This window comes from Reyranella soli, from assembly GCF_007992495.1.
GTDB classification, from domain to species: domain Bacteria; phylum Pseudomonadota; class Alphaproteobacteria; order Reyranellales; family Reyranellaceae; genus Reyranella; species Reyranella soli.
Map to the genome: position 1 here is coordinate 57672 of NZ_BKAJ01000020.1, position 56398 is coordinate 114069.

Sequence of the window (56398 nt, forward strand, 5' to 3'; positions counted from 1 at the left end):
CTGCTCGATCGATACGACTCCTGGGCCGCTCAGTTGGCCTCGTCGATCGAGCGCAAGCGGGACGGCCGGCAGCCCTTCGTCATCTCGCTTCCGGTCTGGGGGGAAACGCACTCGGCGTACTGCGAGCGCTTTTTCTGCGCCTCGTTGCTTTCGCCGAACAACCTGCCGGCCTTGGCGCGCAATCATTCGGTTCACATTGCCGTCTTTACGACCGCGGAGAGCGAGCAAGCGCTGCGTGCCAAGCCGCTGTTTCGCCGTCTCGAGGACCATGCCACGGTCGACTTCATTCACTACCCCGCGGACCTCGTGGACTACCGCGCGGTCATGCAAGCCTGCTACGGCCACGAGAAAGTCCACTATTCGCAGAATTCGCTGGCCTTCTACTACGAACGCAACTGCAAGTTCGCGTTGATGTCTTGCGCTCACTACGTGGCCCTGACGGCGGGACGTGCGACGGATGCATTTGTCAGCTGCCTTGTTGCTGACCTCGCCCTGAACGATGGCGCCCTGTTGGCCATGGCCACGCGCATGAGTGCTGCCGATGCGGTTCTGGCGCACGCCATTCAGATGCGCGGCAAGATTCTGCGGCCTCTCCTGGAGCATCAGTTCCGCGACGCCGACGGAATTTTGAGGCTTTCATCAGAGAGTTGCGCAAGGCTCGTCATTGAGCACATCCCTGCCGACAACTTTGCCGATGCCGGCCGGTCGATCGACCCACCGCTGCGAATCGCCTGGCGGGTCGGCGACGACGGATTGCTCATCCATGGCAATCACTACCATCCGTTCCTGCTTCGGCCGAAAGCGTTCGATCATCCCCTGCGGCTGTCGGTCGACCCCGTCGACAGCCGCTTCATCGACCGCACCTCTCTCGATGAGGCCAGGATCGATATCGTCCAGGATGCGAGCATCGTCTGCCTGGGCATCGACGACGACCCGATCCTCGACGCCTTGCAGGAGGGCGAAGGGGCGCCTTCGGTGCCTCGGTTCGCGCTGTGGCTATGGGGATATTGGGGGAGGCTGCGCGGCAGGCTGTTCCGTTCGCCGCTCCGCTACGGCTCGTTGGAACGTCATGAAGAGTGGGCGCGCGTGGAGCAGGCGGCCGCCTCGCTGGTCGACGCCATCGTCGACGAGGCGGCGCGCCTCGAAGAAGCCAACCAGGCCAGGAAATCGTGGCGGCTGTGACCGTGTCGGGGCCAATCGGCCGGAAGAAAGCCGGTTTCGGCACTACCATTTGCTGGTGAAGCTGTTGTATTGATTGACTAATCGGGGCAATAGCAATGAAGGCAGGTAAAGTGTTTGTGGATGGGCGTACGGCCGGGCACAGCCTTTCGGATCACGGCGGACGATGAGCGACGCGCCACGCTGTCGTTTGTGCGGAGGGCGGCGTCTCTCACATTTCATCAGCCTCAGTGAACTTCCGATATCCCACTATCTGAGGAAGAGCCCGCAGGATCCCGATCCGCGCTTCACCGTCGACTTCGAGAGCTGCCAGGACTGTGGCCTCCTGCAGATCGTGAACGCCATACCCGCCGACCTGATCTACGGCGAAGCCGACACGTATACGACAGGCTTTCAGCGGCCGAGGCATCTCGAAGACCTGATCACGACGGCGGTCGCCCGCCAAGACCCGGCGAAAGCCATCGACGTCGGCTGCAACGACGGCAGCCTGATGGAGAACCTGCGTCGCGCGGGCTATACGCAGGTGGTCGGCATCGAACCCAATGCGGTCGCCGCCGACATGGCCCGCAAGAAGGGCTATGACGTCTACACCAGCTACCTGACCCAGGCGCAGGCACAGCAGATTGTCGCCAAGCATGGCGCGTTCGACACGCTGTTCCTGCGCCATGTCGTAGAGCATGTCAGCGACCTCGAAGACTTTTTCGCCGGCATCCGGATGTTGCTGCGGGACGATGGCCTGCTGGTTCTCGAGCTTCCCGAAGTGGAGGAGAGCTTCAGGCTGGGCAGTCCCGCCATCCTGTGGGAAGAGCATGTGAACTATTTCACGCCGGCGTTGGTCGAGCACATGCTGGGGCGGTTCGGCTTCGAGGTTTGTGACCGGCGCACCTACGTGTTCGGCGGCGGCTCGATGGCTTTCGTCGCCCACAAGCGGGCCGTTCCGGTCGCAACCACGCCCAAGCTTCCCGATCCCGCTCCGACGATCGAGCTTCTGCGCCGGTTTGCCGGCGGCATCGAGCGGCAGAAGGCCGAGTTGAACGGCCTCGTGTCGCTGGCGCGGTCGAACGGCTTCAAGGTCCTCGTCTACGGGGCCGCGCCGCGCTCCTGCCTGCTGGCATCCGTTTGCCAGATCGCAGACAAGATCGACTTCGTCGTCGACGACAGACAGGACATTCAGAACCGGTTGATGCCGGGGACGCCGAATTTCGTGCGGCCGCTTGCCGAGGTGGCCGGCGCCGTCGGCGGCAAGCTGCTGTGCCTGCTTGGCGTCGGCTCGGAGAACGAATTCAAGGTGCGGGCCCGTATCGAGGAGGCGGTTTCGGCCGACGTCGCGTATGTCAGCCTTTTCCCGCCGCGCGATATGCTGCAAAGCGTCGACGCGGCGCGTCGTGCCATCACCGCCAGCCAGAAATAGGGATCGTCACAGGATGTCGCGCATAGACCTGCCAGCCCAGCCCAATGGCTACAAGGTTCAGTGGTCCTACCTGCCCAAGCAGTTCAGCGCCGAGAACATCGAGGAGATCCTCGACCTGTTCCGCAAGTTCGTGCCGACGGGTGATTTCACGCTGGGCAAGCCGGTGCGCGAGTTCGAGGAGAAATTCGCCGCGATGATCGGCACGCGCCATTCGATCGGCGTCAACTCGGGCACCGATGCGATCAAGCTCGGGTTGAAGGCGCTGGGCGTCGGTCCGGGCGACGAGGTGATCACGACGGCCAACACCTTCATCGCCACGGTCGGCGCGATCGGCGAGCTGTTTGCGAAGCCGGTGTTCGTCGACTGCACTGACAATTTCTGCATGGATGTGAGTCAGGTCGAGGCCAGGATCACCAAGAAGACCAAGGCAATCGTGCCGGTCCATCTTGCCGGCCAGATGACCAACATGCCGGCGCTGATGGAGGTCGCGAAGAAGCACAACCTCCCGGTCGTCGAGGATTCCTGCCAGTGCATCCTGGGCAACATCGAGGGCAAGAACTCCGGCACCTACGGCCGCTCCGGAGCCTTCTCGCTGCATCCGCTCAAGAACCTGAACGTCTGGTCGGACGGCGGCATGATCGTCACCGACGACGACGATTTCGCCACCGAGCTGCGCCAGCTGCGCAATCACGGGCTGGCCGGCCGTGATAGCGTCGTCCGCATGGGCTGCAACTCCAGGCTGGATTCGATCCAGGCGGTGGTCGGCAACTGGCTGATCAACCAGGTCGATTTCATCACCAACACGCGCATCAGAAACGCGGCCTATCTCGACCGCGGGCTCAGCCGCATTCCCGGCATCAAGCTGCCGCAGCGCTTCAATAATCGGAAGCTGGTATTCCACCTCTACATCGTCTTCGCCGAGCGCCGCGACGAGCTGGTCGCCCACTGCAAGAAGCAGGGTGTCGAGGTGAAGGTGCATTATCCGGTGCCGCTCTATCAGCAGGAAGGGCTGCGCCAGTACGGCTACAAGAAGGGCGATTTCCCCGTGACGGACCGCCACGCCGCGACGATGATCTCGTTCCCGGCGCACGAGCATCTGACCGAGGAGCAGCTGGCGTATACCGTCCAGACGGTCGAAGAGTTCTATGAGGCTTGAGATGGCGAAGCACAACATTCCCTACGTCAACCTGCCCGCCCAGGGCCGCGACCAGATGGAGGATCTGAAGAAGATCTTCGAACAGGTCGTGCTGAAGGGCTCCTTCGTCGGCACGCATGACGACCTGGCGGCGCTGGAGAAGCGCTTGGCCGAGTATTGCGGCACGGCCGAGGCCGTGGCGCTCAACTCGGGCACCGATGCGCTGCTGCTGGCGATGAAGATCGCGGGCGTCGGCGAGGGCGACGAGGTCATCACGCCGCCCAACTCGTTCGTGGCCTCGACCGCCACCATCATCCAGCTCGGCGCCAAGCCGGTCTTCGCCGACGTGCTGGCCGACCAGAACATCGATCCCGAAAAGATTGCCAAGGCGATCACGCCCCGCACCAAGGCGATCATGCCGGTCCATCTTACCGGCCGCATCTGCCAGATGGACGAGATCATGGAGATCGCCCACCGGCACGGCCTGGTCGTGATCGAGGACGCCGCGCAAGCGATCGGCTCGATGTACAAGGGCAGGCTCGCGGGCGCGATCGGCCATTTCGGCTGCTTCTCGGCGCATCCGCTCAAGAACCTGAACGCGCTGGGCGACGGCGGCTTCGTCACCACCAACGACAAGGCGGCGGCCGAGCGCATGCGCCGCCTGCGTGCGCACGGCATGGCCGACCGGGCGACCATCGAGGAATGGGGCATGGTCTCGCGCATGGACACGCTGCAGGCGGCGATCCTGAGCTACCGCCTGGAGAAGCTGCCCGACGTGATCGCCAAGCGGCGCGACAATGCGGCGCTCTACCAGAAGCTCCTGCATCACGAGCGCATGTACGTGCCGACCTGCCGCAACGAGGAGTTCAACACCTTCCACACCTTCGTCGTCCAGGTCGACAAGCGCGACGAGCTGCAGGCCCATCTGAAGGAGATCGGCATCAAGACGGCGATCCACTATCCGGTGCCGATCCATCTGCAGCCGGCAGCCCACGCGCTCGGCCACAAGAAGGGCGACTTCCCGATGACCGAGCGGCAGGCCGAGCGGATTCTGACCCTTCCCGTGAACCAGTACATGAGCCGGGCCGACGTCGAGACCGTCGCGAGCGAGGTCCTGGCCTTTCTGGGCCGCTGATCGTTCCATGCCCAACCCGCCCGGACACAGTGCTGCGACGGCCTGCCATATCTGTGGTCACCTGGATGTCGAGCCGCTTGAGCAGAAGGGGAAGCCGTTCCGCCTGGTTTCGTCGGATGTCCAGCCGGTCCCGGGGACGGCTGAGTTCTCCATCTGCCCACGCTGCCTGACCGTTCAAAAGACGATCACGCCGACGTGGCAGGCAATGGCCGATCGCATCTATGCAAGCTACGACATCAACCACCAGAGCCAGGGTGCCGAGCCGACAATCTTCGACTCGGCCAAGGGCAGCGGTCCGCGGTCATTGATCCTGCTGCGCAACTTTCTCGACATGGTCGACCTGGCCAGAGAAGGGCGCCTCCTCGATTTCGGCTGCTCCAACGGAAATCTGCTGAAGAGCTTTCACGGGTTGCGGCCCGACTGGAAGCTGTCCGGCGCGGAATTGTTCGACCAGTGGAAGGACACGGTCCTTGCCCTGCCGGGCGTGGAGGCCTTCTACAGCGGGGCCAATGCCGCCTATGCGGAAAAGTTCGACGTGATCTCGCTGTCGCACGTGCTGGAGCACATCCCTGATCCGATCTCCTTTTTGAAGGAGATCAGCGGTCACCTGACTCCGCGGGGGCGAATCCTGCTGGCAATGCCCAACCTGCGGCAGAATCCCAGCGACCTGATCATTGCCGACCATTGCAGCCATTTCGACGAAAACAGCCTGTCGTACGTGACGCACGCCGCAGGGCTGCACACCGAGTTGTTCTCAACCGAAATGCTGCCCAAGGAACTGGTCGCCGTCCTGTCGGTCGGCGGTCCTTCCGCTGGCCCTCCACTGGCCGCGGGCGACGGTGGCAAGGCATCGCGGGAAAGGTGTCTGTTCTATTTCAAGCTGCTGGATGAGGTCCGCGAAGCTGCGAAATCCTGCCGTGAGGAAGGGCAACCCCTTGGGATCATGGGCTCGTCGATCGCGGCCCTTTGGACGATGATGGAACTCGACAGCAAGGTCGACTTCTTCGTCGACGAGGACAGGAACCGCGTCGGCCATCAGTTGCTGAGCCTGCCGATCGTCGATCCGTCGCGCGTGCCCGAAGGCGCGCTGGTGTTCATACCCATGTCGGTGGTCGTGGCCGAGCGGATCATCCAGCGGTGGAAAGGGCATGCGATCGATTTTCGCTACGTCCCCACGAACCGGCCCGGCTAGCCCGTCGAACGGCCCGTTGCCGTCCGAGGGCGATTGGCAGTCTTCTGCTTTATGATCTAAATACCGCAATGGGTTTTCAGGCTATGAGCGCGGAATCAGGCAACGAAGCAGATCATCGGAGCGGCCCGTTCTTTTCTGGCGTCGTCGCCAGGTTGCGCGCCCTTCTGGGAATTGAGCGCCGCGCGCCGCCGGAACCGTCGTTGCCGACGCTGCTCGAACTTGCCAACGAGTCCGACTCGATCCTGGCCTTCGAAGTCCGCGAAGGTTGCATTGCCGAGGTCGACGGCAGGGTCGACGCGCTGCGCCACAAGATCCTCGGCTGGCGCACGAAATACGAGGGCACGCCGGCTGAGGATGAGGCGCTCGATCGCATCTGGGTCAACCTTCTGCGTCTCGGCCTGTTCAACGAATTGCGGTTCCTCGCCAACGACCGTGCCTTGCCTTTCCGGCAGGAGATCGGGACCTTTCTCGAGTACGCCGCCACGCAGTTCGCCGACTGCGAGGCGCGCGGGCGTGCCTATCGCGCCGGGCATCCGACGACCGAGATCTTCACCATGGGGTGCATCGTCTGGGGCGAGGAGTACATCCGCAACTTCCTGCGCTACAACGTGCGTTCGATGCTGTCGGACGGCAATCTTCCGGCCCTCGCACAACAAGGCCAGGTCGTCTTCAGCATCGTCACCGATGAGGCCGGCAAGCAGCGGCTCTCCACCGACCCCATCTTCATCGAGCTGTCGGCGATCGCCGACGTTGAGTTCACGATCATTCCGGATCAACTGATCGAGATCCTGCGCCAGGGCCATCTCGTGCGGAACTTCTACATCCTGTACGGCATGCTGGATCACTGCTCGATCTATTTTGCCGAGGGCGCGGGTTCGCACCTCTTCATGATTCCCGTGGACTGCGTGGTGGCGGAAGGCACGCTTGCCAACATGGCGAACTATCGTCACGAAGGCTACGAGGTGTGCGGCGGCGGCAATCTCGTCGCCGAGACGGAGACGTTTCTGCCCGCGCTCGAAGAGCGCTTCGCCGGCGAGGGGCCGATCCGGATCTCGACCTACGAGCTCGCTTCGCTCGCCTTCGAGCATCGGCATCACTACTTCCAGTCCCAGGTCATCGCCAACGAGAACAAGGATTTCGGCCGTCACCCGCGCGAGCTGTTCTGGCCGGTGGAAGGCGGCGTCGAGATCCATTCGGTCTTCATCCATCCGCTCTTCACCACGGCGTCGGGCCTGGCGAAATATCGGCGCAAGCATTTCGCCAACATCGACTATGGCATGATCCCGCGACTGTTCACACGGCCCGACCTGATCAAGCTCATGGATCCGGGCCGTGCATACGTGAACAATTTTACGGCCGGCCACCGGCGCTACGAGACGACCGGGCGGTCGTTCACCTATGAAGACTTCCTGCGTTGCCACGACTGGACATATCCCGTGCAAAAGGCCTGCTTCATCCAGGCGCAACGTCTGCCGTGCCGGCTCGTCGGATACACTGCCTGCAACGACGTGGTCCAGGATGTGCGCGAGATCAACGCGTTGTTCGGCGTCAACCTCGATCCGGCCAGGGCGGCCGGCGCCTGAATGACAAAAACGGCCGCTGCGCCCGCAAGCACTGCTCTTGTCGACGCCAAGTCGATCGACGGTCTTCAGCGCCAGCAGAAGCTCCTGGACCTTTACCTGTTCGCCGTGGATTGCTGCCTGCGCAGCGGCGCGCAGCGTTGGTGGCGGCGGGCTGCGCGCCTGCCCTTCCCCGATGCCGTCAAGGGCATAGAGGATCTGAAGGAGCTCTGTCTTCAGGAGCTGCTGTACGACGCCGGAGACCTCGCGTCGTGTCGTGCGGTCTATGAGCTCCTGGAAGAAGAGGGGCATCTCGAAGGCGACGATCGTGGGCAATACCTACTCGACCTGCTGCGGTTCATCGAGGCAAAGCTCGGTCGCATGGGTGAAGGCCGCGCGTTCGCCGATCGGCTGCGCTTCGCGGCGACCGGCATCGGCAAACGGGCCGCGGTCCTCAGCGTCGTCATTGCTGACGACCGGTCGTTTTCGAATTTCATGGAATTATGCCTTCCCTCGCTTGCAGGCGAAGAGGGTTTCAAGCGGCTCCTCGGCCAGCGCAAGGTGACGTTTCTTTTCTCCGTCTGCCAGCACAGGGTCGCCGACATCGAGACGCACATGAAGCAGCGCCTGCCCGGCTGTGCGATCGTCTGCCAGTCGATTCCGGACAGGCTTGCTGGCGGGCCTGTGCTGCACGAGGTGGAACGGGATTGGCTGGTTGGGGCGCTGCAATACCTGCATCTGGACGAAGCCCGGCGCCGAGACGCCGATTTCCTGTCCATCAACCCGAATGCGATATACGCCGCCGGCTTCTTCAAGCAGGTGCTTGAACTTGCCCAACGCAGGACCGAGATCCTGTCGGCTGCCGTCTGGGTCAGCAACAGGGGCTACATCGACGAGTCGTTCCAGCGGAACGAGGCGGATCAGTCGAAGTCGATGTCGGCCGGCCTCCTGGCGCACATGGGGATCCTGGTCGGCGCGCCGACAAGCTGCTCGACCTTCATCGAAGGGTTCGTGTCCGACAGGGGGCCGACGGCCCATCTGCGGCTGACCTGGGTCGGCAGGGACCATCTGGCCGTGCACACGACCTGCCACGAGATCGTTTTCCTGGCGCACACCAGCCTGCGGAAGACTTCGCGCCGCTTCTCGATCAGGCCATCGGCCGAAATGGACGCGATCCTGGCCCCGGACGCAGCCCCGCATTTCGTGACTGCCGAAGACGGCATCGTCATCGGCGAACTGGGTCTTCCGCCCGGCAGCATCGACGACGTCGCCGGCGATGCCAAGAAGTTTCCGCCCTTCGCCGCTCTTCTCCCGCGGCCTCGTCAGGCGGCGTTCTTCAGGCAGCCCGTGCGACTCGCGGTGGCCCGTCCAGCGGACGAGCAGGCGGCCGATCCGCCCGAAGCCCTTCACGGTGCTTTCCTGGCGGCGTTGCAGAAGGCCGACGATATCCTCAGGCCGACGGCGGGCCAGGTCCTGTCCGCGCTGAACGCCCTGCATCAGTACGAGATATCGGAATACGGCATGGAAAACATGGCCGGCGCGGTCGTGGAGGGCAGGCGTCTGGTCGATCTCTGCCCCAGCGGCGAGGGCGAACTCGACGTCGCCGAGCGCAAGGTGCTGATCCGAGCGGCGGTGAACGTCGATCACGTCGGCAAGGCGATTGCCATCGCAAAGGACGGCGGCGAGGGCACCGCCTTTGCCCACGACTTCCTCGTCAAGATGATGGAGCTCAAGGCTGCGAATGTCGCGCAGGCGCAGCGGCTACGCGGCAGGTCGTTGTGGAGGCGTTCGTATGCCGTCATCGGCTCGATCGCCTGGGGCGAGGCCTTCGTCGACAAGTTCATGAACTATCACGTTCCGTCGCTGCTCGCCGAAGGCAACATTCGCGCGCTGGCGCGACGCAAGAGGGTGATCCTCTCGATCGTCACGACCGAGCGCGACCGAAAGAGGATTGCCGCGCACCCTGCCTTCGAGCGGTTGCGCAAGTTCGCCGAGGTCGTGTTCACCTGCTTCCCGGAAGAGCTCCTCGAGAGGCGAGTGCGCGACGACTTCAACTTCTACTATTTTTACGGCTTCCTCGACCATCAGACCGTGCTGCTGGCCGCAGCTCTGAAGGCCGAGCTTTACCTGTTGCCGATCGATGTCGTGCTGTCCCGCGACAGCCTTGCCAATATCGGTCGCCTTCTCGATCAGGGCGCCGATTGCTGCGCCGTCGCCGGCATCGAATGCGAACCTGCGGACCTTCGGTCGTGGCTCGACGGCAGGAGCCGGGGCAGGGAGGGCGAGCTGGACCTGCCCGCAGACGAGCTGCTGACGGCCGCGATCGCCATTCCGGATGCCTATCATCGCTCGCTGGTCATGACGCCGGAGAACCGGGCCTTTTGCCGGCACGCGCGCGAGCTGGTCTGGGCGCTGCCCGGCGGCCTTGCCATTCATTCGATCTTCATGCATCCGCTCGCGATCTCGGCCCGGCTGATGTCGCGGCCGTTTCATCCCCACCACGAGAATGTCGACTACGCGCTGTTGCCCCGCCTGTTGCAGAATGACGGTCGGCTGACCGTGTTGCAGAAGGCCGAGATGGTGATCGCCCAGTTCGGCGCTCCGGCAGGGCGGGAGGACTTCCTCGACGGCGGGTTCTCGCTCGAGACCTTCGTCCAGGCGCATGAGGCCGACTACGCTGCCCATCGCCGCAACTTTGCCAGCCGGCAGTTCTTCCCGTCAGGCAAGGTGCCTTATCCGCCATCGGGCGATTGCGATGAGGAGGTCGCACTGGTCCAGGCGGCACTGAAGCGCTATCGGTTCCGCAACGGGATGAGGTGAGGATATGGGGGTTGGATCGTTCGATCTTGAAGTGATCCTGAAGCTTCGTCGCAACGGCATCCTTCCCGGCAAGTTCTCGGTCGCCGAGATCGGCGCTCAGCAGCTCGGCGATGGCGTCCTGCGCGATCCCGGTCTGCTACAGGCCTATGCCGACGCGTTCGGCGTTCCCTACCGCGACTTCGGGCGCGCCCTGCCGCAGACCCGGTCCTCGGAGATCGAGCTGCTGCGCGAGGACGCCCCCTTCACGAAGGATTTCTGGGAGTGGCTCGGCTGCACCTACATGGCGGCCGACGTCGACACGGCGCCTCATACGATCAGGCTCGATCTGAACTTCGACGACGTACCCGACGAGCACAAGGGCAAGTACCAGCTGGTGACGAACTTCGGCACGACCGAGCATGTGGCCAATCAGAACCAGGCAATGAAGATCATGCACGACCTCACGGCGGTCGGCGGCGTGATGGTCCACAACGTGCCGACGCAGGGCTACTCCAACCACGGCATGTTCAACTACAACCCGAAGTTCTTCTGGTTGCTGTCGCGAAGCTGCCGCTATCGCTTTCTCGACATGCGGGTCACGTGGGACGTCGTGAGCACGCCGATTTCGTCCGATATCGCCGACGAAGTGGCAAAGTATGATCCTGTGAATGCCGAGCAGATACGGCAGCAGCGAGCGGTCGACGCGGGCCTCATCGTGGTCCTGCAAAAGATCGAGGACATCCCGTTCGTGCCGCCGATCGACACGTCCTCCGCCGAAATCGTCGCCGACGAGACCGCGCGGGCGCGCTACTGGACTGTCTTTGGCGGCGCGAAACCGCAGGACAAGCCGGTGGAAAAGCTGGAGGACAAACCGCGCAGCTTCGAACGGCTGCTAAGATGGCGCTCTCGGACCTAGTACGCCAAGCGCTCCGCGGAGTGTCCTCCAGGGTGGAGTGCACCCCATGGGACGGAAGGGGTGGGCATCGACTGCCCTCCAGCGCGGTTTGCGCAGTTCCCGCAGTTTGCGACGTGAGAACCATGGATGTGTTCGATGCCCATTTCATCGGAACTTTTGGGGTTTGCGCAGTTCCCGCAGTTTGCGCTACCCCCTCCCAAGCCTGGGCCGCGCCCTGAGAAGCAGGTTGGCCTGCCGGCGCAGCGCTTGCCGGCCGTGATGGTATCGGATCAACGATGCATAGAGCGGGAGCGCGCGGGAAGCGACGCAACGCTCCGATATTATAACTTAAGTTAATCAAAGTCAAGAACTAAGGTCAAGATCGGCAATCTCGTTTTCGCGACTTTTGGGCTCCGTAGAGGGCCCTATCTGGCGGGCTGAACCAGCGAGCACGCCATTCGTTGTGTGGCTGGACCCGGATGCCAGCAGTGCTTTCAAGCTGACACATCATCGTGATCTCGAATGAGCAGTAGGATCCCCGACGGGTCAGAAGTTTATCCGCTCCGCTTCGACGACCAGCGGCAACTTGCGGAGGTGAACGTAGATCTGCGCGATGTACTCGCCCAGGAAGCCGATCATGATCATCTGGATGGCGGCGAAGAAGAAGATGCTGATCAGGATGGGGATGATACCGACGCTGAAATGGTTCCAGAACATCAGCTTCGCCACGACGAGCAGAACCGTCACGACAATGCAGAGAGCCGAGAGCACGAAGCCGCCGATCGTCATGATCCTGAGCGGCACCTTCGAATGCTTGACGATGCCGAGCATCGCTATGTCGTACAGCGTGTAGAGGTTGTTCTTGGAGACGCCGCGCATGCGACGCGGCTGCTCGAAGTTCACGGTCGCCGCCTCGAAGCCGAACTCCCGGATCAGGCCGCGGAAATAGGGGTAGGGATCGTCGACCTTCTGCAGCAGCTGGATGAGTTGCCGATCGTAGAGGCCGGAGCCGGTCGCGTTCGGCACCAGCTCGATCTCCGAGATCTGCGACAGGAACCTGTAGTAGGCCCGGCGCATGGCGAAGGTGAGCTTGGATTCGCGGCTGACCGGCTTGACGGCCATGACCAGCTTGTAGCCCTGTTCCCACTTGGCGACGAACTCGGCGATCATCTCGGGCGGATCCTGCAGATCCGACGCGATCCAGATGCAGGCGTCGCCGCTCGACTGCAGGATGGCGTGATGCGGCGAGCGGATGTGGCCGAAATTCCGCGAGTTGATGATGACCTTGAGGTTGCGGTCCTCGGCCGCCATGGCGCGAAGCTTAGCGACCGTCGAATCGGTCGAGCAGTTGTCGATGACGATATGCTCGTAGCGGTAGGGCAGTCCGGTCATGACCTTGCGGACCCGCGCCACCAGCTCCTCGATGTTCGCTTCCTCGTTGTAGCAGGGCGAGACGATGCTGATCAGCTTGGTCATGGCGCCTCGCGAGCCATCGCGCTCGTCATCCCGGCGAGCAGGGTGCTGTCGTCGAGCCCGTGCTGGGACAACAGGTACTTGTAGTCGCCGCAGAACTCGGAGAACTGGCGCGTGCCGAAGCGTATCACCCGGCAGCCGCCGGTCTCGGCCACGATCTCGGCGACGAGGCCGCCCAGCCCGCCCGCCATGGAATGCTCCTCGACCACGAAGATGCCGCCGAACGCGCGCCCGATGCTTTCCACCTGCGCACGGTTGATGGGATGGAGGACCGGTGCGCTCCAGACCGGCGCGCCGCCCAGGGCTGCTGAAAGGCGACACGCCGCGACGACCATCGAACCGGTAGCGATGATCGCCCAGTCTCCCTTGCCCGGCCTGGCCTGCAGCAGGTCGCCGACCGGCGCGTCGGGAATCGCGGCATGGACATCGCCGCCGTCGGCCTTGCCGAAACGCAGATATCCGGCGCCCTTGCTCTGCAGCAGGTGCTTCCAGCAGTACTGCAGCTCGAAGCGATCGGCCGGCGAGACGATGCCGATATTGGGAACCGCACGCAGCGCCGCGACATCCTCGGTGCACTGGTGGCTGGTGCCGAGCTGGGCATAGACCACGCCGGCGCCGTCGCCGACGAAGACCACCGGCAGCTCCTCATAGCAAACGTCGATCTTGATCTGCTCCAGCACCCGCATTGGCACGAAAGCCGCAAGCCCGTAGACGACGGGCCGGAACCCGGCCTTGGCCAGGCCGGCAGCGACCCCGACCATGTTCTGCTCGGCAACGCCGCAGTTGATGTACTGGCCGGGGCAGTTCTTGCGGAACTCGTCGAACAGCGCGTAGCCGTGGTCGCCGGTCAGCAGCAGGACCCGCTCGTCATGCTGCGCGGCTTGCGTGAGGATGCGCGAGAAGGTCGCTCTCACCGGCCTTCGACCTCCGCCAGCGCGGCGTCGAAGGTCTCTTTCGTCAGCCGCGTGTAGTGCCAGACGTTGTTGTTCTCCATGAAGCTGACGCCGCGTCCCTTGACCGTCGCGGCGACGATCGCCTTGGGCCGGCCGTTGCGCCTGGCCATCAGGTCGTCGAGGGCGGCGTCGAGCGCCTTCTCGTCGTGCCCGTCGACGCTCAGCACGTCGTAGTCGAATGCCGCGAACTTGGCGTGGAGGCTGCCGAGCGAGATCACTTCCTGGGTCGGCCCCATCGCCTGGAAGCGGTTCTCGTCGACGATCACCACGAGGTTGTCGAGACGGAACTGGCCGGCGAACAAAAGCGCCTCCCACATCGCGCCCTCGTTCATCTCGCCGTCGCCGACGACGCAGAAGACGCGTTGTCCCGACCTCAGCCGCTGCGCTCCGAGGGCCAGGCCCGTCGCCACCGGCAGGCCGTGGCCGAGCGAGCCGGAAGTGACCTCGAGGCCGGGCACGTGCGCGTCCGACAGGCCCTTCATACGGGTGCCGTTGGAGAAGTATCTGTCGAGATCGGCGTCGGTCAGCCAGCCCAGCTCATGCAGGCAGGCATACTGCGCCATCACGCCGTGGCCCTTGCTGAGCACCAGATAGTCGCGTCCGGCCGCCCTCGGCGTGCGGTCGCCAAGGTTGAGATGGCTGCGATAGAGCACCGCCACGATCTCGATGATCGACAGGGCGCATCCGACATGGACAGTGGAACCGGCGAAAGCCATGCGCAGGACGCTGGCCCGAAGGCGCGCCGCATCGAAGGCGTTCGCTCGCGAACGCAGGCGGCTCTCAGGCAAGAATGCGCCTCCCGGCCGCGGCCAGTTCATACGAGGTGATCATCCGTCGCAGGCCGTCTTCTAGCAGAACTGTCGGCGCCACACCAAGCACCTGCCGGGCGCGCGCGACCGACGGCACGTAGCGCTGAGCCGCACGGGCGGGCGGCGCGGCGTGCGCGATGCGGACCCGCAGTGCAGGGCGGGCAAGTCCCGCGATCAAGGTCGCGAGCTCGGCCATGCTCACGACCTCCTCGCCGCCGACGTTGCACACCAGGCCCGGCGGCCCGCGCAGCAGGGCAGCCCACAGCCAGATCGCCATGTCCGCGGCATAGAGATACGTGCGCAACGCCGTGCCGTCGCCGGCAACGCCGATCGGCCGGCCGGCCATCAGGTCGGCAACGAAGTTCGACACCGCAAAATCGCCGTCGAGCGGCAAATAGGGCCCCACGAGCGTGAAGGGCCGCACGACCCTGAGACGGATGCCATGCGCCGCTGCATGGGCATGGCTCAGCCACTCGGCTTCGCGCTTGCCCTGGCCATAGGCCGTCCTTGGCTCTGTCAGCGACGGCGCGCCAGCGAAATCCTCGTCGAGCCTTTCGACGTCGTCCGGCTGGCGGCCATAGGCAGCGCCGGAGCTCACGAGCAGCATGTCGGCGATGCCGCGCCCGGCGGCGAACTCCAGGACGCGGCGTGTGCCGGCGACGATGACGTCGTGCACGTAAAGCGGCGCGGCGTTGACCGCGAGGTCGCCGGCCGCGTGGATGACGTGCGAGAACGCGCCGTCGGGAAAGGCGAAGCTCCGGACGTCGCCCTGCACCACGGTCACTGCCGGGGCCGCGGCGATCCAGTGCAGCCTGGCGCGAAAGCCGACGCTGTCGCGGGTCAGCACGGTGACCCGCAGGCCCAGCCGATGGCGCTCGTCGGCGGCAAGCAGAGTCTCGACCAGCCATTTGCCGACGAAGCCGCTGCCGCCCGTGATGAACAGCCGCGCGCCGCGCAGGTCCTTCCAGAGCTCCGATGTATGATTCAGAACGTGATCGAAGTCGGTCCGGCTGATCGCGGAGCCTGGGTTCACGCCGCCGCTCCGGCGAAGAAATCCTCGATGCTGCGCGCCACGTACTCGAGCATCTCCTGGGTGAGGCCCGGATAGATGCCCACCCAGAACGTCTCGTTCATGATGACGTCGGTGTTGGCGAGGTCGCCGACGACGCGATAGTTGCGGCCGATCATGTAGGGCTGCCGGGTGAGGTTGCCGCCGAACAGCAGGCGCGTGCCGATGCGCCGCCCGTCGAGAAACGGCAGGAGCTCGGCGCGGGTGCGCCGCAGGCCGGCCCTGAGGGTGATAGGGAAGCCGAACCAGGAGGGATCGGAGCCGGGCGTGGCCTCGGGCAGGATCAGCCACTCCTCGCAGCGCTTCAGGCGCTGATGCAGCCACGCGAAGTTGGCTCGCCGAGCGGCGACGAAGCCGTCGAGCCGGTCGAGCTGCGCCAGGCCGCAGGCCGCCTGCATGTCGGTGATCTTCAGGTTATAGCCGAGATGCGAGTACATGTACTTGTGGTCATAGCCCACGGGCAGCGTGCCGAGCTGCCAGCCGTATCGCTTCTTGCAGGTGTTCTCGCAGCCCGGGGCGCAATAGCAGTCGCGCCCCCAGTCGCGGAACGATTCGGCCACCAGCTTGAGCGTGGAGTTCGCGGTGAACACGGCGCCGCCTTCACCCATGGTGATGTGATGCGCCGGGTAGAAGCTCAGCGTCCCGATGTCGCCGAACGTGCCGACCCTCTTGCCTCGATAGGTCGAGCCGAGCGCGTCGCAGCAATCCTCGACGACGAAGAGGTCATGCTTGCGCGCAAGCGCCATCACCGTGTCGAGATCGAACGGATTGCCCAGCGTATGCGCCAGCATGATCGCCCGCGTACGGGGCGAGATCGCGGCCTCGAGCCGGGCGGGGTCGACGTTGTAGGTCGGAATGTCGACGTCGACGAATACCGGCACGGCGCCGAACTGGAGGATCGGGTTGACGGTCGTCGGGAAGCCCGCGGCGACGCCGATGACCTCGTCGCCGGGCCGGAGCGCGCGATCGCCGAGCCGCGGCGTGGTCAGCGACGAGAAGGCCACTAGGTTGGCCGACGAGCCCGAGTTCGTGGTTAGCACATATTTGCGCTGGAGGTACTCGGCGAGCCGGCTTTCGAACGCCTCGTTGAACCGTCCTGTGGTCAACCAGCAGTCGAGCGCCGCGTCGGTGATCATGCGCATCTCCGGCGCGCCGACGACCTTGCCGGAAGCCGGGATCGGCGTCTGGCCGGGAACGAAGGGGCGCACCTTCGACGCCTGCTCGCCGTAGCGGGTCACGAGCGTCAGGATTTCATCGCGCAGCGCGTCGAGAGAGGACATGGTTGGGACGATCAGGGAGAGGGTATGGGGCTGCCAGCCTGAGCACGTTTCTGCGGGCCCAGTCTACCATTTTTGCGCAGGCGTGGATGCCGGCTGTGGCGGTTCCTTGCGGAACACGAACTTACGCATCACCACGAAGCCGGCGCCGGCCAGGAAGGGAAGCAGCAGGGCCTGCGACACGAGAGGGCCGAGACCGAGCGTCTCGAGGAGCTTCAGCAGCGCATAGTTGGCCAGGCTGATGAAGACATAGAAGGCCAGGAACCGCGGCAGCAAGACGAGGGAGGTGCGCCCGAAGACGAGCCCGCCGTAGCTCATGAAGTTGAACAGCAGGCCAAGCCCGGTCGCTCCGGCGACGGCCAGCCACAGCGGCGCTCCAAGCAACACGAAGCCCGCGTAGCAGGCATAGCCGAACACCGTGTTGAGGCCGCCCACCGCCAGGAAGCGCAGGAACAGCCATCCGCTGCCATTGAGGTCGCGCCATCGCGACAGCTGGGAACGAAGGCCGCTGCCCGTCACTCGCCGCTTTCGAGATAGGCTGAAATCTGCGCCCTGGTCACGGCATCGACCGGCTCGCCGCGCGACCATGCCGAGTACCAGTCGGCCGTGAGCGCAATCGTCTGCTCGAAATCCAGGCGGGGACGCCAACCGAGAAGCATCCGGATCCTGCTGTTGTCCAGCGTCAGAAGCTTGGCTTCGGCCGGGGCATTTGGATCCGATACCACGTCGATCCGGCCGCGTCCCAGAGCCTTGACCAGGGCTTCGGCGACGACGCCGACGGGGCGATTCTCGGCCGCATCGGGACCGATATTCCAGGCATCGTCGACACCTTCGGGCGCCGTGCAGAGACGCTCGGCGATCATCAGATAGGCGCCGAGGGGGTCGAGCACATGTTGCCACGGCCGTACCGCGCCGGGATTGCGCAGGCGAACAGTTGCCCCGGGGCCGAGACAGCCGCGCACGATATCGGGCACCAACCGATCCGCCGCCCAGTCGCCGCCGCCGATCACGTTGCCCGCGCGGACGGTGGCGATGCGGGCAGCATGGCCGGCCGCGTGAAAGAAGCTCCGTCGCATCGAGGTCGTAACGATTTCCGCGCAAGCCTTGCTTGCGCTGTAAGGATCATGTCCACCCAGGACATCGGTCTCGCGATAGCCCCAGGACCAGTTCACATTCTCGTAGACCTTGTCGCTGGTCACGACGACCACAGCCTTCGCGTCCGGGCTTTCCCGCACGACGTCCAACAAGGTGGCGACGCCAAGTACGTTGGCGGCAAAGGTCTCGATTGGTGCCGCATAAGAGCGCCGCACGATCGCCTGGGCGGCCATATGGATGACGATTTCAGGTCGCACCGCCTTGGCCAGGGCGTGAAGCGCGGCGCGGTCGTTGATGTCGGCGTGCACGAAACGCCCGAGCTTCGGCAAGCCGAGGATGTCGTGCAGGTTCGGCGTCGTGGCGGGCGGCAGGGCAAGACCAGATACCTCGGCGCCGAGCTCGGCCAACCAGAAGGCGAGCCACGCTCCCTTGAAGCCGGTTTGGCCCGTGATGAGGACCCGGCGTCCCGCCCAGAATTCTTTTGTCACCAGCACTTCCATGGCGCATGGCCCGATGCCCAGATCTGCTCCAGGTAGACATGGTCACGCTGGGTGTCCATCGGTTGAAAAAATCCTTCATGCCGGAAGGCGCACAGCTGGTTGTCGCTGGCCAGGCGTTGCAAGGGAGTCTGCTCCCATACCGTATCGTCGCCTTCGAGGTACTCGCCGACCTTGGGCGACAGGACGAAAAAGCCGCCGTTCACGAAGCCGCCTTCCCCCTCCGGCTTCTCGCGAAAGCCGACGACGCTGTCGCCCACGATGTCGAGCGCGCCGAAGCGCCGGGGCGGATAGACGGCCGTAACCGTCGCCAGCTTGCCGTGGGCGCGGTGGAAAGCGATCGATTGGCCGATGTCCACGTTCGACACGCCGTCGCCGTAGGTCAGGCAAAACGCATCGCCTTGCACGTACTTCAGGACGCGGGCCACGCGGCCACCCGTCATCGTCGCCAGTCCGGTATCGATCAACGTCACCCGCCAATTCTCGGCCTCGTGACGATGCGTCGTAATGGAGCGTGCGCCGAGATCGAAGGTGACGTCGGAAAGTTGCAACGCGTAGCTCGCGAAGAACTCCTTGATCATGTGTCCTTTGTATCCGAGGCAAACCACGAAATCCGTGATGCCATGCGCGGCATAGATTTTCATGATGTGCCAGATGATCGGGCGCCCTCCGATTTCCACGAGGGGCTTGGGGCGGAAGGTCGTCTCCTCGCTTAGCCTCGTTCCTGCACCACCTGCCAGGATCACTGCCTGCATAAGTTCCCCTTGGAGCCGCACGGTATTGCCGTCGCAGCCATGAGCGCTGATGTCCAGGCAGAATGCAGCAAAGCGTGGCCTCTGGGCAAATCAGGCGTGACGCGGCACAAGCGGCCTGACTCTCGACCACGCCTCACTGAGGAGGAACGTCGCGAAGTACAGAACAATGGCTATCCAGATCAGGAATTGCTCACCAACCACGTGGCGCAGGGGATAGGTCCACACGACCGGGATCAAGCTCATTACCCCTGTGACGATCAGGGCCGTGCTCAACGTCTTGCGGACGTCGTCGGGAATGGCGAGCAGGCGCCACGCAGATGCGCCAAGGGCGAGAAGCGCCACTTGGCAGAGCATCGTACCCAGGCTCCAGCGATAGCCTTCAAAGGCCCACAGGAGTTCCTGGAAGAACATCTTCGGCTTGTACCAAAGGTAGACTTCGAGCGCGAACCTCGGGTTGTGCAGGACGAAGCGAAGGAACCTGTCCCGGATGAGCTGCTCATGCAGCCGTATCCGCGGGGCGGGAAAGCCGCCGATGACGTTGTTGTTCAGATACGCCTCGGTGATCCCATATCGCTCATCCCCCTCGGCGACTGCGCCCATCCAGGCCATGTTGTCGGTCAAGGCGTCGGGGATGGGCTTGCCCTTGTGCTTGTCGCCGCGCTCCTTCCATTCCGGATGCACCCCCAGGCCCATGTAAGCGTTGTGCCAGACCATGTGGTAGGGGATGTAGATGTCGAGGTTGTAGATCGGATGCAGGGTGACGGTCTTGTAGGCCAGAGAGCAAACAAGGCCGCCGATCACCAGGAAGCTCGGCCACGAGAAGGCGAACGTGGCGAGCCGCTTGAGCCTCGTTTCAACGTACGACCTGCCGAGGCGGAAATAGGCGTTCACGCCGGCGATCGCGACGAGCGACAGGATCATCCAGAACGAACTCGACCGTGCAAACATCAGCAGCGTCAGAAGCGCTGCCTGAAGCACGGTCACGACGACGCGCGTCCATGACGGCCTGCGATAGACCAGGAAGGTGAAGAGAAGATGCAGGTATGGCACCAGGCACAGCGAGCCGAGGAAGCGCTGATTATGGATGGTGCGAAGGTTCACGTTGGTGAAGAGCTGCGAGTCCAGCAGCGTTAGCAGGGCCACGACCGCGATCGACAGAACGAGAAGGGGTAGCGCATCGGCGTGATAGCAGAGCAGGAACAGCGCAACCGAAATGCCGAAGACGAGGAAATAGAAATAGAAGAAGGCACTGACCTGAAAACCGAAGAGGTCGAAGCTCAGGCTGAGGTAGTCGACGAAACCGGGATCGTTGGCGTCGGGGGCGAAGAGCTTTTGGTTGCCGAACGTAGCCTCCGGCAGATCCTTGAGGGCGAGGGCGTCTTTGATGGCTTTCTCGATGAGTTCCGGACGCTCGCCATTCTCCGGGTATGTCAGGCCGAACTTGTCGATCAGGTTCTGTCGGCCGGTCACTCCGCCGTCCAACAGCGTCTGCAGGACCTCACTGCGCCCGACGTAGCCCCGGGTCCCGTGGTATCTCTGCGATATGTCGACCGCGATGGTCTGCGCCAGCATTTCAATGGCATCGGGCGCCACGCGATGCATCTTCTGGCGCAAACCTTCGTCGTAAGCGAGCAGCCCCGCACCGATCGTCAACGCAGCGAAGCACAGGTTCAGCCATCGGAGCTTGAGCGGTGTCGGTTGAACCTCATCCCGCAGCTCGGCGTTCATGCCGATCACGCGGCGCGTTGCATCGATCAGGGTGCGACAGAGCCCTGCAGCTCTTCCCCAAATTGTCCCTGACACCCGCCAACTCCGTCAGAATCGTCGTCTGGAGCACTCTCCAAAAGAGCGCAAAAGACGTTTGTTTGTTGATTGGCATTGTACCCGCTGATCAGCGGCCGCACCAATCGAAAGCTCTGCGGACCGGCGCTGCCGGCTGGCCGCGAGCCGCCAAGCCATGCCGGCGGAAATCGCGTTTTGCCGCCGGACGGGCGATGCTATAGGAAGGTCCGTCAATTTTCTGGGCAAGATGATGGTCGAAGACCTGCAGAGGGCGTCCGTCGGACACAACGAGCGTCCGTTTGATGTTGCTGACTTCTATCGCGCCAACGGCTTCTTCCTGTTCCGGCAGGCACTCGACCGCCGCCTGGTCGAAGACGTTGCAAGGATCGAGCAGGAAATCGTGCGCCCTTACGGCGGGCCGCTGCTGCGGCACAATGGGAAGATCGCGACCCACGATCATGCCATGGGGCCGCCGTGGGACGTTGCCCGTCGGCAGTCCGGGCTGCTCAATCCTCACCGGCTAGGCGAGGGGCCGCTCAAGGCCTTCAGCGAGGCGACGACGCGTCTGCTGACGTCGCAATCGCTGTTCAACTGCCTGCACAAGCTCGACGGCAACGACCGCTATACGCTTCATCAATCGATCTTCTTCTTCGTTTCGGCGCGTACCGATACGCACCAGGATCGCGTGACGCTGGATACTGTGCCGGCCGGCGGCTCGTTCACCGTATGGATCCCGGTTGACCGGGTGCGGCCGGCCAACGGCCCCTTGTTCGTCGTGCCGCGCAAGCTCGGCGTCTATGACGAAGCGCTCGAGGGTATCGGTGCCGGCGGGGAGAGCCGCGGCGCCATGAGTGGCGCCTACAACGACGCCGTCGCCGATAGCGTGGGATCGTCAGAGATCGAAGCCGTGATGCCGTTTCTGCAGCCGGGCGACGTGATGATCTTCGGGCCGTCGACGCCGCATGGCTCGTTCGCGGCCCTCGACAAGAACCTGTGGCGCCGGTCCTTCCAGGCGATCTACCGTCCAACCGCGATCACGCGCTGGGGCGCCTATCCCACCCACGATGAGCCGCACGATGTGGCGACGGAAGAGGTGGAGATGAACGAGAGCTTCAACTTCCTGCGCGGTTAGGAAGCGGCGAGGGCAGGGACGCGAGCGCAAGCGTCGGCGCGCCGGGATCGGCCTGCCAGCACAGCTCGATCTCGAAAGTGCTCTTGGGATCGATCGCGTTCGCTGACGCCTGAAACTTCATCGGCTGCGCCAGCTGATGCGCCAAGCTGCGTGCGTCGCCGTCTAGCTTGACCGGGATGACGCCGACCCGCTTGGCTTCCTGCGGCGGGCCATCGCCGAACAGGCGCAGGATCGCCTGATAGTGCAAGTGGCCGCTGGTGACCTGCGGCAGCGCCTCCAGCGCCAAGCCCTCGACCAGCGATGCGGCGATCGGCGCCTGGCCCCAGGAGCGTGGGATGGCGCCGATCGACCAGTGGCTGGGCGCCTGCAGGACGGCGAAACCCGTGCCGGACTGCGACGCCCGCCCGCCGGCAAACGGCGTGTTCTCGTCGTAGGAGGCGATGGCGGTGCCGAGCTCACGCCAGGCCGGATTGGCGGCGAGGAAGGTCTTGGCGGCCTGGAAGGGGCCGGTCTGCACCGAATCGTTCATGACCACGATGCCGCCCGGGCGCAGCAGGCGCGACGCCATCTGCAGGTCGAAGAGGGCGAGCTCATAGTCGTGGTCGCCGTCGACCAGGACGAAGTCGAGCGCCACCCGCCGATGGTGGAGCTTCAGGAAGAAGTCCATGGAGTTCAGCGGATGGAACTCGACGAGGCGGCGCAACTCGCCCGGCCAGCGCGCGAAGATCTCGGGGCAGCGGTCGGCGCCGAACGGATCGGTCGTATGCAGGAAGCCTTCGCCGTTCTCCCACAGCGCGCGCGTGATCACCTCGGCGCCGCCGCCGTTGTAGGTGCCGACCTCCGCCGCCACCGCCGGCCGCTGCATGCGTACCAGCGCGAACAGCAGGGCGCGCGATCTGCCGCCCATGAGGGAGGTCGGCGGATAGTCACGGAAATAGGCGTCGAGCTCGTCGGCGATCGGACTGGCCATCACCTCGGTAAGAGACGCCGGCGTGAGCGGCAGGCCTTCCAGGGCGTTGCCGATCCTGGGCTCGAGCGGCCGGATGTTGGGATCCACCGGCGGGGTTTCGACGGGCTCGGCTGGAGGCTGCTGGACCGGCTGCGCTTCGACCGCCGCGGAAGCTGGCGAGGCCGCAGGCGTCGATCCTCCGAACAGCGACTGCAGAAGTCGCCTCATCGCACGACCGAGCGCAGTGCTCCCATCAACGTCTGGCCGATCGGCGCGCGCCGCCGGGCCGCCGGTGCGCTGGCGGGCTGCATGGCAAGCATCGCCGTATTGGCCAGGAAAGCGTGCGCGCCGATGCCCAGGGAGCACTTGGTCTCGACGATCACCGGAACGCCGTTGCGCCGGCTGACCCTGAGGGATGGATCGTAGTACTTGGCGAGATGGTCTTCCTTGGCCCACAGGCGGATTTCCAGGCTGTAGCGCTCGGAGCGCGTGCCGTAGCCCGTGGTGAAGTGCGGCGAGTAGCGCGAATGGATGGTGAGATCGCCGGCGTGATAGTGCGGCACCCACACCTTGTCGAGATTGGACATGAGATAGTCGACGCCGACGTCGTTGGAGGAGTCGGCGGGCAGGGCGTGGCCGGGGCTCGGCACGATGAAGCCGAGTCCTGAGTGCTTCTTGGGCGCCACCTCGCCGAGCGGGATCCAGATCGACAGCGGCACCTCGGGATTGACGGCCGTCACGTCCTGGTGAACGCCGAGCAGCAAATCCTCGTCGATGCGATGGCGCGCCAGGCAGAGGCCGAACATCACGACGATATCCGTCGAATCGCAGATTCGCTCGATGACCGGCCAAGCCCACGACTTGATCAGCTCGGACAGCACCATGGCGGTGGGGGACTGGTCCATGTCGCGGACCACCCACGGCGGATGCCAACTGCCGGAGTCTTCCTCGCCCTTGTCCCAGTTCGGGCTGGGGCCGTCATCGACCGCCATCGCACTGTCGTCGAAATTCCTGCGCGGCTTGCCGAGCGTGCCGACGAAGCGGCCGAAAGCGCGGCGGCACTCGTCCAGCGTATCCGTCGGGATGACGCCACGCAGCATGACCACGCCTTCTTCCCTGAACCGCGTCGCGCTCTCCGCGGCGCTGTCCTGGCGCGTAAAGGCGAGCTTGTGCCGATCGGCCAGGATTTCAGGATGCTGCTCGACCAACTGGCGGAAGGTCTGGTTCCCCATCGGGCTAGATACCCTTCACTTCATTCGGCGCGTACACGGGGGCCGCGGCGGGCCGCGTGCCCTTGCCGTTCATGAGCAGCTTGCGCAGGTACCGCCGGGCCGGCTGCTCGATCATCTGGTAGGTGCCTACCGATACGATGATCGTGAAGGCGATCCCCATCGTCACACGCAAGATCGCGTCGACAGCGTAGACCTCGTTCCACGAGACGGCCGGTCGGATCAAAGGACGCAAGGTCCAGGTGTGGACGGCGTATAGCGAGTAGCTGATCTCGCCCAGCCACACCATGGCCGGCAGGGCGAGCAAGTTCGCGGAAAAGCACTCGTAGCGCGACGTATAGAACATCACGACGGCGAGCGGCATGGCCAGGCCGAAATTCAGCGCCGAGAAATGCACGATCTTGACGAGCTCGTTGCCGAAGGTACCCGGTCCACCCAGGCCGCCCGGTACGGCGGCGCTGTAGCCATAGATAAAGGCGAAACCGGCCAGCCACACAATGGCCACGGCGTAGACGAGGCCGGCATACAGGCGCTCGCGCCGCGTGATCGGCATCTCGCGCACGGTCATGAAGAGCTGGGCGGCGAGGCAGCCCACGATGAATTCGCCGATGCGGACGTAGGGCGAGAAGTAGAAAAGCCAGCGATAGAACGAGGCGTCGTTGTCCAGGCGGCCTGTCACGACTCTGGGCAAGAAACCCTTGGCCCACGTTTCGATCGAGCCGAAATTGCTCAGCGCCACGGTGAGGAGGACGATGAAGGCCACCGAGAAGAGGACAAACGCGGTGATGCCGGTCCGCGCCCGGCGAATGCGCAGGACGCCGAAGACCATGAACGGGTAGGCGACGTAGAAGAAGAACTCCGTGGAAATCGACCACGCCAGTCCAAAGCCGTGATTGAGCACCAGCCGGTCGTGAATGGCGAACACGTAGACCCAGCTCTGGGTCAGGGTCAGGTTGTAGACGAGATAGGCCTCGAATTCCTTGGGTGCATAGCTGATCCAGTTCGAGACGAAGTCCGACACCGAGCCGAACACCATGAAGAACAGGAAAAGTGGATAAAGGCGGGCAAATCGCGCCGAGAAGAAGTTCCGCGACGCGCTGCGCAGCGTCTGGTCATGGAACAGGGCCCCGTAGTTGTAATGGATGACGAAGCCGCTCAGGACGAAGAACAGCGGCATACCGAAGACGCCGACGGCGCCCCCGATAGCGGAAGGTATCCTGGTGTCGTTGAACGGAATGCACCAGGCGACGGTGTGGAGGAACAGGATCGAAAACGCCGCCAGGAACCGCAGCCCCGTGAGTTGCGGGATCTCAGACTTCGGCATGCGTTTAACCGGCTCCCTGGTGTCTTCGGTGATTATGACGAAACCGACACGGCAATGCTATCGGGGGACATTCCCGGGCGCTTTGTCACTTTGGAGTGAGTCCGGCGGGACATTAGCGGAAGCGCTCCTGTGCGCAAGAGGCCTGATATTGCGTGGTTTCCGGGCGCCGACGCTGCCAAAAGCCGACTCCCAACCCATGGGGACCCGTGCTAATTTGAAAATTGCAGTTTTGGCGATTGGAAAGTAGACCGGCTGGATGAAGCATAAGACTGCGTTGAAGTACGCGACCGACCTCGACCTGGTTCAGCAGGCCGTGTTGGACGACCGGAGCCGGCACCTGCGGCGCCTCATCTTTCGCGCCATCGAGAATGGCGGGCGGGGGCATATCGGACCGGCGCTCTCCCTGGTCGAGATCATCCGCGTCCTCTACGACGATTTCGTGCGCCATGACCCGGCCAATCCGAAGTGGCGCGAGCGCGACCGCTTCATCCTGAGCAAGGGCCACGGCTGCCTGGCGCTCTACGCCGTGCTGGCCGATCGCGGCTTCTTCGATCTCGGCGAGCTCGACCGCTTTTGCCATTTCGATTCCTTCCTCGGCGGGCATCCCGAGACCGTGGTGCCCGGCGTCGAGGCCTGCACCGGGGCGCTCGGCCACGGCCTGTCGATCGGGCTCGGTATGGCGCTCGCCGCCCGCATGCAGGGCCGCGACAACAAGGTCTACGTGCTGATGGGCGACGGCGAGATCAACGAGGGCTCGGTCTGGGAGGCCGCCGCCTGCGCCGACAAGCACCACCTGTCCAACCTGACGGCGATCATCGACTACAACAAGATCCAGTCGGCCGGCAGCGTCTTCGAGATCCAGAACATGGAGCCGCTGGCCGACAAGTGGACGGCCTTCGGCTTCCGCGTGTTCGAATGCAACGGCCACGACGTTGACGACCTGCGTCAGGTCTTCCGCGAGGCCGCGGCCTACGCCGGTGACCGTCCGCGCGCCATCATCTGCCACACGGTCAAGGGCAAGGGCATTCCCGCCGCCGAGAACAATCCCGACTGGCACCACAAGTCGGACCTGAAGCCCGCCGAGCTGCAGATCGTCCGCAGCGCGCTTGGAAGCTGAGGGGCTGAGCGATGCGCAAGCGTAGTCTCGACATGGTCCACACGCTCGCCAAGCGCGACGAGCGCGTCGTGTTCATTGGCTCCGATCTCTCGCCCAACCTGCTCGGCGAGATGAAGAAGGAGTTTCCGTCGCGCTACTACATGGAAGGCATTGCCGAGGCCAACGTCATCGGCATGGCCGCCGGCATGGCGATGGATGGGTTCATTCCCTACGTCAACACGATCGCCACCTTCATCACGCGGCGCTGCTACGAGCAGGTCGCGATCGATCTCTGCCTGCACGACCTGCCGGTGCGGCTGATCGGCAATGGCGGTGGCTATGTCTACGCGCCGCTCGGGCCGACGCATGAGGCGATCGAGGACATCGCCATCATGCGCGCTTTGCCGCGCATGACCGTCACCGCCGTGTGCGACGCCGACGAGATGACGCGCCTGATGGATGCCACGCTCGACTGGCCGCACCCGATCTACATCCGCCTCGGCAAGGGCGGAGATCCGGTGATCAGCAAGGCCGAGCGCGGCTTCGCCATCGGCAAGGCGATCGACATGATCGACAGCGAGACAGGTGCATCGGACGTCCTGCTGATCAGCACGGGTGTCGCCACCACGCAGGCGCTGAAGGCCGCCGGCTCGCTGGCGGCGGACGGCATTCGCTGCCGGCAGCTGCACGTCCACACCGTCAAGCCGCTTGACGCCGATGCCATCGTCGATGCGGCGAGCAAGACCAAGCTGGTCCTCACTGTGGAGGAGCACAGCGTGATCGGCGGCCTGGGCAGCGCCGTCCTCGAGACGCTGTCGGACCGGCTGACGGGCGCGCTGCCGCCGGTGAAGCGGCTGGGTATTCCCGACAAGTTCGCCGAGCACTACGGCAGCCAGGCGAAGCTGATGGAGGACTTCCGGTTCGACGCCAAGGGCATCGACGCTGCGGTCCGCAAGCACCTGGCGGAGCTGCGCCGGTGAGCAATTCCCCGAGCTTCTGGCGGGAAGACGAGCGCAAGCTCAGCGATACATTCGTGCGTGACGGCTACGTCATCCAGCCGGCCGAATCGCGCGCCGATCTCGACCGCATCCGTGACCTGCTGGCCGATATCGCGGCTTCCTATCTCAAGCTGCCGCCGGCCGAGGACAAAGGCGCCTTCCTCGATCGCATCCACGAGAAGGTCGACGTCCAGCGTCTGAACGACCTCCGACTCGCGGTGATCCGCGAGATGAACGAGGAAGCGTGGACGAGGCTCGCCTATTTCAACACGGCGCGGCGCGCCCTCGAGGTCCTGGTCGGCAACGAGCTGGCCATGCAGCTTCGCATCAACCTCAGCATCCAGCTGCCCAACGACGACAGCTCGCTCTTGCCGGTGCACGCCGACGTCTGGGCCGGCGATTCGCCCTACGAGGTCGTGCTGTGGGTGCCGTTCGTGCATGTCTACGGCACCAAGACTATGTTCATCCTGCCGCGTGACAAGGATTCCCACTATCAGGCGAAGATGGGCGAACTCAAGCTGAAGTCCGCCGAGGAACTGCATCGCGCCATCGAGCCCGACCTGCGCTGGCTCGACATTCCTTACGGCAATGTGCTGCTGTTCACACAGAACGTCATGCACGGAAATATCGTCAATCGGGAACCGGAGACCCGGTGGTCGACCAACTGCCGCTTCAAGAGCGTGTTCTCTCCGTATCACGACAAGAAGCTCGGTGAATTCTTCGAGCCGATCCTGGTGCGCCCGGCAACCAGCATCGGCGCCAGCTACAGGCTGCCCTCGGTTGCCTGATGCAGTCTAACCGAAAGGGATATCGCGGCTACGTCTTCAGTCGATCGGTCGACAATCACCGGGTGCCGCAGCACATCCAGAACCTGGTGATTCGCGACTATGCCGCGCGCCGTAAGCTGCACTATCTGCTGAGCGCCACCGAATACGCCATGCCGAACTGCTATCTCATCCTGGAGCAGGTCCTGGACGAGTTGGCGACGCTCGAGGGCGTGATCCTCTACAGCATGTTCATGCTGCCGGCGGCAGCCAGCGAGCGAGACCGGATATACCGGTGCCTGCTCGACGCTGGTGGAAGCCTGCACTCGGCAGTGGAAGGATTCGTGCTGGCCGACGAGACGGATATCGAGCGCTGGGAGAATGTGCTGCGCACGGCGCACATCTGCAGGAACCTGAATTATCAAGAGATCGAACGATGGCTAACGTAGACTTCATTGGTCCCCTCCATAACCGGACCAAGCGCGATTACGTCGGCCGGGTCGTCCAGTACGACAAGGCCAACTGCTCGGAGATCGCCAAGAAGTACGGCCAGGACTACTGGGACGGCGAGCGGCAGTACGGCTATGGCGGCTACAAGTACGATGGCCGCTGGCTCGCCATCGCCGAAGCCATGGCCAAGCACTATGGCCTGAAGGCCGGCGATCGCATCCTCGATGTCGGCTGCGGCAAGGGCTTCCTCCTGCACGAGTTCACTCGCGCGGTGCCGGGCGTCCATGTCGAGGGCCTCGACATCTCCGACTACGCGATCGCCAACGCCAAGGAAGAGGTGAAGCCCTTCCTCAAGGTCGGCAACGCCGTCTCGCTGCCGTATGCCGACAAATCGTTCGATTTCGTCGTCTCGCTGGGAACCCTGCACAATTTCCCGATCAGCCAGCTCTACGATGCGGTGCGCGAGATCGAGCGGGTAGGCAAGGGGACCAGGAAGTACATCATGGTCGAATCCTGGCGAAACGAACGCGAGCGCATGAATCTGCTGTATTGGCAGCTCACCTGCGAATCGTTCCACGACGTCAAGAACTGGGAGTGGATCTACAAGCAGAGCGGATACCAGGGCGACTGGGGCTTCATCTTCTTCGAATGAACTGCCGTTTGGCATTAGCAATCGCAACACCAGACCTCGAAAGAATGTAGGCCAGATGCTTGATCTCGTGACCGGCGGCGCCGGCTTCATCGGCTCCCACCTGACGGACCGCCTGCTCAGCCTCGGGCGCTCGGTGCGCGTGGTCGACAACATGGAAGTCGGCAAGCCGCGCAACCTCGTCCAGCACAAGGACAACCCCAAGCTCGAGGTCATGGCGGCCGACGTCGCCGACCCGGCGGCGATGGCCAAGGCCATGGCGGGCGTCGAGCGTGTGTTCCATCTCGCCGCGCTCGCCGACATCGTTCCCTCGATCGTCAATCCCGAGGGCTATTTCCGCTCCAACGTCGTCGGCACCTTCGTTACCTTGCAGGCGGCGCGCGCGGCGAACATCAAGCGCTTCGTCTACGTCGCCTCGTCGTCATGCTACGGCATTCCCGATTCCTACCCGACGCCGGAGACGTCAGAGATCCGCCCGCAATATCCCTATGCGCTCACCAAGTGGCTGGGGGAATGCGAGGTGATGCACTGGGCGCAGGTCTACGGGCTTCCGGCGCTGTCGCTGCGCTTCTTCAACATCTACGGGCCGCGGGCGCGCACCAGCGGGACCTACGGCGCCGTGTTCGGTGTCTTCCTGGCCCAGCTTCTTGCCGGCAAGCCGCTCACCATCGTCGGCGACGGCGAGCAGACGCGCGACTTCACCTATGTGTCCGATGCTGTCGATGCCCTGATTTGTGCCGCCGAATCGAACAAGGTAGGGTTGTGCCTCAATGTGGGCAGTGACAACCCGGTCTCGGTCAACTATCTGGCCAAGCTCCTCAAGGCGCCCGAGACGGTGCATATTCCCAAGCGGCCGGGCGAGCCCGACTGCACATTCGCCGATACGAGCCGGATCAAGGCCGAACTCGGCTGGACGTCGAAGGTGCCGATTGAGGATGGCGTGCAGAACATGTTGAAGGTCATAGACTATTGGCGCGACGCACCGGTCTGGACGCCGGATTCGATCGCCGTGGCGACCAAGGATTGGTTCACCTATCTCGGCCGCCAATAGGCGCGCGTTTTCGGTAAGAGAGCTGGCAGGGGACGGCGCATCGATGTTCGATAAGATCAAGACGCTCGGCGAACTGGGCGAGATCGCTGCTGCGGCGCGGGCCAAGGGCCGCAAGGTGGTGCTGGCGCATGGCGTGTTCGACATCCTCCATGTCGGGCACAAGCGGCATCTCGATATCGGCAAGCGTCACGGCGATTTGCTGATCGTCACGCTGACCACCGACCGCTTCGTCAACAAGGGGCCCGATCGCCCGGTCTTCTCCGAGAAGCTGCGCGCCGAGATGGTCGCCGCGCTGGAATGTGTTGACTACGTCGGCATCTCGCCCAATCCCGGTGCCGAGCACGTGCTCGAGACCGTCAAGCCCAGCTACTACCTGAAGGGTTCCGAGTACGCCGACGAGGAAGCCGACGTCACCGGCCGCATCAAGACCGAGCGGCTGACCGTCGAGAAGTTCGGCGGCGAGGTGCTGTACACCGAGGACATCACCTTCAGCTCGTCCAACCTCTCCAACCGGGTGATGTCGCTCTATCCCGAGGAGACCGCGGCCTACCTCAAGGACCTGCGCGCGCGCATCACTGTCGACGACGTGAAGAAGGAAGTGGCGGCCGTCGAGAACAAGCGCTGCCTGGTGATCGGCGACACCATCCTCGACGAGTACATCTACGTCGAGCCGCTCGGCAAGCCCGCCAAGGAAAACATCATCGCCACCAAGTACAAGAGCCGCGAGATCTTCTGCGGCGGCGCCATCGCCACGGCCAACCTGGTCGGCCAGGTGTGCGCCGGCGTCGATCTCGTGACCTTGCTTGGCAGGTCACAGAGCTACGAGGATCTGATCCGCGCCAACCTCCACCAGAACGTCAGCCTGATGCCGTTCTACCGCGAAGGCGGCCAGACGACGCTGAAGAGCCGGCTGGTCGACCCGGCCTACGTGAAGAAGCTGATCGAGGTCGCCTACATCTCCGACGAGGCGCTGCCCGCGGCCGAGCAGGCGACGCTGAACGGCTGGGTCGAGAAGAACATCGCCAACTACGACGCCGTCATCGTCAACGATTTCGGCCACGGCATGATCGACGACGGCCTGGTCGACATCGTCTGCCGCAAGTCGAAGTTCCTGGCGGTCAACGCCCAGACCAACAGCGCCAATCGCGGTTTCAACCTGATCACCAAGTATCCGCGCGCCGACTTCATCTGCATCGACGAGCCCGAGGCGCGACTGGCCGCGGTCGAGCGCTATGCGCCGATCGAGACGGTGGTGCGCGAGAAGCTTGAGAAGAAGATCGACTGCCACACCTTCGTGATCACCCACGGCAAGCTCGGCAGCATCGTCTACTCGCCGCAGGCCGGCGTGAAGCGCATCCCGGCGCTGACCGGCGAGGCCATCGACACGATCGGCGCCGGCGACGCCTTCTTCGCCCTGGCGAGCCCGTTGCTGGCCGCCGGCAGCGATCCGTATCTCGCGGCTTTCATCGGCAACGCCGTCGGCGCGATGAAGGTCCGCATCGTCGGCCAGCGCCACCAGATCACCAAGCCGGAGATCCTAAAGTACCTGTCGACGCTCCTGAAATGAGTGGCTAAAAAAGACCGTTCGCACGCGCACAACCCAGGCATTGGCAGACCCATGAGTCGATACCAGAAGAACCCCAATCTCAATCGCGTGCTGGTCACCGGCGGCGCGGGATACGTCGGCGCGGTGCTCGTGCCCAAGCTCATCGCGGCCGGCTACCAGGTGACCGTCCTCGACCTCTTCATGTACGGCGAGGACGTGCTCAAGGGCTCGCGCGGCGCCGCGCTGCGTGAGGTCAAAGGCGACATCCGCGACACCGAGGTGGTCAAGCAGGCGCTGCAGGGCTGCGACGCCGTCATCCATCTCGCCTGCATCTCCAACGACCCGTCGTTCGAGCTCAATCCCGACCTCGGCCGGTCGATCAACCTCGACGCCTTCGTACCGCTGGTGCGCGCGTCGAAGGACGCCAAGGTCAAGCGGTTCATCTACGCCTCGTCCTCGTCGGTCTACGGCATCAAGGACGGCGTCGAGGTGACCGAGGATCTCTCGCTCGAGCCGCTGACCGACTACTCCAAGTTCAAGGCCGAGTGCGAGGTCCTGCTCGAGCAGGAGCGGGCGCCCGGCTTCACCACGGTGACGATCCGCCCGGCCACGGTGTGCGGCTACTCGCCCCGCCAGCGGCTCGACGTCGTGGTCAACATCCTGACCAACCTCGGCGTGCACAAGGGCGAGGTCTCGGTGTTCGGCGGCGCGCAGCTGCGGCCGAACATCCACATCGAGGACATGGCCGACGCCTACATGCTGCTGTTGCTGGCGCCGGACGAGAAGGTCAACGGCAAGGTCTACAATGCCGGCTACGAGAACCATTCGGTGATGCAACTCGCCGAGATGGTCCAGCGCAACGTCGGTCCGGACTGCAAGCTCAAGGTGCAGAACACCAACGACATGCGTTCCTATCACGTGTCGTCGAAGAAGATCAGGGACGAGCTGGGCTTCGAGGCCAGCCACACGATCGAGGAAGCCGTCGTCGACCTGATCAAGGCGTTCAAGGACGGGCGGCTGCCCAACTCGCTCGACGATCCGCGCTACTTCAACATCAAGACGATGCAGAAGGTAAATCTCCAGTAGATGGAGCAGGGCAAAAGCGGTCGCGCACTCGTCGTCGGAGGCGACAGTCTTGTCGGCTCCGCGCTGCAGGTGCGTTGCCGCAAGCTCGGATCGGCGGTCGACGTCACGTCGCGCCGGCCGGTTGGCCAGCAGGACGGCGGCACCGTCTTCCTCGATCTCGGCAATCCCGACTTCACGCCTTTGCAGGGCGGCCGCTACGACGCAGCCTTCATCTGCGCCGCCGTGACCAGCATGCAGGTCTGCCAGGCCGAGCCGGCGCGCTCGCGCCGCGTCAATGTCGACAACACCCTCGAGCTCATGCGCCGGCTGGCCGACCGCGGCACGCACCTGGTGTTCCTGTCGAGCAGCCAGGTGTTCGACGGCGAGACGCCGATGCCGGATGAGGCCGCGTCGACCAACCCGAAGAACGAATACGGTGCCCAGAAGCTCGCCGTCGAGGAGGCGATCGAGCGGGAGGGGCTGCCGGCCGCCGTCCTGCGCCCGACCAAGGTGCTCGCCGATCGTCCGGTGGGCGTCTTCAAGGGGTGGTTCGAGGCGCTAGCCAAGGGGCAGCCCGTTCAGGCCGCGACCAACATGGCGCTGTCGCCGGTCATGGTCGGCGACGTCGCCGAAGCGGCCGGGCGGCTCGCCGCCGGCCGCCATCGCGGTGTCTGGCACCTGGGTTCCAGCGACGAGATCGGTTATTTCGACGCCGCCCGGCTGATGGCCGAGAGGCGCGGTCTGCCGGTGTCATTGGTGAAGGGCGAGGCGCTGACCGAGGCCCAGGTGCCGCAGATCTACCGCCACCGCTATGTGACGCTCCGCTGCGAGAAGATCGCGCGGACCCTGCCGATGCCGGTCCGCAGCGCGCGCGACATCCTCGACACGCTGTTCGCGGGCTTCCCGCGATGAGAGTAGGCATCGACCTCGACAACACGCTGATCTCCTACGATCAGGCGTTCCAGCGCGTCGCCAAGGAGGAGGGGCTGTTGCCGTCGTCGTTCGAGGGCAACAAGGCCGCGGTCAAGCGGGCGCTGCTGGCCGAGCGGCCGGACGGCTTTCTCTGGGAGAGCCTGCAGGGCCTGGTCTATGGCCGGCGGATCGACGCCGCGATCCTGTTCGACGGCGTGGCGAGATTCCTGGAAGCCTGCCGGGCGCGCGCCGACGTGGTGGCGATCGTCAGCCACAAGACCGAGCTGGCGCATCACGATCCGCACATGACCGACCTGCGCGTGGCCGCACTTCGCTGGATGGAGAGCAACCGCTTCTTCGACACCGCGGGCCTCGGCATCGGCCGCGACAACGTCTATTTCGAAGGTACGCGCGACGAGAAGGTGAGGCGCATACGGGCGCTTGAATGCGACGTGTTCGTCGACGATCTTGCCGAAGTCTTGGGCCATGCCGAGATGCCGGCGACCTGCCGCAAGATACTGTTCGGCAGCGAGCCGCAGAGTGAGTTCGAGCAATATGCCTCCTGGGACGAAGTCCGTGACGCGCTCTTCCGCGGCAACTGACGATATCCAAGACGTCGCCCGCACCCTGTGTGCCGGGCCGATCCGGTCGATCTCGGAGATCCGCCGTGGCGGCAACAGCCGGATCTTCCGCGTCGAGACGCAGGCTGCGCGCTATGCGCTGAAGAAATACCCCGCGGCCGACAACCGCAACCGGCTCGAGGCCGAGGTCAATGCGCTCGGCTTCATGGAGCGCAAGGGCATTGGCCGCACGCCCAAGGTGGTGGCCGTGTCGCCCGAGCGGCGCTTCGCCCTGCTGACCTGGATCGACGGCGAGGCGGTGGACGCCGTCACCGACGCCGATGTCGCCGACTTCGCCGCCTTCCAGATCGCCCTCGATCGCGGCATCGACGCCGAAGCGCGCAGCGCGATCGGCGAGGCCTCCGAGGCCTGCCTGTCGGGACCGCGGATCATGTCGCAGATCGAGCGGCGCTACGCCCGGCTCGCCGCCGTCAAGCATGACGTGCCGGAGTTTGCCGCGTTCTTCGACGAAGTCCTCGAGCCGTCGCTGGCCCGCTTCGAGGCCGGTGCCCAGGAGGCCTATCGCCGGCTGGGCTTCGACTTTTCCCAGGACATCGCGCCGCAGTTCCGCACCCTCATTCCCTCCGACATGGGGGCGCACAACGCGCTCCGGGCCGCCGACGGTCGCCTGCATTTCCTCGATTTCGAGTATTTCGGCTGGGACGATCCGCTCACCAGCATCGCCAACTTCGTCATGCATCCCGGCATGCGGCTGAGCGACCGGCAGAAGGCGCTCTACCAGCAGGCGCTGCTCGGCCATTTCGGCCGGCATGCCGAGAGCGAACGCCTGCCGGCGCTGATGCCGCTCTACGGGCTGCGCTGGTGCGCCATCATCCTGGGCGAGCTCTTGCCGGAACGCTGGCAGCACCGGCTGGACAGCAACGCAGCGCACGGCACCTGGGACGACGTCCGCCGCCAGCAGATCGCCAAGGCGCGGGCGTTGGTCTCGCAAATGACTTCTTGGGAGCGCGGGCCTCTGGCCCGCTCATGAGCATGAGGCGGGCCAGACGCCCGCGCTCCCTTAGACCGCCGAAAACCGCTTCATGTTGTCCTTCTCGACGAAGGTCGCGCGGCGGTAGGCGCGGGCGACGTCGGCGACGCTGCCGGCTTCGCGGACGCGGCCGTTGTCGATCCACATCGCGCTCTCGCACAGGCGCGACAGCTCGCCGGTCGAGTGGCTGACGAAGAGCAGCGTGCCGGTGCGGCGGAAATTGTCGATCCAGTCGACGCACTTCTTCTGGAAGGCGAGATCGCCCACCGACAGCGCCTCGTCGACGATCAGGATCTCGGCGTCGATGTGGGCGCATATGGCGAAGGCAAGCCGCATGCGCATGCCGGCCGAATAGAGCTTCAGCGGCTGGTCCATGAAGGCGCCGATGCCGGCGAACTCGGTGATCGAGTCGAACTTTTGCAGGATCTCCTGGCGCTTCAGTCCTAGCACGGCGCCGCCGATCAGCACGTTCTCGCGGCCCGTGGCCTCGAGGTCGAAGGTGGCGCCGAGCGCCAGCACCGGCGCGACCCGGCCCTTGACCCAGATCTCGCCTTTGGTCGGCTTGGTCATGCCGCAGACGATCTGCAGCAGCGTGGACTTGCCGCAGCCGTTGCGCCCGATGATGCCGAGGCTCCTGCCGCGCTTGACCTCGAAGCTGATGTCCTTCAGCGCCCAGAACGACTTGTAATAGGGGTTCTTCTCCGACCCCACGAGCTGCTGCTTCACCCAATCCTTCGGACTGTCGTAGAGCTTGTAGGCCTTGGCGAGGTGCTTCGCCCTGATCACGACCTCGGTGTCAGATGACATCGGCGATCGCATCTTGCTGGCGCTGGAAGAACCAGTAGCCGAACCAGAAGAAGAACAGGGATACGAACATCGTCCAGGCGATGACCAGGCCGGCGGGAATCCTCCCGAACACCACCAGGTCGCGGATGGTCTCGATGAAGCCGGTCAGGATGTTGGCGTACATCAGCAAGTACCAGGTGGGCCCGAGTGTTTCGTGGCTGAAGAACACCGGTGTGGCGAACATCAGCACCGGGGCGATGGTCATCATGAGGTAGGCGGTGTCGCGCGTGAACGCCCCCAGGGCAGACAGCAGCCAGGTGATGCCGATCAGGAACATCAGGAAAGGGACGAACCACAGAGGCAACAGCAGCACGGTCCAGTGCAGCGTGCCGGTGAAGAGAAGCTGGCAGGCCAGCATCAGCGCCAGGCCGATCGACGCATAGGTCGTCGCCCTGAGCGTCGAGATGATCGGCAGCATCTCGGCCGGAAACATCGTCTGCTTGATGTAGTGGGCGTATTCGTGGAGCAGCGAGGGCGCCCGGTAGGCCATCTCGGTGAAGAAGTTGAACGCCACCAGCCCGCCGAAGATGAAGAGAGCGTAGTCAATCGACGAATTGGACTGGGCTTTGTTGGGCAGCGTCGCCGAGCCGCCGAAGACCAGGGTGTAGGTGACGAGCGAGATCAGCGGCGCCACCACCGCCCACACCCAGCCGGCCATCGAGCCGCTGAAGCGCTCGCGCAGCTCCCGACGCAGAATTGCCGCAATCAGGTCGCGGTGGTGCCAAGCCTCGACGAATGGCCGCACCAGGAAGCGGCCGATGCGCTCCAGCCAATTGTAATCCCGCGGCTCGACCGCCTTGCCATCCACAAAGTGCATGACGGGCGCATTGGGCAGTTCCTGGCGGTTGTTCAAGTTAACCATTGAATTAAAACGACAAATCCGGACGGCGGACGGCCGCAAGACGCGATGTCAGGGTGGGGGGCATGGCGGCAGTCGCATAGCATAGCGAACCCGCCCGAGATAGCCTCGACAATGTCTCGCCCGAGCCTCCTGTCACCGTCGGCTGGAGAAAATTTGCCGTGGAATCATGGCAAGTTATCCGCCGATGTTCGGGTCACGACGTCGTCTTGACGCTCCCCAGGCGTATAGGCTAGCGGGACGCCTCGGAATCCCCTCCCGTAGCACCGGCCGCCGGTGAAAGTGCCGATCTTGACCACCACGAACGATACAATGAGAGCCGCCAGTGGCTGACATCGGCATATTGCGAGCCGCCATCGCGCCCGTCAGGCGCCTGTGGCGCCGGCCGACCGCGGTCGACATCGCCCCCAAGGTCGGCGACGACCAGGACGCCCGTGCCCATTTCCGCGACGGCCTGGCCAAGCGGCGTGGCGGCGACAGCGCGGGCGCGCTCGCGGCATTCGAGCGGGCGCTGGCCCTGGACTCCGATTTCGCCGACGCCGTAATGGCTCGGGCGGAGATCCTCGATGGCATGGGACGCAGCGAGGAGGCGCACGGCGAGTACGAGCGGGCGCGCCGCCTGTGGTCGGAGATGCCGCCGGGTGCCGCCGACCGGCGCTATATCTTCCGCCGTCAGGGATACTTCGCCTTCGAGGCCGAATCGTACGACCTGGTCCGCACCAACGTCCGCAGCAAGATCCTGCCGCAGCTCGCGCACGGCAATGCGTGCCTGGCCCGCGGCCGTGCGGCCGAGGCGCTGGACAGCTACGAGCGCGCGCTGAAGGTGAACGCCAAGCTTCCCGAGGTGATGGCGCTGAAGGGCGAGGCCCTGTCGGCGCTGGGCCGCTATCAGGAAGCGATCGAGATCTTCGACGGCGTGCTGGCCACCCATCCGAAGGATGGCGACACGCTGAACGCCCGCGGCATCGCGCGCGCGGCGCTCGGCCGGCTGGCCGAAGCCAACGAGGACTGGCGCCACCAGTTCGAACTTCTGCCGCAGACCAGCTCGGCGGCGCGCGCCTGTGTGGCGATGCGCATGGCCAACTACAGCGCCGCCTTCAACGAGTTCGGCTTGGCCATCGCCAAGGAGCCCGCCAATCCCTATTGGCTGCTCTACCGGCTGACGGCCGCGCGGCTTGCCGGCGCGCCGGCCGAATCGGTCACGCTCCCCGCCGACGATCGCTGGCCCACGCTGCTGCTCGCTTTCCGCACCGGCCAGGCGACCGAGGAAGCGCTGCTCAACCGCGCCAACTCGCCCACGCGCCATGCCGAAGCGCGCTTCCAGATGGGTGTGCTGGCCGTCGACGGCAATCCCGCGGCGGCGCGCCGCTACTGGCGCGAAGTCGTCGACCAGGGCCCGCCGGCGCTGATCGAGTTCGCCGCCGCCAGCAACGAGCTTGCGCGCCTCGGCGCCTAGCCGCGAACCACCGAGGCCAAAATGTTCTCCGTCATCCTCTACGGCCGCAACGACAGCCACGGCTACAACCTGCACAAGCGCGCGGCGATCAGCTTCAATGCGCTGGCCGAGGTGATGTCCGATCCCGACGACGAGATCCTGTTCGTCGACTACAACACGCCGGACGACCATCCGACCTTTCCCGAGGCGATCCACGACACGCTGACCGACAAGGCCAAGCAGGTGATGCGCGTCCTGCGCGTCCGGCCCGACCAGCATGTCCGTCACCGGCTCAAGACGCACCTGGTGGCGCTCGAGGCGCAGTCGCGCAACGTGGCGCTCCGGCGCTCCAACCCGCGCAACCGCTGGATCCTCTACACCAACACAGACATGCTGCTGGTGCCGCGCAATGAAAAGGAGTCGCTTAGCGACATCCTGGGCGCGATCCCCGACGGCTTCTACCAGGTGCCACGCTTCGAGATCCCCGAGATGCTGTGGGAGGCCGCGTTCGACCGGCGCGACCCGGTGGGCAACCTCGCCAAGCTGCGCGACTGGTCGGTGCGCTTCCATCTCAACCAGGTCGTCCACAACTACATGCCGATGAAGTACGACGCGCTGGGCGACTTCCAGGCGGCGCTGCGCGACGACATGTTCGCCATCCATGGCTTCGACGAGGACATGATCCTGGGCTGGCACTGCGATTCGAACCTGGCGGCGCGGCTGGCGCTCTATCGCGGCCGGGTCGACACGCTGGTCGACAAGCTGTTCGGCTATCATTGCGACCACACGCGCGTCGCCGCCGCCAACAACAAGGGGCGCGCCACGCGGATGAACGACCAGGACCGCTTCATCTGGAACGTCGCCACGCCCTACGTGCCCGCCCAGGCCGAGACCTGGGGCTGGCCCGACGTCGAGATCGAGGAGATCCGACTCGACCGCGAGACGCCCTACCAGCGCTACTCCGCCGGCCTCGACAAGGCGATCGAGCCCGCCACGATGCCGTTCGTCGAGACCAGCCTGGAATGGCAGCTGTTCGACGATCTGACCTACGACCTGCCGCACACCCTGCCGTTCGTCTGCGACCAGGTCGTGACGTTCCCGCGCTCGACCAACCTGATGCTGGTGGCGACGCGGCCGGATTTCGTCAGCAGCTTCGCCAAGGCCTGGAAGGGCATGGGCTTCACCGGGCCGCTCCTGATCCCGCAGGAGTGCGAGGGCCTGCCGCCGGACCTGCCGGGTGTCGAGCGCGCGCCGTTCGCCGAGCAGCTCGCGTCGGCCGAGCTCTTCATCTTCGAGTTCGGTCTCGCCACCCAGACGGCGACCGAGCCGGTGCGCGCCGGCCGCCAGATGGGGCCGATCGACAAAAAGCGGTTGAAGGTCGCCGAGCGCCTGTTCAAGCGCGCAGCCGCCACCGAGGCCGAGACGCGCCCGGAGGGAAGGCGCGTGCCGCGTCGCTTCATCGGCGTCAACGTGATCTACAACAAGTTCTGGCACACCTTCACGAACTACGTCGGCGCCAACATCAATCCCTTCTGCAGCCAGGTCCTGGCCGGTCTGCCGCGCGAGGACGAATCGCTCAAGGGAAAGGTATTGAAATTCCGGGGACGCCACGCCCTGTGAGCCGGGCACTGAGCCACCACAGGCCGGCGAGCTGAAGCGCGGGGAGCTCGATCGCTCCCGCTACCACCTTTTCGATGAACTCGGCGAGCGGCAGCTCGTAGGCGTCGATGACCTCGCCTTCGTCGAGCGCCTGACCGCCGACGGGCCGCGCGTTCAGCGCCAGGAACGAGTAGATGCGATTGGTCTGCAGAGCCGGATAGACCGGCGCCGAGCCGAGGAGGTGCCAGTCGTCGCTGGCATAGCCGGTCTCCTCGAGCAGTTCGCGTTGAATGGCCGCCAGCGGCTCTTCGCCGTCATCGACCGTGCCGGCGGGGAATTCGGTGCGCACGCTGGTGACCGAGTGCCGGTACTGGTCGACCAGCACGATGTTGAGATCGGCCGTGAGCGCGATCACGTCGACCCAGTCGGGATGTTCGATGACCGGGCAGGGCGGCAGCGCCTGCCCGTCCGGCGCCTGCAGCACGTCTTTGCGCAGGCGCAGCCACTGGTCGGCGACCGCGTAGCTCGATCGCAACACTCTCCATGGCCGCTTCCGATCGGGACCGGCCATGGCAGGGCAGTCTAGCGGCCGGAGCCGAGGTAGAGGACGTCGGCCACGTCGGCGAACTTGTCGGCCGGCAGCGTGCGCCACAGGTCGAGCACCGTGAGGCGCTGGCCGTTGCGCTTGCACCACGCCGGGTCGATCTCCTTGTACTCGGGCCAGCCGGTGGCGACGATCAGGAGATCGCACTCGCGCACCGCGCCCTCGAGCGAGGAGGCGCCGACGACCTTGTCGCCCAGCACGCCGATGGCTGCGTCCTGGGCCAGCGGATCGTGCACCGACACGATGTAGCCCGCGTCGGCGAGCTTGGCCGCCAGCTTGACGCTGTGGCTTTCCTCGACGACCGGCGTCTGCGGCTTGTAGGAGAGCCCGAGCAGGGCGATGCGCGTGCCGGCCTTGGAGAACTTGGCGACCAGGCTGCTCAGCCGCTCGATCTGGTGGTTGTTGATGCGGTCGGTCGCCTCGGCCACGTCGGCGCGGGCGCCGATCTTGCGGGCGAGGGCCGCGAAGGCGACGTTGTCGCGCGGGAAGCACGGGCCGCCGTAGCCCATGGCGCCCTTCAGATACTTCGCCCCGATGCGGGAGTCGGCGCCCAGCGCCTTGGTCACGACGTCGACGTCGGCGCCCGGCAGGCGGTCGCAGATGTCGGCCAGCATGTTGGCGTAGGAGATCTTCGTGGTGACGTAGGTGTTGACCGAGATCTTGGTAAGCTCGGCGCTGACGAAGTTCATGCGCTGCACCGGCGGCTTCTTCTCGCACATCTGCAGATAGATGGTCTGCAGCACGTCGCCGGCCTTGGTGTCGCTCTCGCCGATCAGGATCGAATCGGGGAACAGCATGTCGCGAACGACGCTGCCCAGCGCGATGAACTCCGGGTTGTAGCAGAGGCCGAGATCGGCCCCGACCTTGCGGCCGGACGCGGCCTCGAGCGCCGCCTTGATCTCTCCGCCGGTGCTGCCGGGCATCACCGTGCTGGTGATGTTCACCATGTGGTAACCCGTCTTGTTGCGCAGCGCCTTGCCGAGCGATTCCATCGCCTGCAGCACGAAACGGTTGGAGAAGAAGCCGGTGCTGTCCGACGGGGTCGGCACGATCACGAAGGTCGCGTCGCTCTTCTGGATGGCCTCGTTGGGATCCATCGTCGCCGAGAGCCGCTCTTTGTTGGCGGCGATCAGTTCGTTGAGCTGCGGCTCGACGATCGGCATCTTGCCGGCGTTCAGTGAGTCGACCAGTACCTTGCTGACGTCGTGGCCGATGACGGTGAAGCCGCGGCTGGCGAGCACCGCGGCGAGCGGCGCTCCGAGCTTGCCGAGGCCGACGACCGACACGCGAGGGAGAGTTGCTGAAGTCATTTCCATGTCCGTTTTGGGGGCGGGTACTGATACTGTCGGCAAGAGCGAGACGCCACCCCGAATTTGCAGCATTTCAGAGAGGATTCGCTGCTTGCGCTGCCCCGCCGCAGGGGCGAAAAATTGCCGTTCATAAACGAGGAACCGAATGAAAGTGGAATTTTCGGCCTTTCCGAAGGCCTTCTCGGGCAATGTCGCGGCCTTCGTAGCGGCGGACAAGCAACTCCTGGCAACTGCACAATCGATCAACAACGACGGCGGCGGGACCGTCGCGCGGGCGATCGACGCCAGCCGCTTCACCGGCGCCAAGGGCCAGTCGTTGACCGTGCTGGGCCAGGCCGGCGACATCACGCGCCTCACATTGCTCGGTGTCGGCAAGAACCGCGAGCTCGACGCCCGCGGCGCCGAGGCGCTGGGCGGGATCCTCGCAGCCGAGGCCAACGCGGCCGGCCAGAAGGCGGTGAGCGTCGCCGTCGATCCGGTCAAGGGCAGCAAGCTCACGCCCGGCCAGATCGCGGCCCGCATCGCGCTCGGCGCGCGGCTGCGCAACTACCGCTTCGACAAGTACAAGACCAAGGACAAGCCCGAGCAGAAGAATTCGCTAGAGCAGATCACCGTCTTCGTCGCCGGCCCGGCCGAGGCGCGCCGCGCCTACGAGCGGCTCGAGCCGACCATCGACGCGGTGTTCTTCGCCCGCGACCTGGTGAGCGAGCCCGCCAACGTCCTCTATCCGGCGGAGTTCGCCCGCCGCGCCCGCGAGCTCACCAAGCTCGGCGTCAAGGTTGAGATCCTGGGCGAGGCCGAGATGAAGAAGCTCGGCATGAACGTCCTGCTGGGTGTCGGCCAGGGCAGCCCGCGTGAATCACAGCTCCTGGTAATGCGCTGGATGAACGGACCGAAGTCGCAGGCGCCGGTCGCGCTTATCGGCAAGGGCGTGTGCTTCGACACTGGCGGCATCTCGTTGAAGCCCGCCGGCGGCATGGAAGACATGAAGTGGGACATGGGCGGCGCCGGCGCCGTCACCGGCGCCATGCGCCTGCTGGCCGGCCGCAAGGCGCGCGCCAACGTCGTCGGTGTCTGCGCATTGGTCGAGAACATGCCGGACGGCAACGCCCAGCGGCCGGGCGACGTGGTCAAGAGCATGTCGGGCCAGACCGTCGAGGTCATCAACACCGACGCCGAGGGCCGGCTGATCCTGTGCGACGCCATGTGGTACGCCCAGGAGAAGTTCAAGCCGCAGGCCATGGTCGAGCTGTCGACCCTGACCGGCGCCATCATCGTGGCGCTGGGCCACGAGCGCGCCGGCCTGTTCAGCAACAACACGCAGCTCTCCAACCGGCTGCGCGCCGCCGGCGCCGGCATCGGCGAGAAGCTGTGGCGCCTGCCGCTCGGGTCGAAGTACGACAAGATGATCGATTCCGAGATCGCCGACATGCGCAACGTCACCAACAGCCGTGACGCCAGCTCGATCACGGCGGCGCAGTTCCTGCAGCGCTTCGTGCAGGAGGGCGTCGCCTGGGCGCATCTCGACATCGCCGGCATGGCCTGGTCGAGCAAGGGCGACAGCACGACGCCCAAGGGCGCCACCGCCTACGGCGTGCGCCTGCTCGATACCTGGATCGCCGACAACTACGAGAAGTGATCGGCAAAGGAGTGGCGTGATGGCGACCGAGGTCAACTTCTATCACCTGACCCGTTCGTCGCTTGAAGACGCACTGCCCCGCCTGCTGGCCAAGACCCTGCAGGCGGGCGAGCGGGCGCTGGTGATGGTGGGCTCGCCCGAGCGCGTCGATGCGCTGAACACGCATCTGTGGACCTGCGATCCTAACGGCTTCCTGCCGCATGGCGCCGCCAAGGACGGCGAGGCCGACCGCCAGCCGATCTGGCTGACGCACCTCGACGAGAATCCCAACGGCGCGAAATTCCTGTTCATGGCCGACCGCGCGCGCTCGGAGAAGGTCGGCGACTACAAGCGCTGCTTCGAGCTGTTCGACGGTCGCGACGACACCGCCGTCACGGAGTCGCGCGAGCGCTGGAAGGCGTACAAGGCAGCGGGCCACACGGTGGTCTACTGGCAACAGACGCCGAGCGGCGGCTGGGAGAAGAAGGCTTAATGGGAGCGCGGGCCTCCGGCCCGCTCATGAATGCGGGCCGGAGGCCCGCGCTCCCTTAATGACGCTTCTCGCGCGGGAACCAGTAGCCGCGCCAGGCTGACTTCAGGCGCTCCCAGGTCGGCACAGGTCCCTCGGGGCGGTAAAAGCCGGGCTGGTCCGCCTCGAAGGTCGCCATGTACTCGCGATAGGACAGCGGCCGGCTGCGCTGGGGCTGCGTCTGGGCCGCCAGCAGGTCGAGGCCGGCATCGATGTCGAACTGGGAAGCGAACTCGGCGCGGCGTGCAAGCAACAGCTCGGCAGCGGCGTCAGGCACCTGCCACGCGGCAAAGATCGCCGCGAGCTTGGCGAGCTTCTCGATTCCGAGCGCGGGGCCGGTCGTCGCGACCACGTCGCGCGCGTAGTACGCCTCGCCCTGGAACGGCCGGCCCGATACCGTCTCCGCCGGCGTCGGCCAGATGTAGCGAGCCGGGAGCGCGCGGACCGAGAAGTTGCGCACGTCGAGGCGGAACAGATCGAAGCCGTGCGCGCGCATGAAGCGGTCGGTGTTGTGGAAGCTGTGCTCTTCGCTATCTCCCGCACCGACGAAGTTGACCTCGAGCTGCACCGCGACCACCTGCAGCGCATCGAAGCGGCCGGCGAAGGACTGCAGGATGTCGAAGTCCGCGCCGTCGACGTCGAGCTTGATGTAGTCGAGATCGCTCCAGCCACGCTCGGCCAGCAGGTCGGGCAGCACAACGGGCTTCTTCGGATCGGCAAGCCCCGTCATCTCCCAGGCATTGTGGCGCAGCTGCTCCTCGGTCGAGGCCTGCTTCAGCCGCGCGTCGCGGATTTCGCGCGTGCGCATGAAGCTCATGCGATCGCGCATCTTCATGATCAGCGGCGCCGCCGGCCCGGCCGAGATGTCGATCGGCTTGTCGGCCGATCGCGCCGCGAAGGCCGCGATGTACGCCACGTCGGGATTGCGCTCCAGTTCCGCCAGACGCTTGCATTCGGTGACGCTGGCATCGATGCCCAGCGCCTGCAACCTGGGCTCGAAGGCCCGCCACAGGGGATCGAGGCCGCCCGAGCAGCCGATGTCGAGCAGCCTGAACTTCTCGGTCTTGAGACTTTCGGCGATGAGCGCCGGAAACGACGATGCCATTCCGGCAGATTACACGGTCGCCACGGGTGTTGCAGGTGAACCGACCGCGCCCGGCAGCCGCAGCGGCGGCGCCGTCAGCAGGAAGCGCGACTGCTTCTTGTCGCGCAGCCACAGTGCCAGATCCTTCAGCCACCAGATCTCGCCGAGATTGAGTCCGAGCTTGAACAGGCAGTGATTGTGGATGGGCAGCGACGGATGCTCCGCGTTGTCCGGCCCGGGCAGGGCGGGGACGGCCTCGACGCCGTAGTTGTCGGCGATCAGGGCCGAGATCTGGCTGTCGGTGATCCACTGCAGCAGCCGCTTGTCGCGGCCGTCGAGCACCGCGCACATCGCATGGGCGCGCGCCGGATCGACCTTCTTGTCCATCTTGACGATCTCGTCGGTGAAGCCGGTGTAGAGCAGCAGCATGTCGCCCGGCTCGACCACGACCTTGTCGGCCTCCAGCACTTTGCGGAAGTCGTCGTAGTTCACGTACTTGTGGTCGCGGCCGAAGTGCTTTTCGAGGTCGACCATGACGGCGCGGCCCTGGATCGCCTTGGCCGCCATGTTCTCGACGCCGAGCTTGTGGGCGTAGCTCAAATGTCCGCAGCCGTCGCGGCCGGCGTCGGGCTGCGGGCCGATCACGTCGATACCCGCCTTGAAGCCGTTGTAGTAGAGCGGTTCGGGCACGCCGTCGCCATCGGCGTCGAAGAAGCCGCCGACATGGGCGAGCGTGTCCCACTGCGTTGAGTATTGCAGCGTCAGGATCACGCGATCGTCGCTCGCCACGTCGACGAACAACGGGTTGATGGTCTTGGTGTGGAAGTTGAAGCGCCAGCCATTCTCGTCACCGGTCGGCGACAGCACCGGCGGCAGGCGGCGCGGGTTCAGCACGTTGCCGCCCGGCAGATCGAGCGGCAGGCTGAGGCAGAACGAGCGGCCCTCCTTCACCTCGGCGATACCTTGGAGCACCTTTGCAGGCGTGATGAGGTTCAGACGGCCGAGCTGATCGTCGTCACCCCAATCGCCCCAGGTCGAGCCTTCGGGGCGGTGCTTCCAGCGCTTCATCGATGAATCTCCCTTCAATGCGCGGGGAGACTAACCTGCAGTGCAGCATCGCGCACGCATGGCTCCTAGGCACAATTCCGCAATCGAAACCGTCGGGGATCGATTATCATCCGCCGCCATGTCCGCTGCTGCAGTACCCGCGTCCCGAGACGTTCGTGTCATCAGTCTGATCGGCGCCGCCCACGGCGCCAGCCACTTTTATCAGCTCGCCTTCGCGACGATGCTGCTGATCGTGCGCCAGGAAGCGGGCTTGAGCTTCACCGAGGTCGGCCTGCTGACCGGCATCTTCTACGGCGTGTCGGGGATCACCCAGACCATGGCAGGGTTTGCCGTCGACCGCTTCGGCGCGCGACCGATCCTGGCCGGCGGCCTGTTCGTCATCGGCATCGCTCTGGCGCTGATATCGGTCGCGCATTCCTTCGTGGGCTTCGCCGCCATCGCCGTGATCGCGGGCGCCGGCAACTCGGTATTCCATCCGGCCGACTTCGCACTCCTCAACGCCTCGGTGAATCCGGGCCGGCTCGGCCGCGCCTACAGCATCCATGGCGTCGGCGGCTCGCTCGGCTGGGCGGCGGCGCCGGTGATGTTCTTCCTCGACAGCATGTTCGGCTGGGTCGGCGCGGCGATGATAGGCGCCATCCCCGGCGTGCTCCTGTCGGTGCTGGTGCTCACCCATCGTGAGCAGCTCGTCGACCATCGCATCAAGGATCGGGCGGCGACCCACCACCACCAGGCAGGCAAGCCCATGATCGCGCTGTTCATGCAGCCGGCGATCCTGCTCTGCCTCGTCTATTTCGCCCTGATCGCCGCCAACACGGTCGGCATCCAGCAGTTTGCGGTGCCGGCCTGGGTCAGCATGTTCGGCGTCAGCGAGAACTATGCCGCGCTTTGCCTGATCGTGTTCATCGTCGGCTCGGCCAGTGGTGTGCTGGTGGGCGGCTTCTTTGCCGACCGCGTCCGCCGCCATGACCGCGTCGCCACGCTCGGCCTGCTGGTGGCGGGCGCTCTCACCCTGCCGATCGCCATGCAGGCGGTGACGCCGGAGCTGCTGCTGCCGCTGCTGGCGCTCGCCGGTGCGGCGGGCGGCGCCACCGGCCCGTCGCGCGACATGATCGTGCGCAGCGCGACGCCGCCCGGCGCCTCGGGCAAGGTGTTCGGCTTCGTCTATTCCGGCCTGGATGTCGGCTCGTTCCTGGCGCCGCCCGGCTTTGGCCTGCTGATGACGGCGGGTCATGCCGCCGCGATCTTCTGGATCGCCGTGGCGCTCTACGTCATCAATGCCGGCCTCGTGATGGCCATCCGGCAGAACACCGTGCCCACGGTCGTGACCCGGCCTGCCGCGGCGGAGTAGCGCTGGGCGCTACGCCGCTTCGTAGGCTTCCTGCGCCACCAGCCACTCGTGCTCGGCGTGGGCGATCTCGCGCTCCAGCCGCACCTTCTCGCGCTGTAGATCGGCAACGTTGATCCCGGGATCGCTGTAGGTCTCGGGCGCTGCAAGCTTCGCCTCGATGTCGCTGCGCTGCTTGTTGAGCTTGGCGATGCCCTTCTCCAGGTTCTCCAGCGTCTTCTTGAGCGGCGCGCGCTTGGCCCGCGAATCGGCGGACTGCTTGCGCTGCTCCTTCTTGGCCGCAGGCTCGAAGGCAGGCGGGGGTGCTGCCGCGGGCGCCTCACGCTCGCGCTTGCCTGCCTTGCCGCTCTTGCCGCCATTGCGTTCGCGCAACAGCTTGGCCTGATAGTCGTCGATATCGCCGTCGAACGGCGTCACCTTGCCGTCGGCCACCACCCAGAGCTGGTCGGCGACCAGCTTCACCAGGTGCGTGTCGTGGCTCACCAGCACGACGGCGCCGTCGAAGTCGTTGATGGCGTCGACCAGCGAGGCGCGCGCATCCATGTCGAGATGGTTGGTCGGCTCGTCGAGCAGGAGTAGGTGAGGGGCGTTGCGCGTGGCGAGCGACAGCAGCAGGCGCGTCTTCTCGCCGCCCGACAGCAGGCCGACCTTGAGATCGGCGCGGTCGCGACTGAAGCCGAAGCGGCCGAGCTGGGCGCGCACCTTGGTCTCGCCCGCCGTTGGCCCGAGCGCGCTCGACATGTGGTTGAACGGCGTGGCCTCGTAGTCGAGGCTCTCTTCCTGATCCTGCGAGAAGTAGCCGACGCGCAGCTTCGACGATCGCCTGATCCGGCCTTCGCGCGGCTTCAGGCGATCCGACAGGACCCGGATGAAGGTCGACTTGCCGTTGCCGTTCTGGCCGAGCAGCGCGATCCGGTCGTCCATGTCGAGGCGCAGGTCGAGCTTGCGCAGCACCGGCGGGCCGTCGCCATAGCCGACCGTGACCTCGTCGATCGTCTCGATCGGCGAGGGCAGGTGATCGGGTGCCGGGAAGTTGAAGGCGATCCGCTCGTCGACCGGCACCGTGGCGACCGGCCCCAGCTTCTCGATCATCTTGATGCGCGACTGGGCCTGGCGCGCCTTGCTGGCCTTGGCCTTGAAGCGGTCGACGAAGGCCTGCATGTGCTTGCGCTGGGCGGCCACCTTGGCCTGCTGAGCGGCGTCGTGCTCGAGCCGCTCGGCACGCGTGCGTTCGAAACGGTCGTAGTTGCCGTTGTAGGTGACGAGCTTCTGCTGGTCGATGTGCACGATGTGGTCGCACACGTCGTTCAGCAGGTCGCGATCGTGGCTCACCATCAGCAGGGTGTGGCGGAAGCGCCGCAGATGCTCGGTCAGCCACAGCATCGCCTCGAGGTCGAGATGGTTCGACGGCTCGTCGAGGATCAGCAGGTCGGGATTGCTGAACAGCGTGCCGGCCAGCGCCACGCGCATCCGCCAGCCGCCGGAGAATTCGCCGCAGGGCCGCGCCTGGGCCGCATTGTCGAAACCGAGGCCGTTCAGGATCGAGGCCGCCCGTGACGGGGCCGAGGCGGCGCCGATCTCTTCGAGCCGGGCATGGATCTCGGCCAGCCTGTGGCCGTCGTGGCAGGTCGCGTCCTCGGCCAGCAGTGCGGTGCGCTCGACATCGGCGGCCAGCACGGCGTCCAGCACCGTGATGTCGCCACCAGGAGGGTCCTGCGGCACCGAGCCGATGCGCATGCGGCCAGTCATGTTGATGTTGCCGCCGTCGGCCTCGATCATACCCTGGATCAGGCGCAGCAGCGTCGATTTGCCCGCGCCGTTGCGGCCGACCAGGCCGACCTTCCAGCCGTCGGAAATGGCCGCCGAGGCGCGGTCGAACAGGACGCGCTCGCCGTGGCGAAAGGAGAGGTCGTTGACGTGCAGCATGGGGCCGCGGCGTTTAGCACGCGGAAAGGCCCGGTCCAACCGGCTTGCCGCTGCGGAACCCCGCGTTTATAAGGCGCGCCCACGCGCTGAAAGCACACGCTGAAGAGGGATTTATGGCCGTCGAACGCACTTTCTCGATCATCAAGCCGGACGCGACCCGCCGGAACCTGACCGGCAAGATCAACGCCCGGTTCGAGGAGAAGGGCCTGCGCATCGTGGCCCAGCGCCGCATCTGGATGAGCCAGCAGCAGGCCGAGACCTTCTACGGCGTCCACAAAGAGCGGCCGTTCTTCAAGGACCTTTGCAAGTTCATGACGTCCGGCCCGGTCGTCGTGCAGGTGCTGGAAGGCGAGGGCGCCGTCGCCAAGAACCGCGAGATCATGGGCGCCACCAACCCGGCCAATGCCGCCGCCGGCACGATCCGCAAGGACTTCGCCGAATCGATCGAGGCCAACTCCGTGCACGGCTCGGACTCGCCCGAGAACGCCGCCATCGAGATCGCTTTCTTCTTCGCCGGTTGCGAGATCGTCGGCTAAGCGACGAAACCGTCTGCAAACAAAAAGCGGCCCAGGTGGGCCGCTTTCTTTTTGTCGTCTGGCCGGAGCGTCAGCTCATGACGGCGAAGGCCACCAGCAGCGCTAAGGTGCCGCCGATACCGAGCAGCAGGGCGAAGATATGTGCGTTGCCGACCAGGCCCAGCGCCATGCACGACAGCAGCAGCACGACGAACAGGATCGTGAACAGCACGAGCTTGTTGAACGAAGTGTAGGTGCTGAGATGGGCGGGGTAGTTGTCCTGCTGGTCGGCCATAGTCTGATCGTTCCTCGTTTCGGTGCGGTTCTTATAGCGAACTAGGGGGCGGGCGAGAAGAGGAGGGTGGCGCCCTGCGGCACCCCGGCGACCGCCACCCGGGAGCCCGCGACCGACAGGCGGCCCTCTGCGAACCAGCGCACCACCATCGGGTACAGGCGGTGTTCCTGGCGCAGGATCCGCGCAGCAAGCGTGTCGGCGGTGTCCTCCGGCAGGACCGGCACCGCGGCCTGGGCAATGATCGGGCCGGCATCGAGGTCGGCCGTGACAAAATGTACCGTGCAGCCGCTGATGCGGGACCCGGCATCGATCGCCTGCTGCTGAACGCGCAGGCCCGGAAACGACGGCAGCAGCGAGGGATGGATGTTGACGATGCGGTTCTTCCAGTGCGTGGGAAACCACGGGCTCTGGATGCGCATGAAGCCCGCCAGGGCCACCAGGCCGACGCCGTGCTTCTCCAGTTCCGCCGACACGACGCGGTCGAAGCTCTCGCGGTCGGGAAACTCCCTGTGCGGGACCACCGCGGTCGGCACGCCGGCCTCCTGCGCGGTCTTGAGCCCGGCCGCGCTCGCCACGTTGCTCACGACGACGGCGATCTCGGCCGGATAGTCCGGCGTCCGGGCAGCCTCGATGAGTGCTGCCATGTTGCTGCCGCGGCCCGAGATCAGGATGCCGACCTTCAGCTTCGCCATAGGCTCTCGGCGTGATCGACCACGCAGTCGGCTTCGCTTTGCGGTGCGGCCTCGATGCTGCCCACCGTTGTCACGCTCTCGCCGGCTTCGCTGAGCGCCGCGGCGACCTTGGCGGCATCGCCGGCCGCGGTGACGACGATCATGCCGAGCCCGCAGTTGAAAGTGCGCAGCATGTCGTCGGTCGGCACCCGGCCCGTCTCGCGCAGCCAGCGGAAGACCGCGGGCACCTGCCATTGCCGCGCATCGAGCCGCGCGCGCATTCCATCCGGCAGGCAGCGCGGCACGTTGCCGGGCAGCCCACCGCCGGTGATGTGGGCCAGTCCCTTGATGGCGCCGGTGCTGCGGATCGTCGCCAGCAACGACTTGACGTAGATGCGCGTCGGCTCGAGCAGGACCTGGCCAAGCGATCCCTTCGCGAACGGCGCTGGGGCGGCATAACCCAGGCCACTGCGCGCCACGATACTGCGGACCAGCGAATAGCCGTTGGAATGGGCGCCGTTCGAAGCGAGCCCCAGCACCACGTCGCCCGGCGCGATGTCGGGGCGCGGCAGCAACTCGTCGCGCTCGGCCGCGCCGACCGTGAATCCCGCGAGATCGTAGTCGCCCGCGGCATACATGCCGGGCATCTCAGCAGTCTCGCCGCCGACCAGCGCACATCCGGCCTGGCGACAGCCTTCGGCGATGCCGGCGACGACACGGCGGCCGGCTTCGACGTCGAGCTTGCCGCTGGCGTAGTAGTCGAGGAAGAACAGCGGCTCGGCGCCCTGCACGACGATGTCGTTGACGCACATCGCCACCAGGTCGATGCCGACGGTGTCGGGAATGCCCGCCTCGATCGCGACCTTGAGCTTGGTGCCGACGCCGTCGGTGCCTGAGACCAGGATCGGATCCTTGAAACCGGCAGCCTTGAGATCGAACAGACCACCGAATCCGCCCAGCCCACCGATGACGCCCGATCGGTTGGTGCTGCGCGCCAACGGCTTGATGTGCTCGACCAGCGCGTCGCCTGCGTCGATGTCGACGCCGGCGTCCTTGTAGGTCAGGGGTGGGCTGTTGTGGCCTTGTTTGCTCAAGCCGGGCTCATTCGCTAGACAGGTGGCCGCGAACATAGCCAAAAACCGGACCCCCGCAATGCCGCCAGTCCGCTGGTTTTCCACGATCCTTCTCGCCCTGCTGACGGCTTTTTCCTTGTCCGGCGGCGCATTCGCCCAAGGCAGCAACACCTACACGGTGACCGGCGTCGACGTCGACGTGACCGCGCCCGACGCCGTGCAGGCGCGCCAGCAGGGCATCGCCGAGGCGCGGCGCAAGGCGGCCAAGATGCTGGTCGACCGCGTCGTGGCGCCGGAAGACCGCGCCCGCGTGACGATTCCCGGCGACGCCAGCCTCGAAGGCATGGTGCGCGGCATCGAGTTCGTGCGCGAGCGTTCCGCGCCCGGCCGCTACATCGCCACGCTCAACGTCGTGTTCCAGCCCGATCCGGTGAAAGCTTGGCTCAGCCAGGCCGGCGTCAAGGTCGCTGAGACGGTGTCGCGTCCGGCGCTGGTCATTCCGCTGTGGAAGGGCCAGGCGGGCGTCGAGCCGCTCAACGATAGCAACGCCTGGCGCGAGGCCTGGCGGACGCTCGACACCTCCAGCAGCGCCGTGCCGGTGACGGTGCTGCGCGGCGACCAACTCGACCAGAACGCCGTGACGGCCGAGGAGCTGTATGTTGGCGATGTCTCGGCTCTCGCCCGCCTCAACGAGCGCTATCGCGCGCCGACCATCGTCGTGGCGATCGTCGAGGGCAGCAAGGATGGTGGACCTCTGACCGTCGGCGGCCTGCGCTACGACGCGCAGACCGGTGCGCGCAGCGAGATCCCGCGGACGACGGTCCCCGATTCGACGCAGCTTGCCACCGCCGCTCAGCAGATCCATCAGAAGCTCGACGAGCAATGGCGTAGCGTCGCCACGGTGCGCCGCGATTCGCAGGACACACTCGACGTCTATGTGCCGATCCGGGCACTCGGCGACTGGGTGCAGGTGCGCCAGCGGCTGGGCAGTGTGCCGGCGGTGAAGGGCGTGGTCGTGCGTCAGCTCGAATCCGATCGCGCCGAGCTCCGCCTGGAATATTTCGGTACCACCGATGAGCTGCAGCGCACGCTGGCCTCGGCCGGCCTGGTGCTCGACAAGGATGCCGACAAGTGGCGATTGCAGGTCCGCTGATCTCGGCTGGGCGGGCTGAAGGATGACCGTGATCAGCCCGTCGGCGCGCTGGCGCTTCTGGGTGGCGATGGCCGCCGTCTTCCTGCTGCTGCTGTGGCTACTGAACGATATTCTGCTGCCCTTCGTGGTCGGCGTCGTCGTTGCTTATTTTCTCGATCCGGTCGTCGTGCGCCTGCAGCGGCTCGGCATGTCGCGCACCTGGGCGACGACCTCCGTCACGGTTCTGGCGGTGCTCATCGCCGTCGGCGTGGCGATGGCCATCCTGCCGCCGCTGTTCAGCCAGCTTCAGTCGCTGATCCTGAGCTTCCCCGACTACACGGTGAAGCTGGCGGCGCGGATAACGCCGCTGATCGACCCGATCCGGGAGCGGCTCAACCTGCCTCCGCTCAGCCTCCACGAACTGCAGGCCGAGCTGACCCAGCGCGCCGGCCAGGTGCTGTCGGTCGCCGGGGCCGTTGCCGGCAAGCTGGCGCAGGGCGGCCTCGCCTTCTTCAACCTGCTGGCGCTGCTGTTCCTGACGCCGGTCGTGACCTTCTACCTGCTGCGTGACTGGGAGAGGCTTGTCGATGCAATCGACGGCGCCTTGCCGCGCGACAATGCCGACACGATCCGCAAGCTCGCCCACGAATCCAACGCCGCTATCGCCGGCTATGTGCGTGGGCAGGCCCTGGTCTGCATCTCGCTCGGCAGCATCTATGCCATCGGCCTGTCGCTGGTCGGCCTGAAGTTCGGCCTGGTGATTGGCCTGATCGCCGGCGCCATCTCGTTCATCCCCTTTGTCGGCACCTTCGTCGGCGCGGTGATGGCGTTGGGCATGGCGCTTGTGCAGTTCCCGCCGGACTGGATAGGCGTCGTGAAGGTCGCTGTCGTCTTCCTGGTCGGCCAGATGTTGGAGGGCAACGTGCTCTCGCCCAAGCTGGTCGGCGACAGGGTGGGGCTGCATCCGGTGTGGATCATGTTCGCCCTGCTGGCAGGCGGTGCGCTGTTCGGCTTCGTCGGCGTGCTGATCGCCGTCCCGGTGGCGGCCGTGGTCGGCGTGCTGGTGCGTCACCTGATCAGCCGCTACCGCGACAGTCAGTACTATCGCGGCGCCGATGCCGGTTGAGCGATGGCCCGCCAGCTCACTTTCGACCTCGCCCTGCCGCCACCGACCTATGCCCGCGAGGACTTCGTGGTGGCCGACGGTAATCGCGAGGCGCTGGCCTGGATCGATCGCTGGCCCGACTGGCCGGCGCCGGCGCTGGCGCTGGGCGGCCCGCCGGGCTGCGGCAAGACCCACTTGGCCCGCATCTGGGCGGAGCGCGCCGGCGCACTGGTGATCGAGGGCAGGGACCTCGACGGCAAGAGCGTCGCCGATCTGTCGGAACTGATCGCGGCATCGCCCACGATCGCGATCGACGATGCCCAGGATGCGCCTGAGCGCGCGCTGTTCCATCTCTATAATCTCGCGCGCGAGCACCGCGGCTATCTGCTGGTGGTCGCCCAGGCTCTGCCAGCGCACTGGCAGATCTCCCTGCCGGATCTCGCCTCGCGGCTGCGCGCGGCGCCTGCCGTCGCCGTGGCGGCGCCGGACGACGAGCTGCTGGGCTCGATCATCCTGAAGCAGCTCGCTGATCGGCAATTGCACGCGGCGCCTGGCGTCGTGCACTATCTCGTGTCGCACATGGAGCGTTCCGCCGAAGCGGCGCGCCGCGTGGTCGCGGCTCTCGACCGGCGCGCGCTGGCCGAGCGCCGCGAGATCGACCGCAGGCTGGCGGCCGACGTGCTGGCTGAGCTGTCGGCGTCGCCCTGAGCGGCGCGAGGGAGGGGACAAGAATGAGAAGCATGTTGCTGGCCGCGTTGCTCGGCATGCTGGCGTCGAGCGCCTCGGCGCAGCAGGGTACGGTGATGGGCACCTGGCTCACGGCATCGGGCAAGGCGCAGGTCCGCATCGCGGCGTGCGCCGACGCCAAGATTGGGCCGATCTGCGGCACGATCGTCGCCCTGATCGAACCGCGCGGGCCGGACGGCACTGTCGTCTCGCCGGAGGTGGCGACCGACTGGCGCAACACCGATTCGGCGCTGCGCGGCCGCAAGGTGCTGGGCATGCCGCTGATCTGGGGCTTCAAGAAGACCTCGGATCCCAACACCTTCGAGGAAGGCCAGATCTACAACGGCGAGAACGGCAAGATCTACAACGCCAACATCAGCCTGCAGCCGGACGGCAAGCTGCGCCTGCGCGGCTATGTCGGGGCGCCGATGTTCGGCGAAACGCAACTTTGGACTCGCGTGAATTAAAGGAGCGAAGCGATGGACATGGGCATCAAAGGCCGCAAGGCGATCGTCTGCGCGGCAAGCAAGGGATTGGGCAAGGGCTGCGCCATGGCATTGGCGGAAGAAGGCGTCGATCTGGTAATCAACGCGCGCACCAAGGCCGAGCTCGAGGCGACAGCGGAGGAGATCCGCAAGAAGACCGGCGTGAAGGTGACGCCGATCGCCGTCGACGTCACGACCGATGCCGGCCGCAAGCAGGTGCTCGCGGCCTGTCCGGAGCCTGACATCATCATCAACAATGCCGGCGGCCCGCCGCCCGGTGACTTCCGCGACTGGGATCGCGATGCCTGGATCAAGGCGATCGACGCCAACATGCTAACGCCCATCGAGTTCATCAAGGCGTCGGTCGACGGCATGATGA

The 56398-nt window shown here is 65.3% G+C and carries 53 protein-coding genes (2 of these 53 only partly in view); 31 read left to right on the plus strand and 22 right to left on the minus strand.

What is annotated here, in order from left to right:
* The 8 genes from RSO01_RS05810 to RSO01_RS05845 form a co-directional block, all read left to right on the plus strand.
* Window positions 1-1182, plus strand: the 3' portion of a protein-coding gene (locus RSO01_RS05810) for a hypothetical protein (protein WP_147147108.1). 336 nt of this gene lie to the left of the window's left edge; 1182 of the gene's 1518 nt are visible here — the last part of the coding sequence; the start codon falls outside the window, past its left edge; its stop codon occupies window positions 1180-1182.
* Between the two features lie 163 nt (window positions 1183-1345).
* The gene (locus RSO01_RS05815) at window positions 1346-2590 is read left to right on the plus strand and encodes a class I SAM-dependent methyltransferase (protein ID WP_147147110.1); all 1245 of its coding nucleotides are present in this window, start codon (window positions 1346-1348) and stop codon (window positions 2588-2590) included.
* A gap of 13 nt (window positions 2591-2603) precedes the next feature.
* Window positions 2604-3746, plus strand: coding sequence for a DegT/DnrJ/EryC1/StrS family aminotransferase (locus RSO01_RS05820; protein ID WP_147147112.1), 1143 nt, complete (start codon window positions 2604-2606; stop codon window positions 3744-3746).
* A 1-nt stretch (window position 3747) separates the two neighbouring features.
* Window positions 3748-4860: a DegT/DnrJ/EryC1/StrS family aminotransferase gene (locus tag RSO01_RS05825; RefSeq protein ID WP_246158124.1), complete on the plus strand. Its 1113-nt coding sequence runs from the start codon at window positions 3748-3750 to the stop codon at window positions 4858-4860.
* Window positions 4861-4867: 7 nt separating this feature from the next.
* Window positions 4868-6052 carry a class I SAM-dependent methyltransferase gene (locus tag RSO01_RS05830; protein ID WP_147147116.1) on the plus strand — a complete coding sequence of 395 codons (1185 nt, stop codon included), beginning with the start codon at window positions 4868-4870 and terminating at the stop codon, window positions 6050-6052.
* 83 nt (window positions 6053-6135) lie between these two features.
* Window positions 6136-7635, plus strand: coding sequence for a hypothetical protein (locus RSO01_RS05835; RefSeq protein ID WP_147147118.1), 1500 nt, complete (start codon window positions 6136-6138; stop codon window positions 7633-7635).
* Window positions 7636-10431 (plus strand): hypothetical protein, encoded by a 2796-nt coding sequence (locus tag RSO01_RS05840; RefSeq protein ID WP_147147120.1) that lies wholly within the window; start codon window positions 7636-7638, stop codon window positions 10429-10431. It abuts the gene before it with no gap.
* Window positions 10432-10435: 4 nt separating this feature from the next.
* Complete coding sequence (locus RSO01_RS05845) at window positions 10436-11326, plus strand: methyltransferase domain-containing protein (protein WP_147147122.1); 891 nt, start codon at window positions 10436-10438, stop codon at window positions 11324-11326.
* Window positions 11327-11851: 525 nt separating this feature from the next.
* Here RSO01_RS05845 and RSO01_RS05850 read toward each other — a convergent pair.
* From RSO01_RS05850 to RSO01_RS05890, 9 genes are all read right to left on the minus strand, one after another.
* Complete coding sequence (locus tag RSO01_RS05850) at window positions 11852-12781, minus strand: glycosyltransferase family 2 protein (protein ID WP_147147125.1); 930 nt, start codon at window positions 12779-12781, stop codon at window positions 11852-11854.
* On the minus strand, window positions 12778-13692 hold the full coding sequence (locus RSO01_RS05855; protein ID WP_147147127.1) for a transketolase family protein: 915 nt from the start codon (window positions 13690-13692) through the stop codon (window positions 12778-12780). Before RSO01_RS05855 ends, RSO01_RS05850 begins: the two co-directional genes overlap by 4 nt.
* Window positions 13689-14447 carry a transketolase gene (locus RSO01_RS05860; RefSeq protein ID WP_218037255.1) on the minus strand — a complete coding sequence of 253 codons (759 nt, stop codon included), beginning with the start codon at window positions 14445-14447 and terminating at the stop codon, window positions 13689-13691. The genes RSO01_RS05855 and RSO01_RS05860 overlap by 4 nt, the downstream gene beginning before the upstream one ends.
* Window positions 14448-14511: 64 nt before the next feature.
* The gene (locus tag RSO01_RS05865; protein WP_170302864.1) at window positions 14512-15573 is read right to left on the minus strand and encodes an NAD-dependent epimerase/dehydratase family protein; all 1062 of its coding nucleotides are present in this window, start codon (window positions 15571-15573) and stop codon (window positions 14512-14514) included.
* A complete protein-coding gene (gene rfbH / locus RSO01_RS05870) occupies window positions 15570-16889 on the minus strand; it encodes a lipopolysaccharide biosynthesis protein RfbH (RefSeq protein ID WP_147147132.1) in 1320 nt (439 codons plus the stop codon). The genes RSO01_RS05865 and rfbH overlap by 4 nt, the downstream gene beginning before the upstream one ends.
* A 63-nt stretch (window positions 16890-16952) precedes the next feature.
* Window positions 16953-17405, minus strand: a complete 453-nt coding sequence (locus RSO01_RS05875) for a GtrA family protein (protein WP_170302865.1) — start codon at window positions 17403-17405, stop codon at window positions 16953-16955.
* A complete protein-coding gene (gene rfbG / locus RSO01_RS05880) occupies window positions 17402-18481 on the minus strand; it encodes a CDP-glucose 4,6-dehydratase (protein ID WP_147147137.1) in 1080 nt (359 codons plus the stop codon). The genes RSO01_RS05875 and rfbG overlap by 4 nt, the downstream gene beginning before the upstream one ends.
* Window positions 18466-19233: a glucose-1-phosphate cytidylyltransferase gene (rfbF, locus tag RSO01_RS05885; RefSeq protein WP_147147139.1), complete on the minus strand. Its 768-nt coding sequence runs from the start codon at window positions 19231-19233 to the stop codon at window positions 18466-18468. The genes rfbG and rfbF overlap by 16 nt, the downstream gene beginning before the upstream one ends.
* Window positions 19234-19323: 90 nt before the next feature.
* On the minus strand, window positions 19324-20961 hold the full coding sequence (locus RSO01_RS05890) for a hypothetical protein (protein ID WP_147147140.1): 1638 nt from the start codon (window positions 20959-20961) through the stop codon (window positions 19324-19326).
* Window positions 20962-21262: 301 nt separating this feature from the next.
* Here RSO01_RS05890 and RSO01_RS05895 point away from each other — a divergent pair, with 301 nt between their 5' ends.
* Entirely contained in the window at window positions 21263-22147 is an 885-nt protein-coding gene (locus tag RSO01_RS05895; RefSeq protein ID WP_170302866.1) for a phytanoyl-CoA dioxygenase family protein, read from the plus strand.
* On the opposite strand, the gene RSO01_RS05900 is transcribed toward RSO01_RS05895, so the two are convergent.
* Genes RSO01_RS05900 through RSO01_RS05910 form a run of 3 tightly spaced genes read right to left on the minus strand, consistent with a single transcriptional unit; the run spans window position 22128 to window position 25649 of the window.
* Window positions 22128-23324 (minus strand): class I SAM-dependent methyltransferase, encoded by a 1197-nt coding sequence (locus RSO01_RS05900; RefSeq protein WP_147147144.1) that lies wholly within the window; start codon window positions 23322-23324, stop codon window positions 22128-22130. The two genes, RSO01_RS05895 and RSO01_RS05900, sit on opposite strands and share 20 nt — an antisense overlap.
* On the minus strand, window positions 23321-24328 hold the full coding sequence (locus RSO01_RS05905; RefSeq protein WP_147147146.1) for a hypothetical protein: 1008 nt from the start codon (window positions 24326-24328) through the stop codon (window positions 23321-23323). The genes RSO01_RS05900 and RSO01_RS05905 overlap by 4 nt, the downstream gene beginning before the upstream one ends.
* Window positions 24329-24332: 4 nt before the next feature.
* Window positions 24333-25649 (minus strand): acyltransferase family protein, encoded by a 1317-nt coding sequence (locus RSO01_RS05910; RefSeq protein ID WP_147147148.1) that lies wholly within the window; start codon window positions 25647-25649, stop codon window positions 24333-24335.
* Window positions 25650-25905: 256 nt separating this feature from the next.
* Between RSO01_RS05910 and RSO01_RS05915 the strand changes: the two genes are divergently transcribed.
* The 11 genes from RSO01_RS05915 to RSO01_RS05965 are packed head-to-tail and all read left to right on the plus strand — an operon-like array spanning window position 25906 to window position 35791.
* Window positions 25906-26766, plus strand: a complete 861-nt coding sequence (locus RSO01_RS05915) for a transketolase (RefSeq protein WP_147147150.1) — start codon at window positions 25906-25908, stop codon at window positions 26764-26766.
* A gap of 11 nt (window positions 26767-26777) precedes the next feature.
* Window positions 26778-27725, plus strand: a complete 948-nt coding sequence (locus tag RSO01_RS05920) for a transketolase family protein (protein ID WP_147147152.1) — start codon at window positions 26778-26780, stop codon at window positions 27723-27725.
* Complete coding sequence (locus tag RSO01_RS05925) at window positions 27722-28531, plus strand: sporadic carbohydrate cluster 2OG-Fe(II) oxygenase (protein WP_147147154.1); 810 nt, start codon at window positions 27722-27724, stop codon at window positions 28529-28531. The genes RSO01_RS05920 and RSO01_RS05925 overlap by 4 nt, the downstream gene beginning before the upstream one ends.
* Window positions 28531-28956 (plus strand): LIC12192 family sporadic carbohydrate cluster protein, encoded by a 426-nt coding sequence (locus RSO01_RS05930; protein WP_147147156.1) that lies wholly within the window; start codon window positions 28531-28533, stop codon window positions 28954-28956. Before RSO01_RS05925 ends, RSO01_RS05930 begins: the two co-directional genes overlap by 1 nt.
* Entirely contained in the window at window positions 28944-29609 is a 666-nt protein-coding gene (locus RSO01_RS05935) for a class I SAM-dependent methyltransferase (protein ID WP_147147158.1), read from the plus strand. Before RSO01_RS05930 ends, RSO01_RS05935 begins: the two co-directional genes overlap by 13 nt.
* Window positions 29610-29664: 55 nt before the next feature.
* Window positions 29665-30657: an SDR family oxidoreductase gene (locus RSO01_RS05940; RefSeq protein WP_147147160.1), complete on the plus strand. Its 993-nt coding sequence runs from the start codon at window positions 29665-29667 to the stop codon at window positions 30655-30657.
* A 43-nt stretch (window positions 30658-30700) separates the two neighbouring features.
* Complete coding sequence (locus RSO01_RS05945; protein ID WP_147147162.1) at window positions 30701-32224, plus strand: PfkB family carbohydrate kinase; 1524 nt, start codon at window positions 30701-30703, stop codon at window positions 32222-32224.
* A 51-nt stretch (window positions 32225-32275) separates the two neighbouring features.
* Entirely contained in the window at window positions 32276-33289 is a 1014-nt protein-coding gene (locus RSO01_RS05950) for an NAD-dependent epimerase/dehydratase family protein (protein WP_147147164.1), read from the plus strand.
* Window positions 33290-34180, plus strand: coding sequence for an SDR family oxidoreductase (locus tag RSO01_RS05955; RefSeq protein ID WP_147147166.1), 891 nt, complete (start codon window positions 33290-33292; stop codon window positions 34178-34180).
* On the plus strand, window positions 34177-34782 hold the full coding sequence (locus tag RSO01_RS05960) for an HAD family hydrolase (RefSeq protein ID WP_147147168.1): 606 nt from the start codon (window positions 34177-34179) through the stop codon (window positions 34780-34782). Before RSO01_RS05955 ends, RSO01_RS05960 begins: the two co-directional genes overlap by 4 nt.
* Entirely contained in the window at window positions 34757-35791 is a 1035-nt protein-coding gene (locus tag RSO01_RS05965; protein WP_170302867.1) for an aminoglycoside phosphotransferase family protein, read from the plus strand. The genes RSO01_RS05960 and RSO01_RS05965 overlap by 26 nt, the downstream gene beginning before the upstream one ends.
* A gap of 30 nt (window positions 35792-35821) precedes the next feature.
* On the opposite strand, the gene RSO01_RS05970 is transcribed toward RSO01_RS05965, so the two are convergent.
* Window positions 35822-36598: an ABC transporter ATP-binding protein gene (locus tag RSO01_RS05970; protein ID WP_147147171.1), complete on the minus strand. Its 777-nt coding sequence runs from the start codon at window positions 36596-36598 to the stop codon at window positions 35822-35824.
* On the minus strand, window positions 36588-37499 hold the full coding sequence (locus RSO01_RS05975) for an ABC transporter permease (RefSeq protein ID WP_147147173.1): 912 nt from the start codon (window positions 37497-37499) through the stop codon (window positions 36588-36590). Before RSO01_RS05975 ends, RSO01_RS05970 begins: the two co-directional genes overlap by 11 nt.
* A gap of 322 nt (window positions 37500-37821) precedes the next feature.
* Between RSO01_RS05975 and RSO01_RS05980 the strand changes: the two genes are divergently transcribed.
* Together RSO01_RS05980 and RSO01_RS05985 are read left to right on the plus strand one after the other, a co-directional pair.
* Window positions 37822-38952, plus strand: a complete 1131-nt coding sequence (locus RSO01_RS05980) for a tetratricopeptide repeat protein (protein ID WP_147147174.1) — start codon at window positions 37822-37824, stop codon at window positions 38950-38952.
* 21 nt (window positions 38953-38973) lie between these two features.
* Window positions 38974-40551 (plus strand): hypothetical protein, encoded by a 1578-nt coding sequence (locus RSO01_RS05985; RefSeq protein WP_147147176.1) that lies wholly within the window; start codon window positions 38974-38976, stop codon window positions 40549-40551.
* Here the strand turns inward: RSO01_RS05985 and RSO01_RS05990 are convergent.
* Window positions 40508-41101 carry an NUDIX hydrolase gene (locus tag RSO01_RS05990; RefSeq protein WP_147147178.1) on the minus strand — a complete coding sequence of 198 codons (594 nt, stop codon included), beginning with the start codon at window positions 41099-41101 and terminating at the stop codon, window positions 40508-40510. The genes RSO01_RS05985 and RSO01_RS05990 overlap by 44 nt on opposite strands.
* 11 nt (window positions 41102-41112) lie before the next feature.
* Complete coding sequence (locus RSO01_RS05995; RefSeq protein ID WP_147147180.1) at window positions 41113-42444, minus strand: UDP-glucose dehydrogenase family protein; 1332 nt, start codon at window positions 42442-42444, stop codon at window positions 41113-41115.
* Between the two features lie 145 nt (window positions 42445-42589).
* On the opposite strand from RSO01_RS05995, the gene RSO01_RS06000 reads away from it, so the two are divergent.
* Both RSO01_RS06000 and RSO01_RS06005 read left to right on the plus strand, forming a co-directional pair.
* Window positions 42590-44083 (plus strand): leucyl aminopeptidase, encoded by a 1494-nt coding sequence (locus RSO01_RS06000; RefSeq protein WP_147147181.1) that lies wholly within the window; start codon window positions 42590-42592, stop codon window positions 44081-44083.
* A 19-nt stretch (window positions 44084-44102) separates the two neighbouring features.
* Window positions 44103-44555, plus strand: a complete 453-nt coding sequence (locus RSO01_RS06005) for a DNA polymerase III subunit chi (protein WP_147147183.1) — start codon at window positions 44103-44105, stop codon at window positions 44553-44555.
* 55 nt (window positions 44556-44610) lie between these two features.
* Here RSO01_RS06005 and RSO01_RS06010 read toward each other — a convergent pair whose 3' ends face one another.
* Both RSO01_RS06010 and RSO01_RS06015 read right to left on the minus strand, forming a co-directional pair.
* The gene (locus RSO01_RS06010; RefSeq protein ID WP_147147185.1) at window positions 44611-45696 is read right to left on the minus strand and encodes an FkbM family methyltransferase; all 1086 of its coding nucleotides are present in this window, start codon (window positions 45694-45696) and stop codon (window positions 44611-44613) included.
* Window positions 45697-45705: 9 nt separating this feature from the next.
* On the minus strand, window positions 45706-46743 hold the full coding sequence (locus RSO01_RS06015) for a cyclase family protein (RefSeq protein ID WP_147147187.1): 1038 nt from the start codon (window positions 46741-46743) through the stop codon (window positions 45706-45708).
* A 118-nt stretch (window positions 46744-46861) separates the two neighbouring features.
* Here RSO01_RS06015 and RSO01_RS06020 point away from each other — a divergent pair, with 118 nt between their 5' ends.
* Window positions 46862-48094 carry an MFS transporter gene (locus RSO01_RS06020; RefSeq protein WP_170302868.1) on the plus strand — a complete coding sequence of 411 codons (1233 nt, stop codon included), beginning with the start codon at window positions 46862-46864 and terminating at the stop codon, window positions 48092-48094.
* 9 nt (window positions 48095-48103) lie between these two features.
* Here the strand turns inward: RSO01_RS06020 and RSO01_RS06025 are convergent, their stop codons facing one another.
* Window positions 48104-50017, minus strand: coding sequence for an ABC-F family ATP-binding cassette domain-containing protein (locus RSO01_RS06025; RefSeq protein ID WP_147147191.1), 1914 nt, complete (start codon window positions 50015-50017; stop codon window positions 48104-48106).
* A gap of 113 nt (window positions 50018-50130) precedes the next feature.
* On the opposite strand from RSO01_RS06025, the gene ndk reads away from it, so the two are divergent.
* A complete protein-coding gene (ndk, locus tag RSO01_RS06030; RefSeq protein WP_147147193.1) occupies window positions 50131-50553 on the plus strand; it encodes a nucleoside-diphosphate kinase in 423 nt (140 codons plus the stop codon).
* Window positions 50554-50623: 70 nt separating this feature from the next.
* Here the strand turns inward: ndk and RSO01_RS06035 are convergent, their stop codons facing one another.
* From RSO01_RS06035 to purM, 3 genes are read right to left on the minus strand one after another with little or no spacing between them, the layout of a single operon-like run.
* Window positions 50624-50827, minus strand: a complete 204-nt coding sequence (locus RSO01_RS06035) for an aa3-type cytochrome c oxidase subunit IV (protein WP_147147195.1) — start codon at window positions 50825-50827, stop codon at window positions 50624-50626.
* A gap of 41 nt (window positions 50828-50868) precedes the next feature.
* The gene (purN, locus tag RSO01_RS06040) at window positions 50869-51519 is read right to left on the minus strand and encodes a phosphoribosylglycinamide formyltransferase (protein WP_147147196.1); all 651 of its coding nucleotides are present in this window, start codon (window positions 51517-51519) and stop codon (window positions 50869-50871) included.
* Window positions 51507-52592, minus strand: coding sequence for a phosphoribosylformylglycinamidine cyclo-ligase (purM, locus tag RSO01_RS06045; RefSeq protein ID WP_174825918.1), 1086 nt, complete (start codon window positions 52590-52592; stop codon window positions 51507-51509). The genes purN and purM overlap by 13 nt, the downstream gene beginning before the upstream one ends.
* Before the next feature lie 58 nt (window positions 52593-52650).
* On the opposite strand from purM, the gene RSO01_RS06050 reads away from it, so the two are divergent.
* The 5 genes in view from RSO01_RS06050 to RSO01_RS06070 are tightly spaced (at most 23 nt apart) and all read left to right on the plus strand, a layout consistent with a single transcriptional unit that may run on beyond the window.
* Window positions 52651-53724, plus strand: a complete 1074-nt coding sequence (locus tag RSO01_RS06050; protein ID WP_147147200.1) for a DUF2066 domain-containing protein — start codon at window positions 52651-52653, stop codon at window positions 53722-53724.
* A gap of 22 nt (window positions 53725-53746) precedes the next feature.
* Complete coding sequence (locus tag RSO01_RS06055; protein ID WP_147147202.1) at window positions 53747-54829, plus strand: AI-2E family transporter; 1083 nt, start codon at window positions 53747-53749, stop codon at window positions 54827-54829.
* 3 nt (window positions 54830-54832) lie between these two features.
* Complete coding sequence (locus tag RSO01_RS06060) at window positions 54833-55516, plus strand: P-loop NTPase family protein (protein WP_147147204.1); 684 nt, start codon at window positions 54833-54835, stop codon at window positions 55514-55516.
* A 23-nt stretch (window positions 55517-55539) separates the two neighbouring features.
* Complete coding sequence (locus RSO01_RS06065) at window positions 55540-56001, plus strand: DUF2147 domain-containing protein (protein ID WP_147147206.1); 462 nt, start codon at window positions 55540-55542, stop codon at window positions 55999-56001.
* A gap of 12 nt (window positions 56002-56013) precedes the next feature.
* A protein-coding gene (locus RSO01_RS06070) for an SDR family oxidoreductase (RefSeq protein ID WP_147147208.1) crosses the window boundary here: on the plus strand, window positions 56014-56398 show its beginning. 395 nt of this gene lie beyond the right edge of the window; the window shows 385 of its 780 coding nt (coding positions 1-385); the start codon lies at window positions 56014-56016; its stop codon lies beyond the right edge, outside the window.

Excerpts from the sequence above, each read along its gene's own strand:
- RSO01_RS05975 (WP_147147173.1), bottom strand. The coding sequence starts at position 37,499 with ATGGTTAACTTGAACAACCGCCAGGAACTGCCCAATGCGCCCGTCATG.
- RSO01_RS06010 (WP_147147185.1), bottom strand. The coding sequence starts at position 45,696 with ATGGCATCGTCGTTTCCGGCGCTCATCGCCGAAAGTCTCAAGACCGAG.
- rfbH (WP_147147132.1), bottom strand. The coding sequence starts at position 16,889 with ATGTCCTCTCTCGACGCGCTGCGCGATGAAATCCTGACGCTCGTGACC.
- RSO01_RS05850 (WP_147147125.1), bottom strand. The coding sequence starts at position 12,781 with ATGACCAAGCTGATCAGCATCGTCTCGCCCTGCTACAACGAGGAAGCG.
- RSO01_RS06060 (WP_147147204.1), top strand. The coding sequence starts at position 54,833 with ATGGCCCGCCAGCTCACTTTCGACCTCGCCCTGCCGCCACCGACCTAT.
- RSO01_RS05905 (WP_147147146.1), bottom strand. The coding sequence starts at position 24,328 with ATGGGGAACCAGACCTTCCGCCAGTTGGTCGAGCAGCATCCTGAAATC.
- ndk (WP_147147193.1), top strand. The coding sequence starts at position 50,131 with ATGGCCGTCGAACGCACTTTCTCGATCATCAAGCCGGACGCGACCCGC.
- RSO01_RS05830 (WP_147147116.1), top strand. The coding sequence starts at position 4,868 with ATGCCCAACCCGCCCGGACACAGTGCTGCGACGGCCTGCCATATCTGT.
- RSO01_RS05890 (WP_147147140.1), bottom strand. The coding sequence starts at position 20,961 with ATGAACGCCGAGCTGCGGGATGAGGTTCAACCGACACCGCTCAAGCTC.
- RSO01_RS05840 (WP_147147120.1), top strand. The coding sequence starts at position 7,636 with ATGACAAAAACGGCCGCTGCGCCCGCAAGCACTGCTCTTGTCGACGCC.
- RSO01_RS05985 (WP_147147176.1), top strand. The coding sequence starts at position 38,974 with ATGTTCTCCGTCATCCTCTACGGCCGCAACGACAGCCACGGCTACAAC.
- RSO01_RS05935 (WP_147147158.1), top strand. The coding sequence starts at position 28,944 with ATGGCTAACGTAGACTTCATTGGTCCCCTCCATAACCGGACCAAGCGC.
- RSO01_RS05940 (WP_147147160.1), top strand. The coding sequence starts at position 29,665 with ATGCTTGATCTCGTGACCGGCGGCGCCGGCTTCATCGGCTCCCACCTG.
- RSO01_RS05970 (WP_147147171.1), bottom strand. The coding sequence starts at position 36,598 with ATGTCATCTGACACCGAGGTCGTGATCAGGGCGAAGCACCTCGCCAAG.
- RSO01_RS05835 (WP_147147118.1), top strand. The coding sequence starts at position 6,136 with ATGAGCGCGGAATCAGGCAACGAAGCAGATCATCGGAGCGGCCCGTTC.
- RSO01_RS06005 (WP_147147183.1), top strand. The coding sequence starts at position 44,103 with ATGGCGACCGAGGTCAACTTCTATCACCTGACCCGTTCGTCGCTTGAA.
- RSO01_RS06055 (WP_147147202.1), top strand. The coding sequence starts at position 53,747 with ATGACCGTGATCAGCCCGTCGGCGCGCTGGCGCTTCTGGGTGGCGATG.
- rfbG (WP_147147137.1), bottom strand. The coding sequence starts at position 18,481 with ATGGAAGTGCTGGTGACAAAAGAATTCTGGGCGGGACGCCGGGTCCTC.
- RSO01_RS06015 (WP_147147187.1), bottom strand. The coding sequence starts at position 46,743 with ATGAAGCGCTGGAAGCACCGCCCCGAAGGCTCGACCTGGGGCGATTGG.
- rfbF (WP_147147139.1), bottom strand. The coding sequence starts at position 19,233 with ATGCAGGCAGTGATCCTGGCAGGTGGTGCAGGAACGAGGCTAAGCGAG.
- RSO01_RS06020 (WP_170302868.1), top strand. The coding sequence starts at position 46,862 with ATGTCCGCTGCTGCAGTACCCGCGTCCCGAGACGTTCGTGTCATCAGT.
- RSO01_RS05945 (WP_147147162.1), top strand. The coding sequence starts at position 30,701 with ATGTTCGATAAGATCAAGACGCTCGGCGAACTGGGCGAGATCGCTGCT.
- RSO01_RS05860 (WP_218037255.1), bottom strand. The coding sequence starts at position 14,447 with ATGGCTTTCGCCGGTTCCACTGTCCATGTCGGATGCGCCCTGTCGATC.
- RSO01_RS05995 (WP_147147180.1), bottom strand. The coding sequence starts at position 42,444 with ATGACTTCAGCAACTCTCCCTCGCGTGTCGGTCGTCGGCCTCGGCAAG.
- RSO01_RS05900 (WP_147147144.1), bottom strand. The coding sequence starts at position 23,324 with ATGAGGCGACTTCTGCAGTCGCTGTTCGGAGGATCGACGCCTGCGGCC.
- RSO01_RS05895 (WP_170302866.1), top strand. The coding sequence starts at position 21,263 with ATGATGGTCGAAGACCTGCAGAGGGCGTCCGTCGGACACAACGAGCGT.
- RSO01_RS05825 (WP_246158124.1), top strand. The coding sequence starts at position 3,748 with ATGGCGAAGCACAACATTCCCTACGTCAACCTGCCCGCCCAGGGCCGC.
- RSO01_RS05820 (WP_147147112.1), top strand. The coding sequence starts at position 2,604 with ATGTCGCGCATAGACCTGCCAGCCCAGCCCAATGGCTACAAGGTTCAG.
- RSO01_RS05950 (WP_147147164.1), top strand. The coding sequence starts at position 32,276 with ATGAGTCGATACCAGAAGAACCCCAATCTCAATCGCGTGCTGGTCACC.
- RSO01_RS06035 (WP_147147195.1), bottom strand. The coding sequence starts at position 50,827 with ATGGCCGACCAGCAGGACAACTACCCCGCCCATCTCAGCACCTACACT.
- RSO01_RS06025 (WP_147147191.1), bottom strand. The coding sequence starts at position 50,017 with ATGCTGCACGTCAACGACCTCTCCTTTCGCCACGGCGAGCGCGTCCTG.
- RSO01_RS05815 (WP_147147110.1), top strand. The coding sequence starts at position 1,346 with ATGAGCGACGCGCCACGCTGTCGTTTGTGCGGAGGGCGGCGTCTCTCA.
- RSO01_RS06065 (WP_147147206.1), top strand. The coding sequence starts at position 55,540 with ATGAGAAGCATGTTGCTGGCCGCGTTGCTCGGCATGCTGGCGTCGAGC.
- RSO01_RS05990 (WP_147147178.1), bottom strand. The coding sequence starts at position 41,101 with ATGGCCGGTCCCGATCGGAAGCGGCCATGGAGAGTGTTGCGATCGAGC.
- RSO01_RS05960 (WP_147147168.1), top strand. The coding sequence starts at position 34,177 with ATGAGAGTAGGCATCGACCTCGACAACACGCTGATCTCCTACGATCAG.
- RSO01_RS05955 (WP_147147166.1), top strand. The coding sequence starts at position 33,290 with ATGGAGCAGGGCAAAAGCGGTCGCGCACTCGTCGTCGGAGGCGACAGT.
- RSO01_RS06000 (WP_147147181.1), top strand. The coding sequence starts at position 42,590 with ATGAAAGTGGAATTTTCGGCCTTTCCGAAGGCCTTCTCGGGCAATGTC.
- RSO01_RS05910 (WP_147147148.1), bottom strand. The coding sequence starts at position 25,649 with ATGCCGAAGTCTGAGATCCCGCAACTCACGGGGCTGCGGTTCCTGGCG.
- RSO01_RS05920 (WP_147147152.1), top strand. The coding sequence starts at position 26,778 with ATGCGCAAGCGTAGTCTCGACATGGTCCACACGCTCGCCAAGCGCGAC.
- RSO01_RS05930 (WP_147147156.1), top strand. The coding sequence starts at position 28,531 with ATGCAGTCTAACCGAAAGGGATATCGCGGCTACGTCTTCAGTCGATCG.
- RSO01_RS05915 (WP_147147150.1), top strand. The coding sequence starts at position 25,906 with ATGAAGCATAAGACTGCGTTGAAGTACGCGACCGACCTCGACCTGGTT.
- RSO01_RS06050 (WP_147147200.1), top strand. The coding sequence starts at position 52,651 with ATGCCGCCAGTCCGCTGGTTTTCCACGATCCTTCTCGCCCTGCTGACG.
- purN (WP_147147196.1), bottom strand. The coding sequence starts at position 51,519 with ATGGCGAAGCTGAAGGTCGGCATCCTGATCTCGGGCCGCGGCAGCAAC.
- RSO01_RS05845 (WP_147147122.1), top strand. The coding sequence starts at position 10,436 with ATGGGGGTTGGATCGTTCGATCTTGAAGTGATCCTGAAGCTTCGTCGC.